We start from the raw sequence: 55,638 nt of genomic DNA, 5'->3' as shown, positions 1-55,638 counted from the left end.
AAACACGTCCGGAAGCAACGCACGCCGCAAGGCCGCCCGTTCCCGACCCGTCGTCACTCGATGGGGGGAACGGGCGGCCTTCGCGCGTTTTCGGCCCCCCGGCTCGCTAACCTGGCGCACGATTTGGCGGCGGAGGCGATGGATTCCGGGGGAAGCGGGGGAGCGGGTGCGAGCCTTGCCGGCGGGTGCGCGGATCTACGTCTCCTGCGCCGTCCTGCTCTCGGGCCTGTGCGTCCTGTCCGGCGCGACCGGCCTGGACCGGGCCCCCTGGGACGCCGTCGCACTGCTGGCCGTCCTGTACACGGTGTGCGAGCTGCTGCCGCGCTGCCCGTTCGTCGGGCACGCCGTCTCCGTCGATCCGGGCGCCTTCTTCCCCGTACCGCTGGCGGCCGTCTTCCTGCTGCCGCCGTCGGCCGCCGCGCTCGCGGTGCTGCCCGGGGGGCTGCTGGGGCGGGTGAAGCGCAGGCCGGGCGGGGTGCGGCGGGTGTGGCGGGCGGCGGAGCTGTCGGTCGCCGTGTGGGCGGCGTCGTCGCTGCGGACCTGGTGGGGCGAGGGCGCGGGGGAGGACTTCCCGGGGGTACTGGCGCCCGCCGGGGTGGCGATCCTCGGGTTCTGCGTCGTCCTGACGGTGCTGGACGGCGGGATCCTGGTCACTGCAGAAAGGATTCCCGTACGGACCGGCTGGCGCGGCCTCTTCCTGCGCTCGCTGGCCCCGCACGGTGTGCACGGGCTGGCCGGGCTGATGATGGCCGTCCTGTGGCGCAGCCCGTACGGGCCGGTCGCCGCCCTCTTCGTCCTGCTGCCGATGTACCTCTCCTGCTGGGTCTTCTCGCAGTACGAGCGCGAACGCGACGCCCACCGCTCGACGATCCGCGCCCTGGTGCAGGCCGTCGACCTCAAGGACCGGTACACGCGCGGCCACGGCGAACGGGTCGGCCGGGCCTCCGCCATGATGGCCGCCGAACTGGGCATGGACGAGGAACGGCGGGAGGTGCTCCGCTTCGCCGGGATCCTGCACGACGTCGGCAAGATCGGCGTGCCGACCCGCATCCTGCGCAAGGACGGCCCGCTGACCCCCGAGGAGCGCCGGGTCATCGAACTCCACCCCGAGTACGGGCACGAAATGGTGCGCGGCATCGGCTTCCTCGGCGAGGCCCGGGCGGCGATCCTGCACCACCACGAACGCATGGACGGCAGCGGCTACCCCTACGGGCTCTCCGGCGAGCGCATCCCGGAGTTCGCCCGGGTGGTCGCGGTGGCCGACGCCTTCGACGCGATGACCTCGACCCGCTCCTACCGGCGGGCCCGGCCGGTCCCGGAGGCGGTGGCGGAGCTGGAGCGGTGCGCGGGCACGCAGTTCGACGCCCGGATGGTGGGCGCCCTGGTCGCCGCGCTGCGGCGGGAGGGCTGGAACCCCGAGGTGACCGCTGACGAGGGCGGCACGGAGGCGGGCCGGGACGGGTCCGGACCGGACAAGGCCACCGGGCTTCCCCGTGAGGCCTCCGGACCGCCCCACCGGACCCTGCCCCTGCCCGCCCCCGCCCGGACGCGCCCCCCTGCCACCGCGCCCCGCGCCGGCGCGGCCCCGGACCCCGCACCCCACTCGCCGGAAGGCCTGGACGTCTCCGGAGGGAAGGGATGAAGCCCCGGTCCGGCACCGTGCAGCCGCCCCGGTTCGTCCCCGCCGCCACGGTCAAGGTGCCCCGGTTCGTCCTCGCCGCCCGCGCCACCGCCCTGCTCTGGGTGCTCGTCGCCCTCGGCCTCCTCGTACCGGACGGCATCGCCGAGCCCGGCACCGCCCTCGCCTTCGGGGTGCTCGTCTGCATCGGTGAGCTCGCCCACCGGGGCGGCGAGGCCGCACCGCTCGGGACCGCCGGGGCCCTCGCGTACGCCCTGCTCGGGCACTGCGGGGGCGTGCCCACCACGCACGGGGTCGCCCAGGTCGTCGTGGTGAGCGCCGGCGGGTCCGCGCTCGGCATGCTGGCGCGCAGAAGCCGCCCGAGCTCCGACCGCTGCGCCCGGCGCGTGCTGACCGTCGGGTTCGCCGCGGTGCTCTTCCAGCCCGCGTACAACTCCGGGGTGGTGGACGACTGGGTCGGGCACGGCGGTCTCTACGCCCTCTTCCTCGCGGTGCTGCTCGCGCTCACCGGGCTCTGCGAGGCCGTGCTCGCCGCCGCACTGCTCGCCGCGCGCACCGGGCACCCGTACGGACCCCTGCTGAGGGAGGAGCTGCGCGGCCTGCGCGGCATCGGGTCGGCGGTGTGCGCGAGCGGGGTCGTGATGGCGCTGGCGGTGGGGGTGGTGGGGCTGTGGGCGCTGCCCGTGTTCTGCGTGCCGCTGCTGCTCACCCAGCTGTCGTTCCGGCGGTACGGGGAGGTCAGGGACACCTACCGGCAGACCATCGCCTCGCTCGCCCGCGCCACCGAGATCGCCGGGTACACCCGCCCCGGGCACGCCCACCGGGTGGCCGCGCTGTCGGCGGCCGTCGGACGCGAGATGGGGCTCTCCGGGGACGAGGTGACCGTGCTGGAGTACGCGGCGCTCATGCACGACATCGGGCAGCTGTCGCTGGTCGACCCGGTGCCCGCCGGGGCCACCGCCTCGCTGCCCGCCGCCGAGCAGCGGCGCATCGCCCTGCTCGGGGGTGCGGTGGTGCGGCAGACCGGGGTGGTGGCGGACGTCGCCGTGGTCGTGGAGCGGCAGGCCGATCCGTACCGTGAGCAGCCCCTCACCGCGAGAATCGTCCGTACCGTCAACGCGTACGACGACCTCTCGGGGGAATGCGGAGGTGGGCTGGGCGGCCCACTGAGCGCTCTGGAGCGCCTGAGACTGGGCACCGGACGCGACTACCAGAGCGAGGTCGTGGAATCCCTGGCCCGCGTCGTCGCGCGCGGAGTCGCCCTGCCCCCGCCTGGGTAACCAGTGGGTAATGAGCGGGCCTCCGACCGGGCATGGTTGGATGCGAAGAGAGCCCCTGGCAGCGGATAAGCGCAGGGGAGAGAGCCAACCGGCAGGCGGGAATCGTGAGGATCTTCGGGAAGGTACGGCATCGGCCCTCCGCCTCGTGGCGGCAGGCCACCGACCGCGCGTTCACGCTGATCGGCGACGGTCGGTACGAGGACGCGGGAGCGCTGCTGACGCGCGCGGCGGATCTCGAACCCTGGCTCTCGGAGTCCTGGTTCAATCTGGCGCTGCTGCACAAGTTCCGGCACGACTGGGACCAGGCGCGGGCCGCGGGCCTGCGCGCCGTCGCCCTGCTCGACCGCGAGGAGGGCGCCCCCGACTGGTGGAACGTCGGGATCGCCGCCACCGCCCTCCAGGACTGGCCGCTCGCGCGCCGGGCCTGGCAGGCGTACGGGCTCAGGGTGCCCGGCGCCCCCACGGAGAGCGGCGAACCGGTCGGCATGGAGCTGGGCAGCGCCGCCGTGCGGCTCTCGCCCGAGGGCGAGGCCGAGGTGGTGTGGGGCCGCAGGCTCGACCCCGCGCGCATCGAGGTGCTGTCCATCCCGCTGCCGTCCTCCGGGCGGCGCTGGGGCGAGGTCGTCCTGCACGACGGCGTGCCGCACGGGGAACGGGTGACGGCCGCCGGGCCCTCCTTCCCCGTCTTCGACGAGATCGAGCTGTGGGCCCCCTCGCCCGTCCCGACCTGGGTGGTCCTCCTGGAGGCCGCCACCGAGGCCGACCGGGACGCCCTGGAGCGGCTCGCGGCCGACGCCGGTTTCGCTGCCGAGGACTGGTCCTCGTCCGTACGACTGCTCTGCCGCTCCTGCTCGGAGTCGCGGATGCCCTCCGACGAGGGCGACGGCGAACAGCACCTGGACCCGCACGACCACAGCGAGCCGGGACATCCGGGCCCGCTCGGTCACCGTACGAACGGCGACCTGTGGGTCCCCGAGCGCGAATGCGGCCTGGCCGCGCCGCCGCAGCTGGTGCGCGGGCTGCTCGACGGCTGGGTCGCGGACAGTCCGGACAGCCGGGAGTGGCGGGACCTCGAAGAAGTCTGCTGAGACCTCGCCCGCCGAGTGGGGCACGTACGCTGTATGGGCAATCGACACGGGTTTTGAGGAAGGCGTACGGCGGACATGGCGCAACAGCAGCAGGTCGACGAGCAGGTCGCATCGGAGTTCGTGGTGGACACGGAGGACTGCGAGGCGCGCGAGCTGGCGTACCGCGAGCGCGGCACCGCCCGGCCCATCACGGTCGTCGGCAACCCGGTGCTGCACCGCGAGTGCAAGAACGTCACCGAGTTCGACGACAAGCTCGCCTCCCTCATCGACGACATGTTCGCCAGCCAGAAGGCCGCCGAGGGCGTGGGCCTGGCCGCCAACCAGATCGGCGTCGACCTCAAGGTCTTCGTGTACGACTGCCCGGACGACGACGGCGTCCGCCACACCGGCGTCGTGATCAACCCGGTCCTGGACGAGCTGCCCGCCGACCGCCGCGTGCTGGACGACTCCAACGAGGGCTGCCTCTCCGTCCCCACCGCCTACGCCGAGCTGGCCCGCCCCGACTACGCGGTCGTGCGCGGCCAGGACGCCGAGGGCAACCCGATCGCGGTGGAGGGCACCGGCTACTTCGCCCGCTGCCTCCAGCACGAGACGGACCACCTCTACGGCCGCCTCTACATCGACCGCCTCTCCAAGCGCGAGCGCAAGGCCGCGCTCCAGCAGATGGAAGAGGGCACCCCGCGCTACGAGACGGTCCCCAACGATTAGTCCCCGCCTGCGTGTTTCCCCTGTGCCCGGCCTCTCGACGAGCGGCCGGGCACAGGTCGTTCGGGCGCCTTCCGGCCGGGGCCGCAGCCCGGTCAGGCGGCCCGGGCCGGGCCCCGGAAGGTCCGGCGGTACGCGTGCGGGGTCGTGCCCAGGGTGCGCAGGAAGTGGTGGCGCAGCCCCGCCGCCGTACCGAACCCGGAACGCCCCGCGACCGCGTCGATCGTCTCGTCCGACGCCTCCAGCAACTGCTGGGCCAGCAGCACCCGTTGGCGCAGCAGCCACCGGTAGGGAGTCGTCCCGGTCTCCTGCTGGAAGCGGCGGGCGAAGGTGCGCGGCGACATGTGGGCGCGGGCCGCCAACTCCTCGACGGTCAGCTCCTGTTCGAGGTTGCGCTCCATCCACACCAGCACCTCGCCGACCGTGTCGCAGCGGGCATGGGTGAGGGGCCGCTCGATGTACTGGGCCTGGCCGCCGTCCCGGTGCGGCGGCACCACCATCCGGCGGGCGATGGCGTTGGCGACCTCGGGCCCGTCCTCCTGGCGCACCAGGTGCAGGCAGGCGTCGATGCCGGCCGCGGTGCCCGCCGACGTGATCACGCTGCCCTCGTCGACGTACAGCACGTCCGGCTCCAGCCGGGCCAGCGGATGGCGCTCGGCCAGCTCGTCCACGTGCCGCCAGTGCGTGGTGCACCGGCGGCCGTCCAGCAGCCCGGCCGCGCCCAGCACGAAGGCCCCCGAGCAGACGCTCAGCACCCGCGCCCCGCGCTCGACGCCCCGGCGCAGGGCGGCCAGCAGCTCTTCCGGATACGTACGCGACTCGCAGTGCTGGTCGGCGGGGACGCAGATCAGGTCCGCCTCCTCCAGCCGGTCCAGACCGTACGGCACGTTGATCGTGAAGGCCCCCGAGCGGGCGGACAGCGGGCCCTTCTCGGCGGCGCAGACCGCGAAGTCGTAGACAGGCAGGCCCTGTTCGCTCCGGTCGATACCGAACACCTCGCACAGCACGCCGAGTTCGAACGGGTTCGCCCCGTCGACCAGCGCCACGGCCACGTTTTTCAGCATGCCGCCAGTATGCATCCGGTGTGGCAGTAATTCGACGTCTCATGACAGTCCTGCCACTCATCAAGACGCCTGCGAAGTAAGAGAGTTGAGGCATGAACACATTCATGGACTACCTGGCCGTAGCGTTCGTTTTCGCCCTTCTCGCCCTTCCTTCGCTCATCGGACACCTCGGGGACCTGCGGATCGACCGTCAGCTCCGGGACGCCGAGCGGGCGGACGCCGAAAGGGCCGGGACCCCCGAAGGAATCCCGGCCCGTCCGAGCAGCAGCTACAGCCGTGCCGCCTAGCAGCTGTCTAGAAGTCGTCGTCGAAGCCGACGGTGCCCTCGACGGCCACCTGGTACGCGGAGACCCGGCGCTCGAAGAAGTTCGTCAGCTCCTGGACGCCCTGGAGCTCCATGAAGGAGAACGGGTTGGAGGACCCGTACACCTTCGGGAAGCCGAGGCGCTCCAGGCGCTGGTCGGCGACGCACTCCAGGTACTCGCGCATGGACTCGGTGTTCATGCCCGGCAGGCCCTCGCCGCACAGGTCGCGGCCGAACTGGAGCTCGGCGGCGACGGCTTCCTTCAGCATGTCGGTGACCTGCTGCTCCAGCTCGTCGTCGAAGAGGTCCGGCTCTTCCTTGCGGACGGTGTCCACGACCTCGAACGCGAAGTTCATGTGCATGGTTTCGTCCCGGAAGACCCAGTTCGTCCCGGTTGCGAGACCGTGCAGCAGACCGCGGCTGCGGAACCAGTAGACGTACGCGAAGGCACCGTAGAAGAACAGGCCCTCGATGCACGCCGCGAAGCAGATCAGGTTGAGCAGGAAGCGGCGGCGGTCGGCCTTCGTCTCCAGGCGGTCGATCTTCTCGACCGAGTCCATCCACTTGAAGCAGAACTGCGCCTTCTCGCGGATGGAGGGGATCTCCTCGACTGCGTCGAAGGCCGCGGCGCGGTCCTCCGGGTCGGGGAGGTAGGTGTCCAGGAGCGTCAAGTAGAACTGGACGTGGACGGCTTCCTCGAAGAGCTGGCGGGAGAGGTAGAGCCGCGCCTCGGGGGAGTTGATGTGCTTGTAGAGCGTCAGCACCAGGTTGTTCGAGACGATCGAGTCGCCGGTCGCGAAGAACGCGACGAGACGGCCGATCATGTGCTGCTCGCCCGGGGTCAGCTTCGCGAGGTCCGCGACGTCCGAGTGGAGGTCGACCTCCTCGACGGTCCAGGTGTTCTTGATCGCGTCCCGGTAGCGCTCGTAGAAGTCCGGGTAGCGCATGGGGCGCAGGGTCAGCTCGAAGCCGGGGTCGAGAAGGTTCTTCTCGGAGTTGGTGGAGCTCATTACTGGCAGGCCTCGCAGGACTCGGGGTTTTCCAGGGAGCAGGCGAGCGCTTCGGCGTCCGTCACCTGCTGTGCGGGGAGGGTGGTCGTGGGGGCCGCGACCTGGGCGGTCTGCGAGCCGGCGGCGCGCGCGATGCGGGTGGCGGGGCGCGAGCGCAGGTAGTACGTCGTCTTCAGGCCCTTCTTCCAGGCGTACGCGTACATCGAGCTGAGCTTGCCGATGGTGGGCGTTTCGAGGAAGAGGTTGAGGGACTGGGACTGGTCGAGGTACGGGGTGCGGGCCGCCGCCATGTCGATCAGGCCGCGCTGCGGGATCTCCCACGCGGTGCGGTACAGGTCGCGGACCTCCTGCGGGATCCAGTTGAAGCCCTGGACCGAGCCGGACGCGTCGCGCAGCGCCTCACGGGTCTGCGCGTCCCAGACGCCGAGCGCCTTCAGGTCGCGGACCAGGTAGGAGTTGACCTGGAGGAACTCGCCGGAGAGGGTCTCGCGCTTGAAGAGGTTGGAGACCTGCGGCTCGATGCACTCGTACACGCCCGCGATGGAGGCGATGGTGGCGGTGGGCGCGATGGCCAGGAGCAGCGAGTTGCGCATGCCGGTCTTGGCGACGCGGGCGCGCAGGGCGTCCCAGCGCTCCGGCCAGGAGACCTCGACACCGTAGTGGTCGGGGTGCAGGACGCCACGGGCGGCGCGGGTCTTCTCCCAGGCGGGGAAGGTGCCGGCGCGCTCGGCGAGGTCGCAGGACGCCTCGTACGCGGCGAGCATGATCCGCTCGGCGATCTTCGTGGAGAGCGCCGCGGCCTCGGGGGAGTCGAACGGCAGCTTCAGCTTGAAGAAGACGTCCTGGAGGCCCATGGCGCCCAGGCCCACCGGACGCCACTTGGAGTTGGAGTTCCCGGCCTGCTCGGTCGGGTAGAAGTTGATGTCCACGACGCGGTCGAGGAAGGTGACGGCCGTGTGGACGGTCTTGTCGAGGCGGTCCCAGTCGATCTCGCCGTCGGCGAGGACGAAGGCGCCCATGTTGACCGAGCCGAGGTTGCAGACGGCCGTCTCGCCGTCGTTGGTGACCTCGAGGATCTCGGTGCACAGGTTGGAGGAGTGGACCGTGTGGCCCGGCTCCGCCGTCTGGTTGGCGGTCCGGTTGGAGGCGTCCTTGAACGTCATCCAGCCGTTGCCGGTCTGCGCGAGGGTGCGCATCATGCGGCCGTACAGGTCGCGGGCCGGGATGGTCTTCTTCGCCAGGCCCGCGGCCTCGGCCTTGCGGTAGGCGGCGTCGAAGTCGTCGCCCCACAGGTCCACCAGCTCGGGGACGTCGGCGGGGGAGAACAGCGACCACGGGCCGTCCTGGTCCACGCGGCGCATGAACTCGTCCGGGATCCAGTGGGCGAGGTTCAGGTTGTGGGTGCGGCGGGCGTCCTCGCCGGTGTTGTCGCGGAGCTCCAGGAACTCCTCGATGTCCGCGTGCCAGGTCTCCAGGTAGACCGCTGCGGCGCCCTTGCGGCGGCCGCCCTGGTTGACGGCGGCGACGGAGGCGTCGAGCGTCTTCAGGAACGGCACGATGCCGTTGGAGTGGCCGTTGGTGCCGCGGATCAGGGAGCCGCGGGCGCGGATGCGCGAGTAGGAGAGGCCGATGCCGCCCGCGTGCTTGGAGAGGCGCGCGACCTGGTGGTAGCGGTCGTAGATCGAGTCCAGCTCGTCCATCGGGGAGTCGAGGAGGTAGCAGGACGACATCTGCGGGTGGCGGGTGCCGGAGTTGAAGAGCGTCGGCGAGGACGGCAGGTAGTCCAGGCGGCTCATCAGGCGGTACAGGGAGGCGACCTCGGGGAGAGCCCGCTCGGCACTCTCTTCAATGGACACAGTGTCATCGGCGAGGCCGGAGGCCACGCGCAGCATGAAGTGCTGCGGGGTCTCGACGACCTGGCGGGTGATCGGGTGGCGCAGCAGGTAGCGGCTGTAGACGGTGCGCAGACCGAAGTACTCGAAGCGGTCGTCGCCGTCGAGGTCGATCAGCTCGTCGAGGGCCGCCGCGTGCTTGGCGACGAAGTCGGCCGTGCGGTCCGCGATGAGCCCTTCGCGGTGACCGACGGCGACGGACTCGGAGAAGCAGCCCACGCCCTGGGTGGCGGCCTCGTCCCGGATCGTACGGGCGAGCAGGCGCGCGGCGAGGCGCGAGTACGCGGGATCCTCGGAGATGAGGCCGGCGGCGGCCTCGGTGGCGAGCTCCCGGAGCTCGGCGGCGTCCGAGCGCGCGTTGCGCCCACGCAGGGCGGCGGCGGCGACCCGGCCGGGGTCGGTGTCGGGCAGGTCGGCGGTCAGGTCCGTCAGGGTGCGCAGCAGCGCGGTCCCGGGGGCGTCCTGGTTGTCCGTACTCTGCTCGGCGACGGCCGGATCGACTGGCGCGATGGTCACGTGGGGGCTCTCCCTCGCTCGGCGCGGGGCCACGGGGCGGAGCGGGGGCGCGCGAGCACACGTCCGCCTCGAAAAGGGCGCACGTCGCCTGGCGTCCACCGGCCCAACCGCGAGGCCCGGACGTATCGGAATCCGGTTCGGTCGAGCCGGATCACGCCGTCGGCAGGTCCTCGGACTTGGCGGTGCGCAAATGCGCACATGACACACCGTTGCGGGACAGTTCCGGATTCTCACCGGATTCCCCTGCGGCGACAGCGAGGACGAGCATACATGTGGTGGGTCCCCGTTGGGGAACCCACCACATGTTGTGTCGCGTGCCGTAACACTTCACAAGAGGAAGCCCTGTTTCGAGGGGGCCTGGGGCCTTTTCCGTACGGGCTAAAGCCCCAATTCGTACGTCAACAGGCCCAGTCCCGGGAGCGGTTCCCAGTCCCTGTCGGGCGTTCGTACGAAGCCGAGGCGCTCGTAGATCCGGTGCGCCCCGAGCATCGTCGGCTGGGTCGACATCACCAGCCGTACGACCCCTTCCTCGGCCCGTGCGCGGGCGATGCAGGCCCGTACGAGAGCCTCGCCCGCCCCGCGGCCCCGTGCCGCGTGCGCGACCGCGAGCATGCGGAACTCGGCCTCGCCGGGTACGGCGATGTCCTGGAGGGGGCTGCCCTGGGGAGCATAGGTGACGGTGCCCAGCAGAGTCCCGTCGGCGTCCACGGCGACCAGCAGCTCGGCCTTCTCGGCGCGGGACGCGGCGTCCCGCAGTACGGGCAGGTAGGTGTCCTGGGCGCCGCCGGACAGGAGTCCGTCGTCCAGGTAGGCGCGGGCGGTGATCTCGCCCACTGCGGTGTGCTCGGCGGGTTCCGCGGTTCGGATACGCATGTCCATGCCCGGCAGTGTGCAACGGCGACGGCCCGGCGCCCCACCCCGTATCGAGGGGCGGAACGCCGGGCCGTACGCACGCGGAGCCGTCGGCCGCGCAGCGGCGGGGCCGTCAGCCGCTCAGCAGCAGCGGAAGCCCTCCCGCGGATCGCCCTCGCGGGCGTCGGTGCGGCTGCGCTCGAAGGCGCGGCGGGACATCACGGGGGCGTCCGGGTCGTGCGACCTGGCGTGGGCGACGTAACGGTCGTACGTCGCCTCGCCGGTCAGCTCGCGCACGAACCACCGCAGCCGGGACAGCCGGTGCCGCAGGGCCCCCGTGCTCACGTGCCGCAGTGTCCCGTGGGTCCCGGTGCTCATACCGTGCTCTCCTCCTTCAGCGGGCGGCCGTCCGGGCCCAGGCCCGCGGCGGCCATCTCGGCCTTCTCCTCCTTGGTGGCGAAGAGCGACGCCGGGGCGACGATCTCCGACTTCACGTACTTCGTCTCGCTGAGGGTGACCGCCGCCGGGTGGCGGATCGCCTTGAGGCAGGCGCGGCAGGCCTCGAAGAGGACGACCACGATCAGTACGGCGAAGAGGATCGAAAGGACGCCGTCCACCGTGGAGTTGGTGACGATGGTCTCCATCTGCTCGCGGTTCTTGGCGAGTCCGACCTTGTCGAGGCCCTTGTCGAGAGCGGTCTGGTAGACGTCGCGCTGGGCGAAGAAGCCGACCTTCGGGTCGTCGGAGAAGATCTTCTGCCAGCTCGCGGTGAGCGTGACCGCCACGTCCCACAGCAGCGGAACGGCCGTCACCCAGGCGTACTTGAGCCGCCCGGACTTGATCAGCAGCGTGGTGCAGACGGCGAGCGCGACGGCTGCCAGGAGCTGGTTGGCGATGCCGAACAGCGGGAAGAGCTGGTTGATGCCGCCCAGCGGGTCGTGCACGCCGACCCACAGGAAGTAGCCCCAGGCCAGGACGACGATGGCGCTGGCGATCCAGACGCCGGGCTTCCAACTGACGTTCTTGAACGGCTTGTAGACGTTGCCGAGCATGTCCTGGAGCATGAACCGGCCGACCCGGGTGCCCGCGTCGAGCGTCGTCAGGATGAACAGCGCCTCGAACATGATGGCGAAGTGGTACCAGAACGCCTTCATCGCTGCCCCGCCGAACGCGGCCGAGAAGATCTCCGACAGGCCGAGCGCGAAGGTCGGCGCGCCACCCGTGCGGTGCAGCAGGCTGGCCTCCTCGACGTCCTTGGCGGCCTGCGCCAACTGGTCGGGGGTGATGGTGAATCCGAGGTTCCCGACCGCCTGCGAGGCGGCCTGCACGGTGTCGCCGACCACGCCCGCGGGCGCGTTGACGGCGAAGTACAGGCCCGGGTCGATGATGCAGGCGGCGATCAGCGCCATGATCGCGACGAACGACTCGACCAGCATGGAGCCGTAGCCGATCGTCCGGATCTGCGTCTCCTTCTGGATCATCTTCGGCGTCGTACCGGAAGAGATCAGCGAGTGGAAGCCGGAGAGCGCACCGCACGCGATGGTGATGAACACGAACGGGAACAGCGAACCGGCGAAGACCGGCCCGGTGCCACTCGTCGCGAACTTCGTGATGCCGTCCATCTTCAGCGTCGGCAGCGCGATCAGCACGCCCACCGCGAGCAGCCCGATCGTGCCGACCTTCATGAACGTCGAGAGGTAGTCGCGCGGCGCGAGCAGCAGCCACACCGGCAGCACCGACGCGAGGAAGCCGTAGATCACCATCCAGATGACCAGCGTGCCCGGCTCCAGGGTGAAGGTCTCCGCCCAGGACGACTCCGCGACCCAGCCGCCCGCGACGATCGCGAGCAGCAGCAGGGCGACGCCGATGAGCGACACCTCGGTCACCCGCCCCGGCCGCAGGATGCGCAGGTAGATGCCCATGAACAGCGCGATCGGAATCGTCATCCCGATCGAGAAGACGCCCCAGGGGGACTCGGCCAGCGCGTTCACGATGATCAGGGCGAGCACCGCGAGCAGGATGATCATGATGGCGAACACGGCGATGAGCGCCGCCGCGCCGCCGACCACGCCGATCTCGTCCCGGGCGATCTGGCCCAGCGAACGGCCGTTGCGGCGCGTGGAGAAGAACAGCGTGACCATGTCCTGGACCGCGCCCGCGAAGATCACGCCCGCGACGATCCAGATGGTGCCCGGCAGGTACCCCATCTGGGCCGCCAGCACGGGCCCGACCAGCGGACCCGCGCCCGCGATGGCCGCGAAGTGGTGCCCGAAGAGCACGCGCCGGTCGGTGGGGTGGAAGTCCACGCCGTCGTTGTGGAGTTCGGCCGGGGTCGCCCGGGTCTTGTCGACCTTGAGCACCCGGTTCGCGATGAACTTCGAGTAGAAGCGGTACGCGATGGCGTACGAGCCCAGCGCCGCCGCCAGCATCCACGCGGCCGAGACGTCCTCGCCCCGGGACAGCGCGAGCACCGCCCAGCCGGCCGCGCCGACGATCGCCACCAGGGTCCAGATCACCACGGACTTGGGCGACAGCCTGCGGCGGGCGGGCTCCGGGGCGGCCCCGGCCTGCTCGGTCTCCGCTGTCGGTCTCGGCTCTGCCATGGCGATCCGTCCCCTCGCGCGATCTTCTCTGTCGTAACGTGCGCGAAATCTAGGGGCTGCGACCGCGCTGCGTAACCCCCTGTCCGCATATCGGTACGGACACGGGGCGACCATCGCAGGTCAGCGGGGGTACCAGCGTCAACTTGCCGGAGGGCGTGCCGGGTTGTGGAACGGGGCCGTCGACGTGGTCGACGGCCCCGGGGCGGGACTACCAGCAGGCGTACTCGCGGTTGGGCTGGCTGACCGGCTCCTGCGTGTTCGGCTTGAGGTAGACGACCTTGTAGAGGCCGTACCAGCGCTGGGTCGAGGACTGCGTCTTGCTCTTCAGCGTCTGGATCCAGCGGACGCCGCCGGAGTTGTTGTCGTACGAGGACGGGCAGCCCTTCCCCGTCAGGTTGGTGGGACCGCCGGCCGCCTGCGCCGAGGTGGACATGGTGAGGGCGAGCATGCCGCCCGCCAGGGTCACTGCCGCCAGCTGTGCCTTTTTCCTCATGGGGTGACGCGCCTTTCGGTGGATCCGAGTGGGTGCGGAACGGGTCGAGCGCGGTGCCTGCCGGTGGCCACCTGGCGTTCCCGATCCTTCTCGACGACCGAGAGCGGGTCAATGGACTAGACCAAGTGGCTGGCCGGAAAAGGCTGTACCGCGACGGGGCGCGAGCGCCGCGCCCACCGTGTGCACCTGCGTGGATGTCCGGGCGGTCGGGGGGACCGGCCGCGCCCGAGGCCGTGGATCAAGCCTCAAACGCGCCGTCCCGGCGGTCAGTCCTGGGGGCGCTGGAGGCGGGCCACGAACTTGTAGCGGTCGCCCCGGTAGACCGAGCGGACCCACTCCACCGGCTCCCCGTTCTTGTCCAGGGAGTGGCGGGAAAGCATCAGCATCGGCAGGCCGACGTCGGTGCCCAGCAGCCCCGCCTCGCGCGGCGTGGCGAGGGAGGTCTCGATGGTCTCCTCGGCCTCGGAGAGGCGTACGTCGTACACCTCGGCGAGCGCGGTGTAGAGCGAGGTGTACTTGACGAGGGAGCGCCGCAGCGCCGGAAATCGCTTGGCGGACAGGTGAGTTGTCTCGATCGCCATCGGCTCGCCGCTCGCCAGGCGCAGGCGTTCGATGCGCAGGACGCGCCCGCCCGCGGTGATGTCCAGGAGCCCGGCGAGGGTGTCGTCGGCGGTGACGTACCCGATGTCCAGGAGCTGCGAGGTGGGTTCGAGGCCCTGGGCCCTCATGTCCTCGGTGTACGAGGTGAGTTGGAGGGACTGCGAGACCTTCGGCTTGGCGACGAAGGTGCCCTTGCCCTGGATGCGTTCCAGCCGCCCCTCGACGACCAGTTCCTGGAGGGCCTGGCGGACGGTGGTGCGGGAGGTGTCGAACTCGGCGGCGAGGGTGCGCTCCGGGGGCACCGGGGTGCCCGGGGGGAGGGTTTCGGTCATGTCGAGCAGGTGCCGCTTGAGGCGGTAGTACTTCGGGACGCGGGCGGTGCGCGTGGGCGCGGCCGCCTCCGAGGCCGTACCGCTCGTGGCGGCCCCCGTGCTGGTCTCCGTGCGTCCCCCGTCGGTGATCATGGTCCGCCCTTCCGGCTCCTGCGCTGCTGCCGTCACCGGCTCCTCCGTCTGTCGCGGCTCACATGGATGGTGGCACGGTCCGCCGCGCGGGGCTCGGGCTCCGCGCGATTCCCTCTTATACACCGCAACGCCCGTGAACACGGTGGCCGAAGGGCCTGTTGTGCGCTCGCGTGCGGGCCCAGGTGTCGGTCCGATAACGGACGCAACGAGTGGTCTTACACACCCTTGACACCCCAAAAGGTCTAGGCCAAGCTCCAGCTACTGGTCTAAACCATTAAAGACCAGGTCCCAGTCCCACAGGCCGTACTTCGTGCGTTGTCCTCGCGGTGGGCAGGGGGTTGCAGGCATCCCTGAGCAGGAGAGTGGCGTAATGAAGCGCAAGCTCATCGCGGCGATTGGCGTCGCCGGCATGTTGGTCGGCGTGGCGGCGTGCGGTTCGGACACCAAGTCCGGCGGCGGCGAAAAGGCGGCCGACACCAAGGAACTGACCGTCTGGCTCACTGTCGACGCACAGAAGAACTGGCCCGAGCTGGTGAAGTCCGCGGACGACGCGGTCACCAAGAAGTACCCGGGCATGAAGATCAAGCACGAGTACTACGGCTGGCCGGACAAGAACGCGAAGCTGGACGCCGTCCTCGCCACGGAGAACGCCCCCGACGTGGTCGAGATGGGCAACACCGAGATGCTCAGCTACATCGCGACCGGTGCCTTCGCCGAGGTCGACCCGAAGAAGTTCGACCAGTCCGACGCCTGGCTGGACGGCCTGAAGGCCTCCGTCACGTACGAGGGCAAGACCTACGGCGTCCCCTACTACGCGGGCGGCCGTGTCGGCACCTGGCGCAAGGACATCGCCGAGGAGGCCGGTGTCAAGGCCGCTCCGAAGACGTACAAGGAGCTCACCGACTCCCTGGACAAGATCCAGAAGAAGAAGGGCGACAAGTTCAGCGCCTGGTACCAGCCCTCGCCGGACTGGTACGCCGCGATGTCCTTCGTGTACGAGGCCGGCGGCTCCATCGCGAAGGAGGAGGGCGGCAAGTTCAAGGCCAACCTCTCCTCGCCGGAGTCCCAGAAGGGTCTCACCGAGTACAAGAAGGTGCTCGACACCTACATGCACGCCGACAAGACCAAGGACGAGTCCGACCGTCCGGTCGTCTTCGGCCAGGGCAACTCGGGCATGATCTTCGGCGCCGGCTGGGAGGGTGCGACGGCCGCCACGAAGGAGAACGACAAGGTCGGCAAGCTCGACACCAAGCTCGAGAACTTCGTGATGCCCGGCCCGTCCGGCAAGGCCATGCCGGTCTTCCTCGGTGGCTCGGACCTGGCGGTGCCCGCCAAGTCCAAGTCGCAGGAGGCCGCCGCCGAGTGGATCAACGCCTTCACCGGCAAGGACGGCCAGAAGGTCCTCACCGCCAAGGGCAACCTGCCGAACAACAAGACGGACCTGGCGCCGCTGAAGAACGACCCGAAGACGGCCGTTCCCGCCACCGCCGCCGAGTCCAGCTGGTTCGTGCCGATGGCACCGGGCTGGGGCCAGATCGAGAAGGCGCAGGTCCTCAAGACCATGCTCCAGGAGATCGGCACCGGCAAGAAGTCCGTCGCCGACGCGGCCAAGGTCGCCGACGCCGCGATCGACAAGGTCATCAACACCAAGTGACCCGCAGGCAGGGCCCCGCCGCTCGGCGGGGCCCTGCTGCCTGCCCGTGCCGGACCCACCCGGCGCGCTGCTCCCGGGGGACGGGGCGGCACGGTGCGAATGCAGTTGTACGAGAGGGATCGCTGAGGAGCGCGCGATGAGTGCCGCAGAGACAACCACCGCCAAGGTGCCGCCCACGCGGCAGGCACCGTCGCCGGGCAGCACCGGCACCCCCGGGAAGAAGACCGGCCGCACATCGAGAAACGGCACAGCCGCGGCGCCCTGGGCACTGCTCGCGCCCTGCCTCCTCGTGCTCGTCCTGGTCCTCGGCTACCCCCTGGTCCGCCTGGTCACCCTCTCCTTCCAGGACTTCGGCAAGTCCCAGCTCTGGGGCTTCAAGGAGACGACCACGGTCGGCCTCGCCAACTTCACCAAGCTCTTCTCCGACGGCGAGTTCTGGGCCGTCGTGGTGCGCACGATCCTGTTCGCGGCCGGCGCGGTCATCTTCACGATGGTCATCGGCATGATGATCGCCCTCCTGCTCCAGAAGGTCGCGGGCTGGGTCAAGATCCTCATCAACGTGGCCCTGATCGCCAGCTGGGGCATGCCGATCGTCGTCTCCACCACCGTCTTCAAGTGGATGTTCGACACCGACTACGGCGTCCTGAACTACCTCCTCGACAAGCTCCCCGGCGTCGACATGAACGGCCACAACTGGTTCGCCAGCGGCCCGCAGGGCCTCGCCGTCATCATGCTGCTGGTCGTCTGGGGCGCGGTGCCGTTCGTCGTCATCACCCTCAGCGCCGGACTCACTCAGGTCCCCAAGGAGCTGGAGGAGGCCGCCCGCCTCGACGGCGCGGGCGCCATCAAGGTCTTCCGCTACGTCACCCTCCCGATCCTCAAGCCGATCATCGTGATGCTCACGACGCTCTCGCTGATCTGGGACATGGGTGTCTTCCCGCAGGTCTTCGTGATGCGCAACGGCCACCCCGAGGCCGAGTTCCAGCTGCTCACCACCTACTCGTACGACAAGGCCTTCGTCGTCAACGACTACTCCGGCGGCTCGGCGATCGCCCTGGTGACCGTCCTGCTCCTGCTCGGTGTCGTCGCCGTCTACATGCGCCAGATGCTCAAGATCGGAGAGGTGGAGTGACCACGACCGCAGCGGCTCCCGCCGTCACCACCGCCACGTCCACCGCCTCCGGCAAGGCTGCCAAGCCCCGCCGCAAGAAGACCAAGCTGGGCTGGAACCTGATCGGCCTGCTGGTCTTCGTGACCGCCGGCTTCCCCGTCTACTGGATGCTGAACACCGCGTTCAAGCCCGCCAAGGACGCGATCGACCCCAACCCGCACTTCTTCCCGACCGAGTTCACCCTGGACAACTTCACCCGGGCGTTCCAGGTCTCCGACTTCTGGGGTCCGGTCGGGCGCAGTCTGATCGTCTCGCTGGTCGTCGTGGTCATCGGCATGATCGTCGGCCTGCTGGCCGCGCTCGCCATCTCGCGGTTCGCCTTCCGCGGCCGCAAGGTCGTCATCGTCGGCATCCTCGCGGTCCAGATGGTCCCGCTGGTCGCCATGATCATCCCGGTCTTCCTGCTGCTCAACGACCTCGGGCAGTACGACAAGCTCTCCGGCCTGATCATCACGTACCTGACCTTCATCCTCCCCTTCACGGTGTGGACGCTGCGCGGTTTCATCGTCAACATCCCCAAGGAGCTGGAGGAGGCGGCCATGGTCGACGGCTGCACCCGCACCTCCGCCTTCATGCGGGTCGTCTTCCCGCTGCTGGCCCCGGGCATCGTCGCAACGTCCGTCTACGGCTTCATCCAGGCGTGGAACGAGTACCTGTACGCCCTCATGCTGATGAGCCAGCAGAACCAGACCGCCACCGTCTGGCTCGGCAACTTCACCACCAAGCAGGGCACCGAGTACGCGCCGATGATGGCCGGCTCGACCATGATGGCCGTGCCCATCGTGATCCTCTTCCTCATCGTCCAGCGCAAGATGGCCGCAGGTCTGACGGCCGGCGCAGTGAAGGGATGACTCACCCATGACGACGCTGATCACCCGCTCGGACACCCTCACCCGGGACGCCCTCGCCGTCCTCCAGCCCGGCTTCACCGGCACCGCCGCCCCCGACTGGCTGCTGCGCAGCGTGGGGGAGGGGCTGTCCTCCGTCGGCCTGTTCGGCCGGAACATCGCCTCGCCGGAGCAGCTCGCGGCCCTCACCGCCCAGCTGCGTGCCGAGCGCGCGGACGTCCTGGTCGCCATCGACGAGGAGGGCGGCGACGTCACCCGCCTCGAAGTGCGCGGCGGCTCCTCCTTCCCCGGCAACCTGGCCCTCGGCGCGGTCGACGACGTGGACCTGACACGTGACGTCGCCCGCGAGCTGGGCCGGCGCCTCGCCGAGTGCGGCGTCAACCTCAACTGGGCCCCGTCGGCGGACGTGAACTCCGACCCGGGCAACCCGGTCATCGGCGTACGGTCCTTCGGCGCCGACCCCGCGCTCGTCGCCCGGCACACCGCCGCGTACATCGAGGGCCTCCAGGCCTCCGGCGTCGCCGCCTGCACCAAGCACTTCCCGGGCCACGGCGACACCAATGTCGACTCGCACCACGACATGCCCCGTATCGATGTGGACCTCGCCACACTGCACGCCCGTGAGCTGGTTCCTTTCCGGGCGGCGATCGCAGCCGGTTCCAAATCGGTCATGAGTGCGCATATTCTTCTCCCTGCGCTCGACCCCACCCGTCCCGCGACTCTCAGCCCGCAGATCCTCACCGGTCTGCTGCGCGAGGAGCTGGGCTACCAGGGGCTGATCATCACGGACGGCATGGAGATGCAGGCCATCTCCGCGACGTACGGAATCGAGCGCGGCTCCGTCCTGGCGATCGCCGCGGGCGCCGACGCGATCTGCGTCGGCGGCGGCCTCGCCGACGAGGAGACCGTCCTGCGCCTGCGCGACGCGCTGGTGTCGGCGGTCCGCTCCGGCGAACTGCCGGAGGAGCGGCTGGCCGACGCGGCCGCGAGGGTTCGCTCCCTCGCGACGTGGACGCAGCAGGCCCGTGAGGCTTCGGGGCCGGGCGCGGAAGTGCAGGAGGGGACCGCGCCCGGCAACGAGAACCACACGACTGTCGGCCTGGTCGCCGCCCGCCGAGCCGTCACCGTCACCCGCGCCCCGGGCGCCACTCCCGTCACCTCGGCTCCGTACGTCGCCGCCCTGACCCCGGTCGCGAACATCGCGGTGGGCGACGAGACCCCGTGGGGCGTCGCCGCCGACCTGGCGCGGCTGCTCCCGGGCACCGAGACGGGCACCTTCAACGCCGAGACCGGCACGGCCGAAGCGATCCTGGCCGCCGCCGGGGACCGCCGGATCGTCGCCGTCGTACGCGACGAACACCGTCACCCGTGGATGGCCGCGGCCCTGGACGCGCTCCTGGCGGCCCGTCCGGACACGGTCGTGGTCGAGATGGGCGTGCCCCAGTCGGCCCCGCGCGGCGCGCTGCACGTGGCGACGCACGGTGCGGCGAGGGTGTGCGGCGAGGCGGCTGCGGAGGCCATCACCGGCCGCTAGCCACCCGAGTACCCGAAAGGCCGGGCCCCCACTGCGGGGGTGCCCGGCCTTTCGTACGTCCGTGGAGCTTTCGGGAGCTTAAAGTCCCTGCCACACCGGCTTGTTGGCGTAGGTGTGACGGAAGTAGTCCGCCAGCTTCAGCTTGGACGCGGCGGCCTCGTCGACGACGACGGTCGCGTGCGGGTGCAGCTGGAGCGCGGAGGCCGGCACGAGCGCCGAGAGCGGGCCCTCGACGGTCTGCGCGACGGCCTCGGCCTTGCCCTCGCCGGTGGCCAGCAGGACCAGGTGACGGGCGTCCAGGATGGTGCCGATGCCCTGGGTGATGACGTGGCGCGGGACCTGGGCGGTGTCGCCGTCGAAGAAGCGCGCGTTGTCGTCGATGGTCTGCTGGGTCAGCGTCTTGATGCGGGTGCGCGAAGCCAGCGAGGAGCAGGGCTCGTTGAAGCCGATGTGCCCGTCGGTGCCGATGCCCAGGATCTGGAGGTCGACGCCGCCGGCCTCGGCGAGCGCCTTGTCGTACGCCTCGCACGCGGCCTGCACGTCCTCGGCGGAGCCGTCCGGGCCGAAGAAGGACGCCTCGGTCAGCCCCAGCGGCTCCACGACCTCGCGCAGGACGGTCGCGCGGTACGACTCGGGGTGCCCGGCCGGCAGGCCCACGTACTCGTCCAGCTGGCAGATGCGGGCCCTGGACGCGTCCACCTCACCGGCGGCGACCTTGGCGGTCAGGGCCGTGTAGATGGGCAGCGGGGACGAACCGGTGGCGACACCGAGCAGGGCGTCGGGCTTGCTGCCCAGCAGGTTCGCGATGCTCTGCGCGATGAGCTCGCCGCCTGCCTTGGCGTCCGGAACGATGACAACTTCCACGCTGATGCCTGCCTGTCTGTGTGGGAGTGGAGAGACCGTGAGCCGAGGTGTCTCAAGTGGGGGGCCAAACGATCTGTGGTATAGACCAATCTAACAGAGGGGAGGGCCTCCCACCTGTCCTTCCTGCACATCCACGGACGCCGGGCCGTCCTTCCACTGGCGGCCCCGTGAACTCCCATGGTCGACTGGCCCCGAGCATTCGTCACCTCGAGCAGCCTTCGTACGAGGCAGGTCCGGGAGGTCCGCCATGTCCCCCGTAGAACGCCCGGCGCAGGGGATGTCGGCCCCCGCCCCGCTCGACGGGCCGCCCTCCTCGGAGCGCCCCGGCCGCCTGATGTCCGCCGAAATGGCGGAACAGCCCCAGGTCCTGCGGCGGATCCTGGCCGACGCCGCCCCGCGCATCTTCGAGACCGCACAGGCGATCGCCGCGAAGAGCCCCCGCTTCGTGCTCCTCACGGCGCGCGGCACCTCCGACAACGCCGCCCTGTACGCCAAGTACCTCCTGGAAATCCAGCTGGGCCTGCCCTGCGGCCTGACCTCCATGTCGACCACGACCGCCTACGGGGCCCGCCCCTACCTCCGCGACGTCCTGGTCGTCACGGTCAGCCAGTCCGGCGGCTCCCCGGACCTGGTGGCCTCCACCCGTGCCGCCCGCGAGGCCGGTGCGCTCACCCTCGCGGTCACCAACAACCCCGACTCGCCCCTCGCGGCGGTCTCCGAACACCACATCGACATCCTGGCCGGCCCCGAGAAGGCCCTCCCCGCCACCAAGACCTACACGGCCTCCCTCCTCGCCCTCCACCTCCTCGTCCAGGGCCTCCAGTCGCGGGACGGCACGGCGGCCGCCGCCGTCCTCCCCGACCTGGCGGCGGGCATCCTGGCCCGCCAGGACGAGATCCGCTCGCTGGCCGCCCGCTACCGCTTCGCCGAACGCATGGTCATCACCTCACGCGGCTACGGCTACCCCACGGCCAAGGAGGCCGCCCTCAAGCTCATGGAGACGAGCTACATCCCCGCCCTCTCCTACTCCGGCGCTGACCTCCTCCACGGCCCCCTCGCCATGGTCGACAACATCTCCCCGGTGATCGCGGTCGTCACCTCCGGCCGCGGCGGCGAGGCCCTCCAGCCCGTCCTGGACCGCCTCCGCGGCCGCGGCGCCGACCTCTTCGTCGTCGGCCCGGCCGCCCAGGTCGCCCGCGCCTCCTCGGGCTTCCCCGTCCCCACGGAGTCCGTCCCCGAGGAACTCCAGCCGATCCTCGACATCCTTCCGCTCCAGCTCCTGGCGTACGAGATCACTCTCGCCCGGGGGCAGGACCCGGACGCCCCCAGGGCTCTCGCCAAGGTCACGGAGACCCGCTGAGGACCAGAAATACGTAACGGGCGCTATACAATCCCCGCATGGCGACCAAGCAGCGCGGCAGGCCCCGCTCCTTCGACCGGGAGGCGGCCCTGGAGAAGGCCATGACGGCCTTCTGGGAACACGGCTACGAGACGACCTCGGTCGCCGACCTCACCCGCGTGATGGGCATCGCCGCCCCGAGCCTGTACGCCGCGTTCGGCGACAAGAAGGCGCTCTTCGCGGAGGTGGTGGGCGCGTACGCACAAACCCACGGCGCCTTCGGTGCCCGCGCCCTGGCGGAGGAGCCCACCGCCCGCGCCGGCATCGCCCGCCTGCTCCGCGAGGCGGCGACCGAGTACACCGACCCCGCCCACCCGCGCGGCTGCCTGGTGATCTCCGCCGCCGCCAACTGCTCGACCCCCGAGGTCGAGCAGTCCCTCCGTGCGCGCCGCGAGGCCAACATCGCCGCCTTCGCCTCCCGCGTCCGCGCCGACATGGCGACCGGAACCCTCCCGCCCACCACCGACCCCGAAGCCCTCGCCCGCTTCTCCGGAGCCGTCCTCCAGGGCATGTCGCAGCAGGCCCGCGACGGGGCGGGCAAGGAGGAACTGGAGGCGGTGGCGGCCCTGGCGATGGTGGCCTGGCCGGGGGCAGAGGCCTAGGAACACCCGCGGGCCACGGCGCCCGGCGGGACCCTCAGCCCACCCGGCACCGCAGCCCGGAGTTGCATCGGCCGGCGGTGTGCGGTGCCTCCGGCCGTGAGGAGGGGCGGGCGCAGTCAGGGCAGAGAGCGCCAGTCCCTCGATTTCACCCTCCTGTGCGGGGAGGATGAAGCTTTGCCCGGCCATTGTGGACTAGACCACTAAGCCCTGTCTACGCCTGTGCACGGCCGGTTGTCGCACAGGTTACGGGTATGTTCGACCCCGTGCCCTCCATGAACGATCTCGTACGCCAGCACACCGCCCTCAGCGAGTCCGACCTCGAGTGGCTCCACCTGCTGGTCTCGGAGTGGCAGCTGCTCTCCGACCTGTCCTTCGCCGACCTCGTGCTGTGGGTTCCCACCCTCGACGGCACCCGTTATGTCTCCGTGGCGCAGATGCGGCCGAACACCGGCCCCACGTCGTACCACGACGACATGGTCGGCCACCTGGTCCCGCGCGGCCGCCGCCCGCTGCTCGACGCCGCCCTCGACGAGGGCCGCATCGTGCGCGAGGGCGACCCGGAGTGGCGCGAGGAGGTGCCGGTGCGGGTGGAGTCGATTCCCGTGCGGCGGGAGGGGCGGGTGCTCGGTGTCATCGGGCGGAACACGAACCTGCTCACGGTCCGCACGCCCAGCCGGCTGGAGCTGACGTACCTCCAGAGTGCGTCCGACCTGGCGCAGATGATCGCTGCCGGATCGTTTCCCTTCCCCGGGCAGCAGGTCGACATGGACGCCTCCCCGCGCGTCGGGGACGGGCTGATCCGCCTCGACGCGGACGGGATCGTCCAGTACGCCAGCCCCAACGCCCTGTCCGCCTACCACCGCCTCGGCCTCGCCTCCGACCTGGTGGGGCATCACCTCGGGCAGGCCACCGCCGAACTCGCCCCCTCCCGCGGCCCCGTCGACGAGGCCCTGGTCAAGCTGGCCAGCGGGTACGCGCCCCGGGAGACCGAGGTCGAGGGCAGCGGGGGAGTGATCCAGCTCCGGGCGATTCCGCTCAAGCCCAAGGGCACCCGGATCGGGTCCCTGGTGCTCTGCCGGGACGTCACCGAACTGCGCCGCCGCGAGCGGGAGTTGATCACCAAGGACGCCACCATCCGGGAGATCCACCACCGGGTGAAGAACAACCTCCAGACGGTTGCCGCTCTGTTGAGACTCCAGTCTCGGAGGATGGACTCCGACCAGGGGCGCGAGGCCCTCAACGAGGCGGTGCGGCGCGTCGGTTCGATCGCGATCGTCCACGAGACGCTGTCCCAGAACCTGGACGAGCGCGTCGAGTTCGACGAGATCGCCGACCGGGTGCTCGCGATGGTCGCGGAGATTTCGCCCGGAAAGGTGACCTGCCGCCGGACCGGTCGGTTCGGGATCCTCGATGCCGAGGTCGCCACCCCGCTGTCCATGGTCCTGACAGAGATTCTGCAGAACGCCCTGGAGCACGCCTTCGCCCCCGGCGACGAGGGCACGGTGGAGGTCTCCGCCGTGCGCGGCGGGACGTCGGCCGAGGCGCGGCTGCTGCTCACCGTGCTGGACGACGGGCGCGGCCTGCCCGAGGGCTTCGACCCGAAGAAGGCCGGCAACCTGGGGCTCCAGATCGTACGGACGCTGGTCGAGGGCGAATTGGGCGGGACCTTCGACATGGTCCGAGGCCCCGAGCGCGGGACGCGCGTGGTGCTGGACATCCCGGTGCGGCCGCAGAAGTAGTCCCCGTACACGCCCCAAAAGCACAGCGAAGAGCCCCGGACCGAGGTGACGGTCCGGGGCTCAACTGCTCACGCTTTACTGCGCATTGGGGGGTACTGCGCGCTGCGATTCGGGGGCGGTGACTGCATACGCGCTGTATGCGCCGCCGAGCTCAGGCTCGAAGCAGGGTGGGTCAGGCGGTCGCGTTGCGCGCCCGGTTGCGAGCGGCGCGGCGCTTCATCGCGCGGCGCTCGTCCTCGCTGAGGCCACCCCAGACACCCGAGTCCTGGCCGGACTCGAGCGCCCACTGCAGGCACTGCTCCATGACGGGGCAGCGGCGGCAGACGGCCTTGGCTTCCTCGATCTGCAGCAGCGCAGGACCGGTGTTGCCGATGGGGAAGAACAGCTCCGGGTCTTCCTCACGACAAACGGCGTTGTGACGCCAGTCCATGGCTGCTACCTCTCCTTGTGACATGCACGTTGCTTGTGAATGTGAACGCTTTCACGAATCCCCTCACAGGGGAAGGGCCGACTTCCAGCGAACACTGGTTGTGGTCCTGAGTGTGAGGAGGGATTCTGGTTCTCAGGGAGGCCGGTGTTGCGGGCCGTCCCGATCGCCATGAAGAGACTCGCAAACCTCGTCGGCGGATACAACCCCTTCCGAGAAGTTTTTTTTGATTCCTCGGTGTCGGCTAGGTCACAGCCGTACTTCCATGGGGTGGATGGCAGTCCGTACGTTCGAGATAAAGGACTTTAGGCCCTTCCACTCACACAATCACACGCAGTGCACGGCGAACGCCTGTGAACGCGACGCTCGTACGCAATCCCAGGTGGTCACCGTCCATTTGAAGCGGCAGTGGCACCTTCGAATGCAAGGTGAAGTCCGTCAGGTCGTGGAGTGTGACGGCGTGCTTGCCGTGCGGGCCGCGCTCCGGTGTGGAAGTGAGGAGCTGCGTCGCGTAACGGGTGACCGCAGGGGTGGAGAGACGGCTGAGGCCCAGCACGTCGAGAGCGGTCTCGAAGGACGCCTCCGGGGAGGCGTACAGCGGACGATTCCCCAGGTAGGTCCAGGGGGAGGTGTTGCAGACTATCGCCAGAACGAGGTCGGTCACCGGGTCCTCACCGGGCCTCTCCAGGGAAATCACACCGTGCCTGCGGTGCGGTTCCTCGAGGAATTGCCGGACCACCTGACGCAGATAGAGCGCGTGCGTCGACCGCTTTCCGCGTTCCCGCTGCTGTTCGACCCGGCCGATGACGCCGGCGTCGAATCCGAGTCCGGCACAGAAGGTGAACCAGCGTTCCGGAACGGCTTCGTCCTCCGTTCCCGGTACGCCCTTTGTGAGCCCGAGGCTCACTGTGCGTTCGCTTCCGGTACGCAGTGCGTCCAAAAGGGCGCCCGTCGCCTCTACGGCGTCATTGGGAAGACCGAGTGCGCGGGCGAAGACATTCGTGGAACCGCCGGGGACGACCGCGAATCCGGGCAGCCGCTCGGGGTCGGGACCCTCGTGCAGCAGTCCGTTGACGACCTCGTTGACGGTGCCGTCGCCACCGAGCGCGACCACCAGATCGATGGTGTCGGCGTTGTCGGCGGCCCGGCGGCCCAGGTCGCGGGCGTGGCCGCGGTACTCGGTGGTGACCGTCTCCAGCTTCATCTCGCTGGCCAGGGCGTGGATCAGGACGTCCCGGGTGCGGGCACTGGTGGTGGTTGCTGCCGGATTGACCACGAGAAGTGCGCGCATGCGGTGCAGGTTACCGGGGTGGGGATGTGAAGGTCGGAGCGAGGGGTTCGAGTGCTGGGTCACGTGGGCTCTCGTTACCCTGCAAGAGTGAGTAAAAAGTCCGTACGGAAGTCCGCCGCCAAGCCCGCGGCCAAGTCCGGGGTCCCGGACGAGCAGCCGCTGCCCGAGTCGCCGGTCGTGCCGCATCCGCGGGAGGCTCGTCCCGCCCGGCTGGGCGCCGCCGCCGTGCTGGTGGCGGTGGAGGGCTTCGCGCTGGTCGCCGTCGGCCTCTACATGCTGGTGATGGGGCTCTTCGGCAGCCCGGACCGGCCCGAGCAGGCCGAGATGGGCGGGCTCACCCTCGTCGCGCTCGCCGTGCTGCCGCTGCTCGCGGCGAACGGGCTGCGGATGCGCAGGAGCTGGAGCCGCGGCCCCGCCGTGATCACCCAGCTGATGGCGCTGCCCGTCGCGTACACCCTGATGACCACCGACGCCGCCTTCTCCATCCCGGCCGGCATCGCCCTCGGGGCGATCGCCGTGGTCTCGCTGGCGCTGCTGCTGAACCCGGCCGTCGTGGACGCCCTGGGCATCAAGAGGGGCCCGCGCGGCGCCTGAGCGCCGGACGGGCCCCGTCCCGTACAGCCGGACTACTCCTCGACGAGGAGCTTCTCGCGGAGCTGGGCCAGGGTGCGGGCCAGCAGCCGGGAGACGTGCATCTGCGAGATGCCGACCTCCTGGGCGATCTGCGACTGGGTCATGTTGCCGAAGAAGCGCAGCAGCAGGATCTTCTTCTCGCGCGGCGGCAGATCTTCGAGCAGCGGCTTGAGGGACTCGCGGTACTCCACGCCCTCCAGCGCCACGTCCTCCGCGCCCAGGGTGTCGGCGACCGCCGGGGACTCGTCGTCCGTGTCGGGGACGTCCAGGGACAGCGTGGAGTACGCGTTGGCGGACTCCAGGCCCTCCAGGACCTCCTCCTCGGAGATCGCCAGGCGCTCCGCCAGCTCGTGCACGGTCGGCGAGCGGCCGTGCTGCTGGGACAGCTCCGCCGTCGCCGAGGTCAGCGAGAGCCGCAGCTCCTGGAGGCGGCGCGGCACCCGTACCGCCCAGCCCTTGTCGCGGAAGTGCCGCTTGATCTCACCGACGACGGTCGGGGTCGCGTACGTCGAGAACTCGACGCCCCGCTCCGGGTCGAACCGGTCCACCGACTTGATCAGCCCGATCGTGGCGACCTGGGTCAGGTCGTCCAGCGGCTCCCCCCGGTTGCGGAAGCGCCGCGCCAGGTGCTCGACCAGCGGCAGGTGCATCCGTACCAGACGGTTGCGCAGCTCGGCCTTCTCCGGGGAGCCGTCGGGCAGCCCGCGCAGCTCGACGAAGAGCAGCCTGGCCCCCGAGCGGTCCCGGGGATTGGGCACCTCGGCGTCGGCACGCTCCCGGTGGGGCTCGGGCACGTCCAAGGCGCTGTCGTGCGTCTCGGCCGCGATCTCGCCGGTGCCGGGGTGGACCTCCGGAGAGGTCTTCTCGTCGACGTGCTTCTCGTCGCGCTTCTCGTCGCTCATCTGGTCCGCCGCCCGCTCTGCCGCCTGAGCCTCTTCCGCCGGGTGCGGGCGGGCCTGCTGCTCAGGAATCCCGTTCAGCGCCCGCCTGCTGCGCTCCTCGTCCCGCACCGGCCCGTCCCCGCTCATACCGGACCGGGACCCGCGCCGCGCTGTTTGTACAGGCTGATGCTGACCGTCTTGTCCTCGGCGACGGTCGCGTCGACCTTGCCGGCGAGGGCGGACAGCACCGTCCACGCGAACGTGTCGCGTTCGGGTGCGCGGCCGTCGGTGGTGGGCGCCGAGACCGTCACTTCCAGTGAGTCGTCCACCAGCCGGAACACACAGCTGAGGACGGAGCCGGGCACGGCCTGCTGGAGCAGGATCGCGCACGCCTCGTCGACCGCGATGCGCAAGTCCTCGATCTCGTCGAGGGTGAAGTCCAAACGCGCTGCGAGGCCGGCCGTGGCCGTACGCAGCACCGACAGGTAGGCACCCGCAGCGGGCAGCCGGACCTCCACGAAGTCCTGGTTCCCGGGCTCGCCTGCGATAGGGGACACCCTCACCTCCAAGGTGGCACAAGCGGTACGTCTGTTACGTCTATCGCCGGTGACGCTATCGCGATCCGCCGCCCCGTGTCGCCGGGCCCCCTGCCCGGCGAGATGTCACACATGGTAAGCCCATGCGTACGGACAGTGGCTAGGGGTGTGCGGGGCTCAATTGGACGGCACCGATGAGGGGTTGACGTACCCAGGCCCCGGACGGTCGAACCGGTCCGGCAGGGCACGAACCGGTCTCAGACGATCGAACCGTCGACGAAGCACCAGCGCCAGCTCTCGCCCGGCTCGAAGCTGCGCATCACCGGATGGCCGGTGTCGGTGAAGTGCGCGGTGCCGTGCCGGCCGGGCGAGGAGTCGCAGCAGCCGACGTGCCCGCAGACCAGGCAGATGCGCAGCTGCACGGGGTGGGTGCCGGCGGCCAGGCACTCCGGGCAGGTGTCGCTCAGCGGCTCCGGGGCCGGCTGCGGCAGCTCTTCGACATGCGGACAGTCGTTCATGGGAGCCATTGTTCATGACGTAATGGGTGTTCGACGTGCTGTACGACGTGCTGCCGACCAGGGACGGGCCGAATCCGATGGACGCAACGTGGCTGTTGGCGCTGATCGCGGTGAGCGCGGCGGTGGCCGGGCTGGCCCGACGCACCCCGATCCCGGCGCCGCTGCTGCTGGTCGCGGTGGGGATCGGGGCGGCGTACGTGCCCGGCGTGCCGGAGTACACGCTCGACCCGCACATCGTGCTGCCGCTGCTGCTGCCGCCGTTGCTGCACACCGCCGCGCTGGAGAGCTCGTACCTGGACCTGCGGGCGAATCTGCGGCCGGTGGCGTTCCTGTCGGTGGGGTACGTGCTCTTCGCGACCGTGCTGGTGGGGTGGCTGGTCCATCTGGTGGTCCCGGGGCTGCCGCTCACCTCGGCGCTGGTGCTGGGGGCGGTGATCGCGCCGCCGGACGCGGTGGCGGCCACCGCCATCGCCCGCAGGCTGGGGCTGCCGCCCAGGATCACGGCGATCCTCCAGGGGGAGTCGCTGGTCAACGACGCCACCGCCATCACCGCGTACAAGGTCGCCCTCGCGGCGGCGGTCGGTGAGGGCGCGAGCTGGAGCGCCGGGGTGCAGGAGTTCCTGGTGGCGGCGGTGGGCGGCATCGGGGTGGGGCTGCTGCTGATGGTGCCACTGCACTGGCTGCGGACCCATCTGAAGGAGGCGATCCTCCAGAACACGCTGTCGCTGCTGATTCCCTTCGTCGCGTATGCGACGGCCGAGTACGTGCACGCGTCCGGGGTGCTGGCGGTCGTGGTCGTCGCCCTCTTCCTCGGGCACCGGTCCTGGAAGGTCGACTTCGCGACCCGGCTCCAGGAGGCGGCGGTCTGGAAGATGGTGTCGTTCGTCCTGGAGTCGACGGTCTTCGCGCTGATCGGCTTGCAGTTGCCGGTGGTGCTGGCGGGGCTCGGACCGTACGAGGGCTGGGCGGCCGTCGGGTACGCGGCGGTGGTGTTCCTGCTGGTGGTGGGGGTGCGGTTCCTGTGGGTCTTCCCCGCGACGTATCTGCCGAGGCTGCTGTCGGAGCGGATCAGGACGCGCGAGCCGGACACGACGGTGGCCGCGCCGATCATCGTGGGGTGGGCGGGGATGCGGGGCGTGGTCTCGCTCGCCATCGCCTTCTCGATCCCGATGACGGCGCAGGGCGAGCCGTTCCCGGGACGCAACCTGATCCTCTTCCTGACGTTCACGACTGTGATCGGCACGCTCGGGGTGCAGGGGCTGACGCTGGCGCCGCTGATCCGGGCGCTGAAGGTGCCGGGCCGGGACGCGTACGCGGAGACCCTGGCGGAGGCGCAGGCGCAGAGCGAGGCGTCGACGGCGGCCGAGGCGCGGCTGGACGAACTGCTCGCCGACCCCGTCAACAGATTGCCGGGACCGCTGGAGGACCGGCTGCGCACGGTGCTGGAACGGCGGCGCAACGCGGTCTGGGAGCGGCTCGGGGCGGTCAACGAGGAGACCGGCGAGTCGGCGGACGAGACGTACCGGCGGGTGGCCCGGGAGGTCATCGACGCGGAACGGGCGGTCTTCGTGGAGCTGCGGGACGCGCGGCGGATCGACGACGAGATGCTGCGGACGCTGCTGCGGAGGCTGGACCTGGAGGAGGCGGCGGGGTGGCGGGAGGAGTAGGGCCCCTTACGGGCGGCCGGTGACGACCGCCGTCAGCCGGGTTCCCGGCGGGAAGGCTCCCCTGGCCGTCAGCTCGACCAGGGCGTGCAGCAGCTTGGCCACGTAGATCCGCTCGACCGGCACCCCGTGGCGGGTCTCGAAGTCCTCCGCGAAGGCGAGCAGCTCGGGAGGCGTACGGGCGTAACCGCCCCAGTGGAAGTCCTCGGCGAGCGACCACTCGCCCCGGCGCCCCCCGAAGGCTTCGGACTGGAGCCGTACGACCTCCTCCTCCAGGAAACCGCCCTTCAGCACGGGCACGCCGAGCGCCCGCTGCCCCGGGGCGAGCCCTGCGGCCAGCCCCGCCAGGGTGCCGCCCGTGCCGCAGGCGACGGCCGCCACGTCCGTCCCGCCGTGCAGCTCCCGGCCCAGCTCGGTGCACCCCTGCGCGGCGAGGGCGTTGCTGCCGCCCTCGGGGATGACGTACGCCTCGGGGAAGGGGGTGAGGAGCTCGGAGAGGTACGCCGGGTCCGCACGGCGCCGGTAGTCCGCACGCGAGACGAAGCGCAGCCGCATGCCGTCGGCGGCGCACTGGGCGAGGGACGGGTTGAGGGGCTTCCCGGCGAGCTCGTCGCCCCGGACGACGCCGACGGTCGGGACGCCCAGCAGGCGGCCTGCGGCGGCGGTGGCGCGCAGGTGGTTGGAGTAGGCACCGCCGAAGGTGAGAAGGGGCCGGCCCTCGGCGGCGCGGAGGTTGAGGGAGAGCTTGCGCCACTTGTTGCCCGGGAGGTCCGGGTGAATCAGGTCGTCCCGCTTGAGGAGGAGCTGTACGCCGTGGTCGTCGAAGCGGGGGTCGGGGAGGGGGGTGAGGGGGGAGGGGAGGCTGGGGCGCAGGTCGGGGGGCACGGGGCCATTGTCCTGCGCGACGGCTGCCCGGAGCGCATGCCATCAGGGGCGCGAGGAACTGCGCGACCAGCCACGACGCACCCGCACGGAACGGGGCCCCGCCCCCTACTTCAGCCGGTCCCGGACCCGTTCCCGCATCGCGTCCATCGTGAAGCCCCTCGGGTCGACCTTGCCCGGTTGCCATTCCAGGTGGCCCAGGACCGAGCCGGAGCTCCAGCCGTGGGCGCGGCAGATCGCTGCCGAGACGCGTTCGACGGCCTCCAGCTGGGCGGCAGGCCAGGGGTCCTCGCCGTCGCCGAGGTTCTCGCACTCGAAGCCGTAGAAGTGGCGGTTGCCGTCCGTGTTGGCCTCGTTGTCCGGCGGGAGGCGCTTCTCGGCGATCACGGCGCGCAGCACGTCGTCGTCGCCGAGGCCCGCGTGGTTGGCCCGGCCGTAGCCGACCAGGTGGACCGTGCCGTCCTTGGCGATGACGCCGTGGCACAGCGGACCCGGCAGGGCCGCGTGGCCGTCGCGGCACAGGGCGACCGTCGAGGCCGTGCCCTTGGTGACGGTGTGGTGGATCATCACGCCGTGGACCGGGCCCCACGGGCCGTGACCGTGCCGGTTGTGGGTGCGCCAGTTGCCGACTTCCACCACGGTCACCCCCTCGGCGCGCAGTGCGGACAGGAAGGCGTCGGCGGAGAGGGGGTTGGCCATGGGGGCCTCCGTGGGGGAGAGGGGGAGCTCAAAGAGCGGAATCGCTGCTACCGCTTGTACCGGAAGATGACCCTCCGTAACAGCCCGTTCGTACGGCGTGCGAGCCGATCCGGCCAACCCGGGAGCCTCCAGGGGTCAACCCGACGCGCGGGATTCCCTCTTCTCCGGTGATCTAGTCACACTCTTTTGTGTAATGGCGCTGGCACTCCCCGCGCTGAAAGGCTTCTGCCGCAGGTCAGCACATAAGCCGTGAGAGGGAGTCAGATGTCGGTCGAGGCAGGTTCCGAGATCCGCGAACAGCAGGCGCCGCCGCAGCAGAGTCTCGGTACGGCCGCCGCGCGGAACTTGGCGACCACCACCAAGTCCGCCCCGCAGATGCAGGAGATCACCTCCCGCTGGCTGCTGCGGATGCTCCCCTGGGTGCAGGTCCAGGGCGGCGCGTACCGGGTCAACCGCAGGCTGAGCTACTCGGTCGGGGACGGCCGGGTGGAGTTCGTGCAGACCGGCAGCCAAGTGGCCGTCATCCCGGGCGAGCTGGGAGAGCTTCCCGCCCTGCGGACGTACGGTGACCAGGACGTGCTCCGGGAGCTGGCGCAGCGCTGCGAGCAGCGCGAGTTCGCCGCCGGGGACGTCATCGCGAACGAGGGCGACGGCGCGGACACCGTCTACCTGCTGGCGCACGGCCGGGTCGAGAAGATCGGGTCGGGTCCGTACGGGGAGGAGCAGGTGCTCGGCGTCCTCGCGGACGGCTCGTACTTCGGCGACCAGGCCCTCGTCGAGGAGGACGCCTCCTGGGGGTACACCGCGAAGGCCGCCACCGCGTGCACGGTCCTCGCCCTGACCCGGACCCACGTCCTCACCCTCGCCGACCGGGTCGAGTCCCTGCGCGACCACCTCGCAGGGGTGCGCGACCTCCCGCGCCAGCGCACCAACAAGTTCGGCGAGGCCCCCATCGACCTGTCCGCCGGACATGTCGGCGAGGCCCTGGTCCCGCACACCTTCGTGGACTACGACGCGGCGCCGCGCGAGTACGAACTCTCCGTCGCGCAGACCGTGCTGAAGGTGCACACGCGCGTCGCGGACCTCTACAACACGCCGATGAACCAGACCGAGCAGCAGTTGCGGCTCACCGTCGAGGCGCTCCGCGAGCGCCAGGAGGACGAGCTGGTCAACAACAAGGACTTCGGCCTCCTGGCCAACTGCGACTACGGGCAGCGCCTCCAGCCGCACGACGGCGTGCCCAGCCCCGACGACCTGGACGAGCTGCTGTCGCGGCGGCGCGGCAACAAGTTCTTCCTGGCCCACCCGCGCGCCATCGCCGCGATCGGCCGCGAGTTCAACAAGCGCGGCCTGGTGCCGGACAGCGTCGACGTCGGCGGCAACCAGATCCCGGCCTGGCGCGGCGTCCCGATCTTCCCGTGCAACAAGATCCCGATCAGCGACGCCCGGACGACCTCGATCATCTGCATGCGTACGGGACTTGAGGAGCAGGGCGTCATCGGCCTGCACCAGACCGGACTGCCGGACGAGATCGAGCCGAGCCTCTCGGTGCGCTTCATGGGCATCGACGAGCAGGCCCTCATCTCGTACCTGGTGACCGCCTACTACTCGGCCGCCGTCCTGGTGCCGGACGCGCTGGGCGTGCTGGAGAACGTGGAGATCGGCCGCTGGAGGTAGCGGGGGGGTGCGGGGAGGGGACGGCCCGAGGGGGTAAGGGGTGAGTGGGGGCGTCGGTGCTGGGGCATCGGCACCCCCCGGTACGGAGGGAGTTGGCATTGACGATGACCACGACCCGGGCAGCAGGCAGCGCGGGCGGCCCGGAGGGCGCCGCCGAACTCCTCGCCCGTACCAGGACCGCCGTCGATCCCCGGCTGCGGGAGACGGTCGACTCGCTGCCGGGGCAGATCCGCCGGATCGCCCGGTACCACTTCGGCTGGGAGCGGGCCGACGGCACCGCGGCCTCGGCGCACGCGGGCAAGGCGATCCGGCCCGCCCTCGTCCTGGCCGCCGTGCACGCGCTCGGCGGGGACACCCGACAGGCCGAACACGCGGCGGCAGCGGTCGAGTTGGCGCACAACTTCACCCTGCTGCACGACGACGTGATCGACGAGGACCCGACCCGCCGGAACCGGCCCACGGCCTGGACGGTGTTCGGCATCCCCGACGCGATCATCGCGGGCGACGCCCTGTGCGCGCTCGCCCTGCGGGTGCTGGCCGAGGACCCGCACCCGGCCGCCCAGCAGGCCTCCGCCCGGCTCTCGGCCTGCGTCATCGAGCTCTGCGCGGGCCAGCAGGCGGACTGCGCGTTCGAGAACCGGGCGCCGCAGGACGTCACCATCGCCGAGTGCCTCACCATGGCCGAGGCCAAGACCGGGGCCCTGCTCGGCTGCGCCTGCGCGATCGGCGCGCTGTACGCGGGGGCCGCGCCCGACGAGGTCGAGGCGATGGACTCCTTCGGCCGCGAGGCCGGGCTCGCCTTCCAGCTCATCGACGACCTGATCGGCATCTGGGGCGACCCCGCCCACACCGGCAAGCCCGCCGGCGCCGATCTGGCCGCGCACAAGAAGTCGCTGCCCGTCGTGGCGGCGATGGCCTCCGGCTCCCCGGCCGCCGCCGAACTGGCGGAGCTCTACCGGGGTCCCGCCATGGACACCGCCACGGTACGTCGAGCCGCCGACGCCGTGGAACGGGCCGGGGGCCGCGACTGGGCGCAGAGCCAGGCCGCCGACCGCATGGCCAGGGCCGTGCACCACCTCTCCAGGGCGGTGCCGGACCTGACCGCGGCCGACGACCTGCTCGCGCTCGCCGAGTTCGTGACCCGCAGGACGCGCTGAGCGCGGGGGCGCGGGGCACAGGGGGGCGTGGGGCACGGGGGGAGCGGGGCCCACGGGGTGCGGGGCCCGCCGGGGAATTCCGGCGGGCCCGTCCCCGTATCCCCAACTCTGCGATCATGGGCGTTCGTTGAGCACGGACGTCCGTCGCAGTGGAGCGGGCGGGGATACGGAGACGAGCATGGGCGTACGGATACGGCAGGCGACCGCGGCGGACCGGGAGGCGGTGCTGCCGCTGGTGGACGCGGCGTTCCGCCACGACCCGGTGAGCCAGTGGATATTCCCCGAGGCCGCGCACTACGAGCGGGTGCACGGGCAGATGATGGGGGCCTTCTTCGACCTGGTCCTCAAGCACGGCTGGGTGGACGTGACGGAGGACCTGTCGGCGGTCGCGATGTGGCTGCCCACCCCGGCGGGCGAGCCGGAGCCGGACGACGGGCCGGCCCAGTTGCGTGCCGCCGTCGACCCCGACAACGTACGCATCGAACTGGTCGGGACCTTCACGGCCGCCCACCACCCGCACCACCGCGAGCACGCCTACCTGTGGATCATCGCCGTGGACCCGGAGCGGCAGGGCGAGGGCCTCGGCACCGCGCTGATGCAGCCCGTGCTGGAGCAGTGCGACCGGGAGGGCACGGCCGCCTACCTGGAGGCGAGCAGCGGGCGCAGCCGGGAGCTGTACCGGCGCAGGGGCTTCGCCGACCTGGGGGAGCCGCTGCGGCTGCCGGACGGGGGGCCGCTGATGTACCCGATGTGGCGCGAGCCGCAGACGTATCCGCAGAAGTAGGGCCATGCGTAAGGGATTTCATGCTGCCGGGAAGATGCGCTCCACCGTGACCGCCACCAGCTCGTCCAGGGCCTCGGGCGTGTCCGAGAGCATCTCCGGCAGGGTGAAGTGCTCCACCAGCAGGCCGGTCATGGCGAGGTAGAGGACGCGCATGGCGTCGGCGTCGCCCGGCAGGCCCGACGCCAGGTGGAACTGGAGGTTGCCGTCGTACTGCTCCCGGACGGTCCGGTTCAGCTCCTCGCGGAGCGCGGGCCGCCGGGTGGCCTCCAGGCGCAGTTCCAGCATGGCGAGGTAGCCGGAACGCTCGGCGGTCATCCGGCGTACGAGGTCCCGCATGAGGTGCACGATCAGCTCCCGGGACGGCTCGGCGGCCATCAGGGACGCCACGTGCTCCGGATCCGGGACCATCCGCTCGTTGACCCGTGTCGCGGTCTGCGCGAGGAGGGCGTCGCGGTCGGCGAAGTAGTTGGAGGCGGTGCCGGTGGGGGTGCCGGCCCGGGCGTCGACCGCGCGGAAGGTGAGGCCGCGGGCCCCCTCGTCGGTGAGGACCTCGATGGCGGCGTCGAGCAGGGCGTTGCGGCGCTCGGGATTCCGGGCCATGAACTTCCTTCTTTCTGGCGGGACTTCGCGCTCGGGGCGGGCGCGAAAGATCTTTCGGGAGGGGCTTGCGCAACCACTACACCTGAAGCACTATAGCTGTCGTGGTTCCGGCGACGGGTCGGAACCACGGGCCGGAAAGCCGGAACCACAGGCCGGAAAGGCCGCACTCGACCCGAAAAGGACCCAGCTTGCGAAAGCTCACGTACTACGTCGGAATGTCCCTCGACGGCTTCATCGCCGCCCCGGACCTCTCCATCGACGCCTACCCGATCAGCGAGGAGTTCCTGAAGGACTTCCTGGTCGGCGAGTACCCGGAGTGCCTGCCCACCCACGTCCGCACCGCCCTCGGTGCCGACGAGGCACCCAACACCCACTTCGACACGATGATCCAGGGCCGCACCACCTACCAGGCCGCCCTCGACATCGGCATCACCAGCCCGTACGCGCACCTGCGCCAGTACGTCGTCTCCCGCAGCCTCACCGAGTCCCCCGACCCGGCGGTCGAGCTGATCTCCGGCGATCTGGCCGCGAAGGTGCGGGAGTTGAAGGCCGAGGAGGGTGGACTCGGCATCTACCTCGGCGGCGGCGGCGAGGTCGCCGGCCAGCTCGTGGACGAGATCGACGAACTGGTCGTCAAGCTCTACCCGGTCGTCCTCGGCGACGGCGTCCGCGTCCTGACCGCGGAGTTCGGTGTGCACCACTTCGCGCTGGACTCCACCCGCACGTTCGACAACGGCACCGCCGTACTCACCTACTCCCGGCTGAAGGGCTGACCCGCTTGCGCAAGCTGATCTACTACATCGCCACGTCCATCGACGGCTTCATCGGCGACCCGGACACCGGGGACGGCGCGTTCTTCGTGCCGCTGTCGCTCGGGGACTTCCAGGAGTTCATGTTCCGCGAGTTCCCCGACACCCTGCCCACCGCCGCCCGCGAGGCCGTCGGGCTGGCGGACGCACCGCTGACCCGCTTCGACACCGTCGTCCAGGGCCGCCGGAGCAACCAGGTCGCGTACGACATGGGCATCCCCAGCCCGTACGCCCACCTGCGTCAGTACGTCGCCTCGCGCACCCTCACCGAGTACCCCGACCCCTCGGTCGAGCTGATCGGGAACGATCTGGTGGAAAAGGTGCGGGAGTTGAAGGCGGAGGACAGCAAGCTCGACATCTACCTCTGCGGCGGCGCGGACATCGCCGGACAGCTCGTCGAGGAGATCGACGAACTGATCGTCAAGACCTACCCGGTCCTCGTCGGCTCCGGGATCCCGATGGCCTCCGCCGGATTCGCCCTGCGCCACTACGAGTTGACCTCGTGCCGCAGTTTCGGGAACGGCGTGATCCTCTCGACGTACCGCAAGGTCCGGTGACCGCGCCCCGGGCGGCCGCCGCGCACCCGCGGCGGCCGTTCCCGCTCGATGATCGACGGGTGCCCCGGACGCACTAAAGTCCCGCCCATGACAGGAGAGTCATGGGTCGGCTGGTACCGCGATCGCGCCGGTACGGAAGCCCTCACCCTCAGCACCGACGGGCGGCGCCTGCACGTCCGCATCCGGGGACACGAGCTCACCGGCGAGACCTTCACCGGCCTCTTCCCCGACCCCGAAGTCCCCCCGGACGACGGCACCTTCACCCTCACCCCCGCCGGAGCCCTGTGCGGCTGCGTCCTGGAGTGGGACATACCGATGCCGGTGTACGACGACGGCACGGTGCACCGCGCCGCCCTGCGCTGCCTGCTCTCGCTCGGCCGGCCCGCCCCGGGCGCGCCCGACGGGGACCCGGAGCGCCTGCACCTCGGGCTCGCCCTGCACTTCGACGGAGCGCTCTTCACCTCCGGGCACGCCGAGAACGACTTCGCGGGCGCGCTCGCCGAGATCCAGCGGCAACTGCCCGAGGGCTCCTACCTGAAGTCCTGCCTCTCCTGCGCCTTCTCCGACTACTACCCGGCGGGCTCCGGCGCCCTGTTCGGCGGCCTCGCCTGCTTCCGGGACGCCAAGGACGCCTACCGGGAGGCCGGTGACACGGACGCCGTCCTCGCCGTCTGGGACCGCAACTCCGGCTCCGTGCAGGAGACCCACCGCTGCCCCGACTTCGAACGCAGGCCCGCCGAGGGCCCCGGCACCGGCCATCGCGGGCCCTTCCCTCCGCCACGGGTCGAACTGCTCCCCGTACAGGGCGATTTCAAGCCTCCGCAGGCTTCGACGGCCTGAGAGCGCATGCGGGTGTGCCCGTACGGTCCGGACCGTACGGGCACACACGTTCCGCAGAGGCGGGGCTAGCCGGCGAGGCCGTTCGCCCACAGCTGGTTCACCCGGGCGCGCTCCTGGGCGTTCGGGTTGGCGTTCTGGCAGGAGGTGCCGGGGCCGCCGCCCGACATCAGCTCGCTGCACGGGCCCGAGTAGTGGTCCGGGAGGCCGAGGACGTGACCGGTCTCGTGGGCGGTCACACGGGTGGAGTTGTACTGCTGGTTCTGCCGGTAGTCCAGGAAGATGTAGCCGCGGCCGTGGCCGTCGGTGCTGGCGTAGGAGCCGCGCGAGTCATTGCCCTCGCGGTAGGTGAAGTTGGCGCCGGAGGTGACCTCCTGGAGCTTCACGTTGCTCACCGAGCTGTTCCAGATCTGGGTGGAACGGGCTATCTGGGTGCGGAAGCTGGGCGCGCTCGTCGTGCTGTAGCGGACGGTGACGACCTTGATGCCGGGGTTGGCGGCGCGCTGCTCGCGCACCGACTTCATGACCGCCGCCTGGAAGGCCTTGGTGGCGGCGGCGTTCTCCTTGGACTGCTCGTACGCCGCGTAGCTGGAGGTCTGCGCGGCGGGTGCGGGCGCGACGGCGTTCGCGGCGGGGGCTGCGCCGACGGCGGCGAGGCCGAGACCGAGGGCGGCGGCGAAGAAGGCGCGGGGGTGTCTCATGGTGGGGGGTCTCCCTGCTGTCCGGTGGCCCGGCGGGTCCGGGCGCTCGGTGGGACTGGGGAGAGTGTGGGGGAGCGGGGGCGGGCCGCACATGATGTCAACCGTTGATAACGCCATGACATCCCCCCTGTGGCGGCTCGCTCAACTCCTGCCGAAAACAAGCCAGTTGTACGGTGAAGCGGAAGCGGGGCCTCTGGTGTCCATGGGGGCGCAGCCCTACCCTCGCCCCCATGGAGCTCGAAGTCCGCCACCTTCGTGCACTCGTCGCGATCGCCGACGCGGGCAGCCTGCACAAGGCCGCCCGCACCCTGGGCATGAGCCAGCCCTCCCTCACCACCCAGCTCCGCCGGATCGAGAACTCGGTCGGCGCCGAGCTCTTCTCCCGCCGTCGCACCGGCTGCCGCCCCACCCCGCTCGGCCAGTCCCTGCTGGCCAGGGCCCGCCCGCTGGTCGACGGCATGAGCGAGCTCATCACCGAGACCCGCGCCGAGGCCGCCCGCACGCACGGGCTTCGGCCCGGCGGGGGCCCCGCCCTGCGCATCGGCTCCACCGCGAGCCGGGTCGTCGCGGGCTGGCTGCGAAGACTCAGACTCCGGCTCCCGGACGCCGACACCACCCTCCACGTCGACGTCTCCGCCAGCGCGCTGCTCGCGATGGTCGCCTCGGGCGCCCTGGACGTCGCCTTCGTCCACGAGGTCGAGGGCTGCCCGCTGCGGCTGCCGCCCGAGCTGGAATTCCGCGTACTCCTCGACCGTGAACCGCAGTTCGTGTCCCTGGCCCTCGACCATCCCGCCGCAGCTTCCCCGGTCGTGGACCTCGCCGACCTCGCGGGCGACCGGTGGATGGTCGACCCGAGCGTCGACGGCGAACGCGACGGACTGCGCCGGGTCCTCAACCGGGCGGGCATCGACCCGACCCTCCTGCACGGCGACTACCTCACCGCCTCCTCCCTCATCGTCATCGGCGAGGCCGTCGCCCCCTGCCAGCCCACCTCGGGCCCCCGCGACGACATGGCCATCCGCCCGCTGCGGGGCGACCCCCTGGGCGTACGCCTGCTGCTGGCGGCCCGCCCCGGACTGCCCGAACTGCCCCTGTTGTACGCCGACTTGGAGGCCGCCTACCGGGATGCGGCACTGCGGGCGCAGGGGTACCGGGAGTGGCTGGAGCGGGCGGGGAGTCCGCTGGTGGGGGCGTCGAGGTAGGGCTGGCGGGGGCGTCGACGCAGGACCGGTGGGGCATCGGCGCAGGACCGTCGGGCGCGTCAACGCGAAAGGGGCCCCGCCACGACGGGGGAACGTGGCGGGACCCTCACCAGGGCACGTGCCCGGGGGCGGGAGAGTCATGCGGGGCGGAAGCAGAAATTCTGGCGGACTTTCCGGCCGGACCGCCAGGCCCTCCCCGCGGCCCCGGACCGCCCGGCCCTTCCCGCGCCCCCGGGCCGGGCCCCCGCTCAGCTCTCGTCCTCGCCCTCCCGGGTCGGGCCCCCGTTCGGGTAGAGCTCCTCGAAGTCGGCGATCTCCTTCTTGGTGTCCGCGACGATCTGGCCGTACACCGCAAGCGACAGCCCGTCGCAGGTTGCCGGCCCGGCGAGCCCGAACAGCCGACGGCGAAGACGCCGGTGAGCAGGGGCAGCAGGAGGGCCGCGGCGGAGACACGTGGAGTGCGCATGTTCCTGCTCCTCTCCGGGGGCGGGCGGGCGTACTCCGGGTGGCCCGTTCCGGGTTGATCGCGAGTTCGTCCCGGGAGGGTCACGGACGCGTCCGTTACGCTCGCGGTGTGAGGGCCACAGAGCAGAAGCCAGACCGGACGGCAGCGGCGCGGGAACGGTACGACGTCCTCGCGACCGCCTCCTCCGCAGGCGGCATCCACGGGCTCACCGTGCTGCTCGCGGGCCTCGGCGCCGACTTCCCGGTGCCTGTCGTCGTCGTACAGCACCTCACCCGCACGCACCGCACCTTCATCGCCGAGGTCCTCTCCCGGCGCTCCGCCCTGCCCGTGAAACTGGCCGAGGCGGGGGAGCGGATCACGGCGGGGCAGGTGTACGTGGCACCGCCGGACCGGCATCTGCTGCTCCGCGCCCACGGCGTGCTGGAGCTGTCCACCGCCGACCTCGTGCATTTCGTACGGCCCTCCGCCGACCTCCTCTTCATCTCCGCCGCCGACGTCTACGGGCCGCGCGCGCTGGCCTGCGTCCTCACCGGTACGGGAGTGGACGGTGCGACGGGAGTGGCCAGGGTCAAGGAGGCGCAGGGCACCGTCCTGGCCGAGGATCCCGCCAGTGCCGAGTTCGACGGGATGCCGTCCGCAGCGGTCGCCACCGGGGCCGTCGACCGTGTGCTACCTCTTGAGGACCTCGCCGCGGAGCTGCGCGCTCTCGTGGGTGCGGCGGAGGGCACCCAGCGATCGGTCGCACCGGTCGACGACCCCTGAACAGAGGCAGTGAGCAGTGATGAGAGAGCCGGCTGCGGGCCCGGAGGCCGACCAGGGGCTGGAGGAACTGCTGCACTTCCTCCGCGACTCCCGCGGATTCGACTTCACCGGCTACAAGCGCTCCACCCTGGGCCGCCGCATCCGCAAGCGGATGGTGGACGCCGGGATACAGGACTACGCGGACTACCGGGACCTGCTGGAGACCGACACCGACGAGTTCCGGACGCTGTTCAACACCATCCTGATCAACGTCACCTCCGTCTTCCGCGACCCGGACGCCTGGGACCTGCTCCAGCGCGAGGTCGTGCCGCAGATCGTCCAGGAGGCCGGGGACGAGGCCGAGATCCGGGTGTGGAGCGCGGGCTGCTCCAGCGGCGAGGAGGCGTTCTCGCTGGCCATCATGTTCGCCGAGGCGCTCGGCGTCGAGGAGGCCCTGAACCGGGTCAAGATCTACGCCACCGACGTCGACGAGGAGGCGCTGCGCGAGGCCCGCTCCGGGCTGTACACCGCGAAGGCCCTGGAGCCGCTCACCCCGGAACTGCGCGAGCGCTACTTCGAGCAGAGCGGCGCCAGGTTCGTCTTCCGCCCCGACCTGCGCCGCCGGGTCATCTTCGGGCGGCACGACATCACCCGGGACGCCCCGATCTCCCGGCTCGACCTGCTGGTCTGCCGCAACACCCTGATGTACTTCAACGTCGAGGCCCAGTCCCAGATCGTCGACCGCTTCCACTTCGCACTGCGCGAGGGCGGCCATCTCTTCCTCGGCAAGGCCGAGATGCTGCTCAACGACGCGGACCGGTTCGAGGCGGTCAGCATCCGCCAGCGGATCTTCCGCCGCAGACCCGGTGCCGACGGCCTGCCGTACGCGCCCAGCACCCACAAGGTCAGGACGGGCCACGGCTCCGGGCCCGAGATGCGCGAGGCCACCCGCACCCGCCAGCTCCGCGACCTGATCCTGGACGCGGCTCCCAGCGCCGGGGTCGCCCTGGACGCCGAGGGCACCGTCGTCATGATCAACAGCCAGGCGCGGTCCCGCTTCGGGCTCACCGCGGGCGACATGGGCCGCCCCTTCCAGGACCTGGAACTCTCCTACCGGCCCATCGAGCTGCGCTCCCTCATCGACCAGGCCACCCACGAGCGGCGCACCCTGCGCGTCAACGGCGCCGAGCGCCACCTCGGCGACTCGGTCCAGTACTTCGACATCCTCATCCAGCCGATCTCGGCCGGTCCCGGCCTTCCCGTCGCCACCAACATCACCTTCACCGACGTCACCCTGGCCACCCAGCTCAAGGCCGAGGTCAAGCGCGTACGGGAGGACCTGGAGACCGCGTATGAGGAACTCCAGTCGACCAACGAGGAGTTGGAGACGACAAACGAGGAACTCCAGTCCTCCATCGAGGAGCTGGAGACCACGAACGAGGAACTCCAGTCCACCAACGAGGAGTTGGAGACCACCAACGAGGAACTCCAGTCCGGGCACGAGGAACTGGAGACCATGAACGACGAGATGCGGCTGCGCACCGCCGATCTCGACGAGGCCCGCGCCTTCCTGGAGGGCGTCGTCAGCTCCATCGCCGCCGGAGTGGTCGTCCTGGCCGCCACCATGCGGGTGAAGAGCTGGAACCGGGGCGCCATCGAGCTCTGGGGCCTGCGCGCCGACGAGGTCGTCGACGAGAACTTCTTCGCCCTGGACTTCGGGCTGCCCACCGGCGGGCTCCGCGAGGTCATCCAGGAGTGCATCGCCTCAGGGAAGCGCTCCAGGCCCGTCAACATCGCCGCCGTCAACCGCATCGGACGCAGTATCAACTGCGCGGTCACCTGCTCCCCGTTCGACGGTCACAACGGGGGAGTGGTCCTGCTGATGGAAGATGTGCCTTCAGACGACACGGACTGAACCCCCGGACGTACGCTGGTCGCATGACGGCACAGGGAGCGGCCCGCGAACCGGCAGGTAACCAGGCGGCGGAAGCCCTTCGCCGCGCCGTTCTGGCGGCCGCGCGCGAAGCCCGGCAGAATCGTCTCGCCGAGCGGCACGAACGCCTCGCCGCGGAGACCGGGCTCCCGATCCACCGGGCGATGGCCGAGACGCACCGCAAGGTCGCCGCGCGACACCGGGCCGCCGCCGGGCTCCAGGAGTCCTTCGCCCGGCGCGCGATCCAGTGGTCCGCAGGGCGGGGCGCCCGTCCGCTGTTCATGACGGAGGTCGCGAACGCCTGCGGGACCCGCAGCGCCGCCCTCACCCTCGTCGGCGTCGACCACGGCCAGCTGGCCGTCGCCGCGTCCGACCGGCTGGCCCGCCAGGCCCAGGACCTGGAGTTCGTACTGGGTACGGGACCGGCCCGCGAGGCGGCGAGCGCAGGCCTGCCGGTGGTCGCCCACGGGGCGGACATCGACCTGCGCTGGCCGGGATACGGCGTGGGACTGACCGGACTCGGGCTGTCCGCCGTCGCCTCCGTGCCGCTGTCCGTGCCCTCGGGCTGCATCGGCGCGCTCACCGTCTTCGACCCCCGGCCGGGTCTCACCGAGGAGGGCACCCTGGACGAGGTGGCGGCGGCGCTGGCCGACGGGGTGCTCCTCGGCGCCGAGGGGGAACCCGACCTGTACGGCGGTGCGGATCTGCGGGCCGTCGTCCACCAGGCGGCCGGAGTGCTCTCCGAGCAGGCGCGCTGCTCCGTCGCCGACGCCCTGGAGCTGATCAAGGCGCGGGCCTTCACCGGTGGTGAATCGGCCGAATCGGTCGCGGAGCGGATCGTTTCCGGTGAATTGCGGCTGCAGGCAGGGCCGTTCGGGGGTGACTGATCCTTAGGGGCCGACTGGCCGACTGGCCGACTGGCCGACTGGCCGACTGGCCGACGGGTCCGGGGACATGCGTGCAGCCGCAGTGGCGAAGCCTTCGACACCGTGCTCGGCGGGCATCCGCGTGACCGCTACGGCCTGCGCAGCAGCACGACCCCGTCCTCCTCGACGACCTGCACATAGCCGTGCTCCCGGTACAGCTTGAGCATGTGCTGCGAGCGCTCGACCGGACACGGCACCTTGACCGTCGGGTCGGTGCGGTCGAAGACCACCCAGCGCGGCGGGTGCGCCGGAAGACCGGTCGGCAGGGCCTTCGGGTCGGGCCCGGTCCCGTAACAGACCAGACTCACGGTGGTCCGCGAAGTGAGGAACGGGGCGAGCCGGTTGGAGGAGGCGACGGTGTCGCCGTCGGGGATGCGGTCGAGGACCTGCCGGGCGACGGCGACATGCGCGGGGGTGCGCCAGGCGGACGGCAGCACGAGATCATGCAGCGGATACACGGCAGCGGACACCACCGCGAAGGCGGCCGCGAACCCGAGCGCCCGCCGCCGCCACACCCCCGGCACCAGGTCCTTCCGCCTCGCCAGCACGTCCACGAACCCCGCGAAGAGCACCGGCATCAGGATCGCGCTGTAGTGGAACCCCGGCGTCCAGTAGTGCTCGTTCCCCGCGACGAACCGCCACCCCAGCGTCGGCACGCACAGCAGCAGCAACGGCGACCGCACCCCGACGAAGGCGACCGGCGCCGCCAGCATGAACACCAGCAACCACTTCATCGGCGGCCACACGAGCCCCAGCGCGAGCGAGAGGATCCCGCCCCCGGAGCCCTCCTCACCGGGCATCTGGGCCCAGTACGCGAACGCACCACTGGGATTCATCGCCGGCAGCAGCACGAGGATCTCCACCGCACTGCCCACCACCCCGAGCACCACCACCGCGATGCCGAGCCCGAGCGGCGCCCCGCTCGCCTTGTTCCGTACGGCCTGCCAGACGATGTACGCCCCCACAGCGGCCAGCGTGAGCCCCAGATCCTCCTTGACCAGCAGCAACGGCGCCGTCCACAACACGGCCGCCCACCACCGCCGCTGCCCCAGCGCCACCGCGCCGAACGCCAGCATCGGCACCGCGAACGCGATCTCGTGGAAGTCCTTGGCAGCCGCCGACACGATCCCCCAGGACGCCCCGACCCCGCACCCGACCACGAGCGCTGCCACGGGTCCGACGGCCCGGTGCGCCCACCGCGTCAACGGGAAGCAGGCAAGCGCCAGCAGCCCCGCCTGGGCGACCAGAAGCGTGTACGGACTGGGAAAGACCCGGTAGAACGGCGCCAGCAGCACCAGAATCGGATGGAAGTGGTCCCCGAGCAGATTGAACCCGGGCCCCTTCAGCTCGACGACCGGCGCCCGCCCGTGCGCGTACGCCTGCACGGCCTGCTCGAATATCCCGATGTCGAAGCCGCCGTTGAGCCCCTGCCGGTGACGCAGGACGGCGACCGTCGCGTACAGCACGAAGAAGATCCCGCTCAACGACCAGGCGAGGACCCGCGGTCCCGGCAGGCGCTCCCGCAGGACGGTGAGCAGCCGTGCACCGCGGCCGCTTCCGCCGCCCCCGTCCGGCACGGCCCAACCCGGGGATATTCGCCCGGCGCGGGGCTCCGCGCTCCCCACCACTGACTCCACCACGGCCTCCACCTGCATCCACTCGCTTCCGGCCACCGCCGGGTGGCAAACCTACGGCGAGCCGCGGAACGAGTCCAAGTCCCGCCTCCGGGCCCGGGGCTCCTGCCCGGCGGTGACGTGGGACAGACCGAGGTGCCGGACCAGTCCGTGCCGGAGGGGCAGGCCTTCTTCGCCCTCGTAGCCTCATGCGCTGCCGGGGTCGGCTGGGCGGCCGAACTCGGCCTCCAGGAGGTCGGTGAAGAGACCGGTGGGGTCCTCCCAACACCCCTCCACCCAGTCGGAGTTGATGTTCGCCGCCAGCAGGTGTGCGCCGTCGGGCGTGCCGTAGACGTACGACCAGGAACCGAAGATCGCGCCGTCCATGCCCCAGACCTGCACCCCGGAGGGCAGGGTCAGGCGGGAGATTCCGAGACCGTACGCGGAAGCGGGCAGCCAGTTCTCCGTCGGGACCGCGGCGAGCAACTCGCGCTGCTGCTCCGGGCGCAGGAGCTGCCCTCCGAGCAGGGCGGCGAAGAACCGGGTGACACGAGTCGGTTGGCCTTCCGGCCGAGTTCCGGATCCGCGGCCACTCTGGCGGGCACCTCGTATCCGACCGACCGGTTGCAGACTTCGCCGCGACGGGCGACCCGCACGGCGAGGATGTTGATCAGGGCTGCGGCCGCGAAGCCGGTGGCGTGAAGGCCAAGAGGCCGATTCACCCATGACGGTCCCCGCAGGTCCACCCCACCGAAAAGACCGCACCCGGTCCGCCATGAACGCCCCGAAGGGCGGACTGCGGACCGGGTGCGGTCAGAGGGGGACGGGGAAGGCGTCAGGCCTTCTTGGTCTCCCAGAAGATGCGGTCGATCTCGGCGATCAGCTCGAGGGCCTTCTCGCCGGTCTTCGGGTCCGTGGAGGCCTTGGCCGCCGAGAGGGCCTTCAGGGTGTCGTTGACCAGCTGGTGCAGCTGCGGGTACTTCTCGAAGTGCGGGGGCTTGAAGTAGTCGCTCCACAGCACCGAGACGTGGTGCTTGGCGAGCTCCGCGCGCTGCTCCTTGATGACGACGGCACGCGCCTGGAAGTGCGCGTCGTCGTTGGCGGCCATCTTCTCCTGGACGGCCTTGACCGACTCGGCCTCGATACGGGCCTGGGCGGGGTCGTACACGCCGCAGGGGAGGTCGCAGTGGGCGCTGACCTTGACCTTGGGGGCGAACAGGCGGGAGAGCATGTAAATCGCATCCTTCCTCGTGATCGTCTTCTCAAGGGTGGAGATTACTCCGTGCAAGGAGGGTTTTCGCGAGTGCCCCCATGGGCTTACGTCAAAAGTCCGGGGTGAGTATGGGACCGGGGGCGGTGAAGGATCGGGACGAGGAGGTGCCGCAGATGGCGGAGTACGGGCAGGGGCAGCCGCGGGAGCAGGGGCTGCCGGTGGGCTTGTTGCCGTTCGGGATCGCGGAGGTCACCGGGCTGTCGATGGTGCCCACGTTGCGGCACAGGGACCAGGTGCTGGTGCATTGGGGTGCTGTGGTGCGGGTGGGTGACGTGGTGGTGCTGAGGCATCCGTTGCGGCAGGACCTGCTGGTGGTGAAGAGGGTTGTGGAGAGGCGCGAGGGGGGGTGGTGGGTGCTGGGGGACAACCAGGACGAGGAGGTCTCGGACAGCAGGGCCTTCGGGGTCGTGCCGCCCGCCCTCGTGCTCGGGCGGGTGCGGGCGCGGTACCGGCCCGTGCGGGCCGGGCGTCAGCGGTCGGTCGGGGTGCTCGCTTCGTGGCTGGTGTCGGCGGTCAGGCCGGTGTGGGCGGACCGGTCGCTCTCCAGGCGTTTGCGGGCGCGGTAGGCGGCCACGTTCGCCCGGGTCGCGCAGCGGTCGGAGCAGTAGCGGCGGGAGCGGTTGGTGGAGGTGTCCAGGTAGGCGTTGCGGCAGGGGGCTGCCTGGCACAGGCCGAGGCGGCCCGGGCCGTACTCCGTGACGTGGAAGGCCAGGCCCATCGAGGCGGTGGCGGCGAAGCCCGCGGTCGCGTTCGAGGGGTGGTCGGCGAGGTGCATGTGCCAGTCGGGGCGGCCGTCGGACGTGCGGGTCTCGTGGCCGGAGATCTGCGGGCTCACCGGGAATTCCAGGAGGAGGGAGTTGAGGAGGTCGACGGCCAGGGTCTCGTCGCCCTCGTCGGCCGCCTCGAAGATCGCGCGCAGGCGGGTGCGTACGGAGCGGAAGCGGGTGACGTCGGCGTCGGTGGCCCGGCGGGCGGCCTGTTGGCTGGGGCCGAAGAGCTCGCGGACCGCCTCGACGGAGGTGAGCGTGTCCTTGTTGCGGGCGGGTTCCTCCGTGTTCACCAGGCGCACGGCGTAGTCCGCGTAATAGGCCAGTTCCACTTGTAGTCCTTACCGGGGCGGTTTAGTCTCGGTGCGAGTGCTCGAAGTAATGGGCGATCGTCTGACTAGGGTATTACGGAGTGGGTGGTTTTCGTGGTGTCGGTGGACGGGTCGGAGTCGGGGCACATCCCGCAGGGCTGGGGCGAGTGGCAGGAGAGCTGGGACCGGCAGCAGGAGTGGTACATGCCGGACCGCGAGGCGCGCTTCGCCGTCATGCTCGACATGGTGGAGGCCTTCGTCGGGCGCGAGGCCCGGGTGCTCGACCTCGCGTGCGGTACGGGAAGTATCACGGGCAGGCTGCTGCGGCGGTTCCCGGACGCGACGAGTACGGGGGTCGACCTCGACCCGGCGCTGCTCGCCATCGCGCGGGGCACCTTCGAGGGGGACGGGCGGGTCGAGTTCGTGAGCGCGGACCTCGCGGACCCCGCGTGGCGGGACAAGCTGCCGTACGCGGCCTATGACGCGGTGCTGACGGCGACCGCCCTGCACTGGCTGCGGCTCGGGCCGCTCGGCACCTTGTACGGGCAGGTCGCCGAACTCGTGCGCGAGGGCGGGGTGTTCATGAACGCCGACCGGATGAAGGACCTCACCACCCCGCGCATCAACGCCGCCGAGCGGGCGCAGCGGCACGCGCTCATGGAGCGCACGAAGGGGGAGGCGGGCGTGACCGACTGGGCGGGATGGTGGCAACTGGCCGCCGCCGACCCGCAGTTGGCGGCGCCGACCGCCGATCGGTTCGCGATCTTCGGGGAGCACGCGGACGGGGAGACCCCCTCGGTGGAGTGGCACGCCTCGACCCTGCGGGCGGCCGGCTTCGGCGAGGCGCGTGCGGTGTGGGCGTCGCCGTCGGACGCGCTGGTGCTGGCGGTCAAGTAGCCGGTCAAGTAGGCGGTCAAGCAGGCGGGAAGACGGGAGGGGCGGTACGGGATCAGTCCCGTACCGCCCCTGCTCGTACAACCGGTTACAGCACCTTCGACAGGAACGACTTCGTCCGGTCGTGCTGCGGGTTCGTCAGGACGTCGCGCGGGTGGCCGGACTCGACGACCACGCCCTCGTCCATGAAGACCAGCGAGTCGCCGACCTCCCGGGCGAAGCCCATCTCGTGGGTGACGACGATCATCGTCATGCCGTCCTCGGCGAGGCCCCGCATGACGTCCAGGACGTCGCCCACCAGCTCCGGGTCGAGCGCGGAGGTCGGCTCGTCGAAGAGCATCAGCTTCGGCTCCATGGCGAGGGCGCGGGCGATCGCCACACGCTGCTGCTGGCCGCCGGAGAGCTGCGAGGGGTAGTTCTTCGCCTTGTCGGAGAGGCCGACGCGGTCCAGGAGGCGTTCCGCGCGGGCCCGGGCGACGGCCTTGCTCTCGCCCTTGACCTGGATCGGCGCCTCCATGACGTTCTCGATCGCCGTCATGTGCGGGAACAGGTTGAAGCGCTGGAAGACCATGCCGATGTCGCGCCGCTTGAGGGCGACCTCGCTGTCCTTCAGCTCGTACAGCTTGTCGCCCTTCTGGCGGTAGCCGACCAGCTCGCCGTCGACCGACAGACGGCCCGCGTTGACCTTCTCCAGGTGGTTGATGCAGCGCAGGAAGGTCGACTTGCCGGAGCCGGAGGGGCCGATCAGGCAGAACACCTCGCGCGGGGCCACCTCCAGGTCGATGCCCTTGAGGATGTGCGCGGCGCCGAAGGACTTGTGGACGCCCTCGGCCTTGACCATCGGGGTGCCGGAAGTGGTGGTCGTCATCGCGTCGCTCCCGTGCGGTTGCCCAGCGAGGCCAGGTTCGCCTTGACCTTCTGGAACGGGGTGAGCGGCAGCGCACGGCTGGAACCGCGCCCGTAGTACCGCTCCAGGTAGAACTGGCCGATCGAGAACAGCGTGGTCAGGATCAGGTACCAGGTCGCCGCGAGGAAGAGCATCTCCACCGCCGCGCCCGAGGTCTGCCCGATGTCCTGCGCCTGGCGCAGCAGTTCGGCGAACTGGACCGCCGAGACGAGCGAGGTCGTCTTCAGCATGTTGATGACCTCGTTGCCGGTCGGCGGCACGATCACCCGCATCGCCTGCGGGATGACCACCCGGCGCAGCGTCTTCGCGTGGGTCATGCCCAGCGCGTGCGACGCCTCCGTCTGGCCCTCGTCGACCGCGAGGAGACCGGCCCGGCAGATCTCCGCCATGTACGCCGCCTCGTTCAGGCCGAGGCCCAGGAGCGCGGTGAGCAGCGGGGTCATGAAGACCGACCAGTAGTCCTTGTAGATCGGACCCAGGTTGATGTACTCGAAGACCAGGCCCAGGTTGAACCAGACCATCAGCTGTACGAGGACGGGCGTGCCGCGGAAGAACCAGATGTAGAACCACGCGATGGAGGAGGTCACCGGGTTCTTCGACAGGCGCATCACGGCGAGCAGGATGCCGCCGACGATGCCGATCGCCATCGACAGGAAGGTCAGCAGCAGGGTCTGGCCCATGCCGCTGAGGATCCGGTCGTCGAAGAAGTAGTCCGGGATCGCACCCCAGTTGATCTTTCCGCCGGCGAAGGCGGAGATGATCGCCGCCAGCAGGCCGAGCGCGACGACCGCGGAGACGTACCGCCCGTAGTGCCGGACCGGGATCGCCTTCAGCGGCACGGGGGCGGTGGCCGGGCCGGGGGAGGACGGTATGGAGTCCTCGGGGCCCTTCTTGTTCATGTCAGCTGTCACAGGTTGTGCCTCTCAGCGCCGAACGGGACGTTCAACGGGTGGTGCGGGGGCGGGCGGCCCGGGGAGCGGGGTCCGGGGTGCCGGGACCGGGGCCGCGGACCCCGGAACCAGGGAACGGACCGCCCGCCGAACGTGAACGATCAGGAGCCGCCGTTGATCTTGACGTCGGTGACCGCGCCGGCCTCGCCGCCCCAGTTCGCGAGCGCCTTCTTGTAGTCGCCGTTGGCGATGATCGCCTTCAGGGCCGCCTCGATGGCCTTCGTGAGGTCCTTGTTCTGCTTGGAGATCGCGATGCCGTACGGAGCCGCGTCGACGTCCTCGCCGACCTTCTCGAAGTCGTTGCCGCCGCCCGAGGTCTTCACCGCGTACGCCGTGACCGGGGAGTCCGAGGAACCGGCGTCCGCGCCGCCCGAGCGCAGGCGGGTCTGGGCCTGCTGGTCGGTGGTGAAGGCCTCGACCGTGATCTTGCCCTTGCCCGCCTTTTCGCACTTCTCGGACTGGGCCTTGGCCAGGTCGGCCGAGACGGTGCCGCGCTGCACGACGATCTTCTTGCCGCACAGGTCGTCCCAGGACTTGATGTTCTGGGTCTTGCCCTTGGGCGTGTACAGGGAGACACCGGCCGTGTAGTAGTCCACGAAGTCGACGCCCTCGCCGACCTTCTTGCCGTCCTCCGTGCCCTCCTGGCGGTCCTTGGTGTCGGTCATCGCCGACATCAGCAGGTCGTAGCGCTTGGCGCGCAGACCCGTCACCAGGGCGTCGAAGTCACCGTTCTCGAACTCGAACTTCACGCCGAGCTGCTTGCCCAGGGCGGCGGCGATGTCGGGGTCGATGCCGACGACCTTGCCGTCCTTGTCCTTGAACTCCACGGGCGCGTACGAAATGTCGGAACCGACCTTGATGACGCCCTTGGCGGCGATCTCCTTGGGCACCAGGTTCGCCAGCGGCGCCCCGGCGGCGCTCTTGCCGTCGCTGCCGGCCGGGGCCGGGTCCTTGGCCTTGGTCTGGTCGCCGCAGCCGGTCAGAACCAGGGCTCCGGCGACCGCCAGGGCGCCGACCGCGGCTATGCGGGATCGGGCGGCCGAGCGGCGGGGGGTGCGAGCGGTCATGAGGGTCCTCCGGCAGATGAGGGTCAGCGTGCGGGCGCCCGGATCTTTCTCGGGCGCCTGGTGCCCGGACGATTCGGGCAGGCGGCGGCGGTCGAGCACGCGGCTCTGAGTGGCACGACCGGACGCGACCAGGTGTGATGTCGGCATCTTGCCATTCGGACCCCGTCATGAAGGGGGCCGGTCATGTCAAAATCAGATAACGGGTGATCCCCGAACCCCAACAGGCCGGTACCTCAAGGCCGGACCTTCTGCGGAGCATCGGTCGCACGGCCGGAGAAACTGCGGCAAGTCTCGCGATGCGGACACAAAAGAAGACGCGAGACCGCGACAGAACACGACATGTCCTGGACTTCCTCGGAACTTGTCCGACATGGCCGTACGAGTCCTCCCAGATCTCCTCGCGTCCCGCTCGCAATCCGCCACAGCGGGACCTCCGACCCGGAATCGGACTCGTCGCGGATGCGTTCGGTCCGGTAAGAAGGACGTTTACACCCCTCATCCGGGGCCCAGGGCGCGTGTGCGGCGCGCCCGCGCGTTCGCACCTCCCCCTGGCCGGGGCGGGGCCGACCGCTCTCGACGGAGCGGACCGACCCCCCTTGACAGGGCGCGAACGCGGACCCGCCCACCCCTCCTCAACCAGGAGTGGCCACCCTCAACTGATGAAGACTTAAGGGGTCAAAAGACAATGGCAGCGGAGATCGTCAATCCCGAGACCGGCACGGGCGCAGGGCTGGATGAGCCCTTCGACCCGGCCTTCGCGCTCCACCGGGGCGGAAAGATGGCCGTGCAGGCCACCGTCCCCGTGCGCGACAAGGACGACCTGTCCCTCGCTTACACGCCCGGTGTCGCCAAGGTGTGCACCGCCATCGCCGAGCAGCCGGACCTGGTCAACGACTACACCTGGAAGTCGAACGTCGTCGCCGTCGTCACCGACGGCACGGCGGTCCTCGGACTCGGCGACATCGGCCCGGAGGCCTCCCTCCCGGTCATGGAGGGGAAGGCCATCCTCTTCAAGCAGTTCGGCGGCGTCGACGCCGTCCCGATCGCGCTCGCGACCAAGAGCGTCGACGAGATCGTGGACACCGTCATCCGCCTCGCGCCGTCCTTCGGCGGCGTCAACCTCGAAGACATCTCAGCCCCGCGCTGCTTCGAGATCGAGGCCCGGCTCAAGGAAGCCCTCGACATCCCGGTCTTCCACGACGACCAGCACGGCACGGCCATCGTGACGCTGGCCGCCCTGCGCAACGCCGCCCGCCTCACGGGCCGCTCGCTGGGCGACCTGCGCGCGGTCATCTCCGGCGCGGGCGCGGCCGGTGTGGCCATCGCGAAGTTCCTCCTCGAAGCGGGCCTCGGCGACGTCGCGGTCGCCGACCGCAAGGGCATCGTGAGCCGCGACCGGGACGACCTCACCCCGGTCAAGCGCGAGCTGGCCGAGCTCACCAACAAGGCGAACCTCTCCGGCTCCCTGGAGTCCGCCCTCGCGGGCGCGGACGTCTTCATCGGCGTCTCCGGCGGTACGGTCCCGGAGCCCGCGGTCGCCTCCATGGCGCCCGGCGCGTGCGTGTTCGCCATGGCCAACCCGAACCCCGAGGTCCACCCCGACATCGCGCACAAGTACGCGGCGGTCGTGGCCACGGGCCGCTCGGACTACCCGAACCAGATCAACAACGTCCTCGCCTTCCCGGGCATCTTCGCGGGCGCCCTCCAGGTGCGCGCGACGACCATCACCGAGGGCATGAAGATCGCCGCCGCGAACGCGCTGGCCGACGTCGTGGGCGACAAGCTCGCCGCCGACTACGTCATCCCCTCCCCGTTCGACGAGCGCGTCGCCCCGGCGGTCACGGCCGCCGTCGCCGCCGCCGCCCGCGCGGAGGGCGTGGCACGCCGCTAGCCGCTCGCCTCGTCTGCTGTACGTGTACGGGCCGCGCCCGTGTCCCCAGTGCGGGGGGCACGGGCGCGGCCCGTATTCGCTTGCGGGGCAAGGGACTTGGGTCCCCCGGGCGAGGTGGGGCCGCACCTATACTCCGTGTCTGCCCGGCCGACGGGCGCTCGCACGAGACACGGGGGAAGCATGGCGGAGTCGTTCGACGCGGCCGGAGTGTCGCTGGCCTGGGGGCTCGCCGGGGTGGCGATACCCGCACTGGCGGTACGGCTGGCCTCCCTGAAGCTGCTGATCCGGCTCCAGCGCGAGGTGCGGGCGCAGGAGCCGGAGATCCGGGCGGGCCGGGCGAAGCTCTGGGCGCCGCCGGTGTACGTGGGAGCGGACCTGCTGCTGGGCCTCCTCTGCGCGGTCGCCCTGACGGTGTGGCTGGGCACGCGGAGCGTGCCGGGCTTCGAGGTGCTGGTGAGCGCGATCGAGATGCCGGACGTCGACGAACTCCAGAGGGCTTACCGCCTGGCGGTCGTACCCGCGCGCATCGCGTTCTTCAGCGTCGCCGGACCGGTGCTGCTGCTCTGGCTGCTGCTGTGGTTCCTGACCCAGCGCAACCTGCGGATGGTCGGGGTACCGGCCCCGGACGGGCAGGTGCGGGGCTTGCGCGCGGTCGGTCCGCGCTTGGCGCTGTCCCTGCTGCTGCGCCTGCTGATCGGGCTGTTCGCGCCGTTCGGGTTGGTGGTGGCGGCGCTGGTGTGCCAGATCGTGGCGGCGCTGGTCAGCAGGCGGGCGCTGAGGGCGCCGGCCGCTGGTGTGAGCCCCGTGGGCCCCGGTGCGCCGGGAGGGCAGGGAGCGCCCGGAGGGCTGGGAGGGCCGGGAGCGCCTTCCCCGTACGCGCCGACCGCTTCTGCGTACGCGCCGACCGCTGCCGCGTACGGTCCGACGCCGCCCGTGCCCGGCCACGTACCGGCACAGACCCCGCCCGCGCCCGTACCGGCACAGACCCCGCCCGCGCCCGTACCGGCACAGACCCCGCCCGCGCCCGTACCGGCACAGACCCCGCCCGCGCCCGTACCGGCGCAGGCTCCGTCCGCGCCCGTACCGGCGCAGGCCTCCCCGTACGCGGCGCCGGTGCAGTCGTCCGTCTCGTACCAGGAACTCCACCCCAACGAACCCCGCACGATCGCCGGTTACCACCTGCTGGGCCGGATCGGTTCCGGCGGCATGGGTACGGTCTACCTCGCCCGGCGCGAGGGCTCCGCGACGCAGGTCGCGCTCAAGACGATCCACCCCGAACTCCTGGACCACCCCGAGCTGTTGAAGCGGTTCGAGCGGGAGTCGGAGGTGCTGGCGATGGTGCCGGGTGCGTACACGGCTCGCGTCCTGGACGCGGGAGTGGATTCCGGACGCCCGTACCTGGCCATGGAGTTGCTCGACGGCCGCCCCCTCGACACCCACCTCCGCGACCAGGGCCCGATCCGCACCCCCGAAGCCCTGCGCGCACTGGCCCTCGCCCTGGCGGCGGCCCTCTCGGGCGTGCACAAGCTCGGCCTGGTCCACCGCGACCTGAAACCCGCCAACATCATGCTGACCACCGCAGGCCCCCGCCTCCTCGACTTCGGCATCGCAGCCCTCGTCGACGGCACCCGCCTGACCCGCACGGGCGGAGGCCCGGGAACCCTGACCTACATGGCCCCGGAACAATTCAGCGACGAACCGGTCGGCACGGCGGCCGACATCT

The 55,638-nt window shown here is 70.8% G+C and carries 53 protein-coding genes and 1 riboswitch (1 of these 54 running past the window's edge); of the genes, 28 read left to right on the top strand and 25 right to left on the bottom strand.

The features are described 5' to 3' along the window. Positions 1 to 166 precede the first annotated feature (166 nt). From IE269_RS00535 to def, 4 genes are all read left to right on the top strand, one after another. Positions 167 to 1,642, top strand: coding sequence for an HD-GYP domain-containing protein (locus tag IE269_RS00535; protein ID WP_189820656.1), 1,476 nt, complete (start codon positions 167 to 169; stop codon positions 1,640 to 1,642). Beyond that, positions 1,639 to 2,919 (top strand): HD-GYP domain-containing protein, encoded by a 1,281-nt coding sequence (locus IE269_RS00530; RefSeq protein WP_229897375.1) that lies wholly within the window; start codon positions 1,639 to 1,641, stop codon positions 2,917 to 2,919. Before IE269_RS00535 ends, IE269_RS00530 begins: the two co-directional genes overlap by 4 nt. A 104-nt stretch (positions 2,920 to 3,023) precedes the next feature. After that, entirely contained in the window at positions 3,024 to 4,007 is a 984-nt protein-coding gene (locus IE269_RS00525) for a tetratricopeptide repeat protein (protein ID WP_189820655.1), read from the top strand. A 75-nt stretch (positions 4,008 to 4,082) separates the two neighbouring features. After that, positions 4,083 to 4,715 carry a peptide deformylase gene (gene def / locus IE269_RS00520; RefSeq protein WP_189820654.1) on the top strand — a complete coding sequence of 211 codons (633 nt, stop codon included), beginning with the start codon at positions 4,083 to 4,085 and terminating at the stop codon, positions 4,713 to 4,715. A gap of 92 nt (positions 4,716 to 4,807) precedes the next feature. Here the strand turns inward: def and IE269_RS00515 are convergent, their stop codons facing one another. Continuing rightward, complete coding sequence (locus IE269_RS00515) at positions 4,808 to 5,776, bottom strand: helix-turn-helix domain-containing protein (RefSeq protein ID WP_189820653.1); 969 nt, start codon at positions 5,774 to 5,776, stop codon at positions 4,808 to 4,810. Positions 5,777 to 5,868: 92 nt separating this feature from the next. Here IE269_RS00515 and IE269_RS00510 point away from each other — a divergent pair, with 92 nt between their 5' ends. Next, complete coding sequence (locus IE269_RS00510) at positions 5,869 to 6,063, top strand: hypothetical protein (protein WP_189820652.1); 195 nt, start codon at positions 5,869 to 5,871, stop codon at positions 6,061 to 6,063. 7 nt (positions 6,064 to 6,070) lie between these two features. On the opposite strand, the gene IE269_RS00505 is transcribed toward IE269_RS00510, so the two are convergent. From IE269_RS00505 to IE269_RS00475, 7 genes are all read right to left on the bottom strand, one after another. After that, positions 6,071 to 7,090: a ribonucleotide-diphosphate reductase subunit beta gene (locus tag IE269_RS00505; protein ID WP_189820651.1), complete on the bottom strand. Its 1,020-nt coding sequence runs from the start codon at positions 7,088 to 7,090 to the stop codon at positions 6,071 to 6,073. After that, a complete protein-coding gene (locus IE269_RS00500; protein WP_189820650.1) occupies positions 7,090 to 9,498 on the bottom strand; it encodes a ribonucleoside-diphosphate reductase subunit alpha in 2,409 nt (802 codons plus the stop codon). The genes IE269_RS00505 and IE269_RS00500 overlap by 1 nt, the downstream gene beginning before the upstream one ends. 144 nt (positions 9,499 to 9,642) lie before the next feature. Continuing rightward, a riboswitch (cobalamin riboswitch) is annotated at positions 9,643 to 9,766 on the bottom strand. A 110-nt stretch (positions 9,767 to 9,876) separates the two neighbouring features. Then, entirely contained in the window at positions 9,877 to 10,377 is a 501-nt protein-coding gene (locus IE269_RS00495) for a GNAT family N-acetyltransferase (RefSeq protein ID WP_189820649.1), read from the bottom strand. 114 nt (positions 10,378 to 10,491) lie between these two features. After that, the gene (locus tag IE269_RS00490; RefSeq protein WP_189820648.1) at positions 10,492 to 10,728 is read right to left on the bottom strand and encodes a YbdD/YjiX family protein; all 237 of its coding nucleotides are present in this window, start codon (positions 10,726 to 10,728) and stop codon (positions 10,492 to 10,494) included. Then, complete coding sequence (locus IE269_RS00485) at positions 10,725 to 12,953, bottom strand: carbon starvation CstA family protein (protein ID WP_189820647.1); 2,229 nt, start codon at positions 12,951 to 12,953, stop codon at positions 10,725 to 10,727. The genes IE269_RS00490 and IE269_RS00485 overlap by 4 nt, the downstream gene beginning before the upstream one ends. A 208-nt stretch (positions 12,954 to 13,161) precedes the next feature. Continuing rightward, the gene (locus IE269_RS00480) at positions 13,162 to 13,446 is read right to left on the bottom strand and encodes a hypothetical protein (RefSeq protein ID WP_189820646.1); all 285 of its coding nucleotides are present in this window, start codon (positions 13,444 to 13,446) and stop codon (positions 13,162 to 13,164) included. Between the two features lie 266 nt (positions 13,447 to 13,712). Beyond that, entirely contained in the window at positions 13,713 to 14,510 is a 798-nt protein-coding gene (locus tag IE269_RS00475) for a GntR family transcriptional regulator (RefSeq protein WP_189821315.1), read from the bottom strand. A gap of 370 nt (positions 14,511 to 14,880) precedes the next feature. On the opposite strand from IE269_RS00475, the gene IE269_RS00470 reads away from it, so the two are divergent. The 4 genes from IE269_RS00470 to IE269_RS00455 all read left to right on the top strand — a co-directional run bounded on the left by IE269_RS00470 (position 14,881) and on the right by IE269_RS00455 (position 19,717). Continuing rightward, positions 14,881 to 16,164: an extracellular solute-binding protein gene (locus IE269_RS00470; RefSeq protein ID WP_189820645.1), complete on the top strand. Its 1,284-nt coding sequence runs from the start codon at positions 14,881 to 14,883 to the stop codon at positions 16,162 to 16,164. A 136-nt stretch (positions 16,165 to 16,300) separates the two neighbouring features. Next, a complete protein-coding gene (locus IE269_RS00465) occupies positions 16,301 to 17,296 on the top strand; it encodes a carbohydrate ABC transporter permease (RefSeq protein WP_189820644.1) in 996 nt (331 codons plus the stop codon). An 86-nt stretch (positions 17,297 to 17,382) separates the two neighbouring features. Beyond that, entirely contained in the window at positions 17,383 to 18,186 is an 804-nt protein-coding gene (locus IE269_RS00460; RefSeq protein ID WP_189821314.1) for a carbohydrate ABC transporter permease, read from the top strand. 7 nt (positions 18,187 to 18,193) lie between these two features. Continuing rightward, positions 18,194 to 19,717 carry a glycoside hydrolase family 3 protein gene (locus IE269_RS00455; protein ID WP_189820643.1) on the top strand — a complete coding sequence of 508 codons (1,524 nt, stop codon included), beginning with the start codon at positions 18,194 to 18,196 and terminating at the stop codon, positions 19,715 to 19,717. Positions 19,718 to 19,795: 78 nt separating this feature from the next. Here IE269_RS00455 and nagB read toward each other — a convergent pair whose 3' ends face one another. Beyond that, entirely contained in the window at positions 19,796 to 20,581 is a 786-nt protein-coding gene (nagB, locus tag IE269_RS00450; protein WP_189820642.1) for a glucosamine-6-phosphate deaminase, read from the bottom strand. A gap of 277 nt (positions 20,582 to 20,858) precedes the next feature. Here nagB and IE269_RS00445 point away from each other — a divergent pair, with 277 nt between their 5' ends. The 3 genes from IE269_RS00445 (at position 20,859) to IE269_RS00435 (ending at position 24,321) form a co-directional block, all read left to right on the top strand. Continuing rightward, positions 20,859 to 21,941, top strand: coding sequence for an SIS domain-containing protein (locus IE269_RS00445; protein WP_189821313.1), 1,083 nt, complete (start codon positions 20,859 to 20,861; stop codon positions 21,939 to 21,941). A 38-nt stretch (positions 21,942 to 21,979) separates the two neighbouring features. Next, on the top strand, positions 21,980 to 22,582 hold the full coding sequence (locus IE269_RS00440) for a TetR/AcrR family transcriptional regulator (RefSeq protein WP_189820641.1): 603 nt from the start codon (positions 21,980 to 21,982) through the stop codon (positions 22,580 to 22,582). Positions 22,583 to 22,854: 272 nt separating this feature from the next. Beyond that, a complete protein-coding gene (locus IE269_RS00435) occupies positions 22,855 to 24,321 on the top strand; it encodes a sensor histidine kinase (protein ID WP_189821312.1) in 1,467 nt (488 codons plus the stop codon). Positions 24,322 to 24,493: 172 nt separating this feature from the next. Here the strand turns inward: IE269_RS00435 and IE269_RS00430 are convergent, their stop codons facing one another. Continuing rightward, on the bottom strand, positions 24,494 to 24,751 hold the full coding sequence (locus IE269_RS00430; RefSeq protein WP_004937597.1) for a WhiB family transcriptional regulator: 258 nt from the start codon (positions 24,749 to 24,751) through the stop codon (positions 24,494 to 24,496). 316 nt (positions 24,752 to 25,067) lie between these two features. Continuing rightward, a complete protein-coding gene (locus IE269_RS00425) occupies positions 25,068 to 26,039 on the bottom strand; it encodes a diacylglycerol/lipid kinase family protein (protein WP_189820640.1) in 972 nt (323 codons plus the stop codon). Between the two features lie 87 nt (positions 26,040 to 26,126). Between IE269_RS00425 and IE269_RS00420 the strand changes: the two genes are divergently transcribed. Continuing rightward, positions 26,127 to 26,633: a hypothetical protein gene (locus IE269_RS00420; RefSeq protein WP_438817512.1), complete on the top strand. Its 507-nt coding sequence runs from the start codon at positions 26,127 to 26,129 to the stop codon at positions 26,631 to 26,633. Positions 26,634 to 26,665: 32 nt separating this feature from the next. Here the strand turns inward: IE269_RS00420 and IE269_RS00415 are convergent, their stop codons facing one another. The 3 genes from IE269_RS00415 to IE269_RS00405 all read right to left on the bottom strand — a co-directional run bounded on the left by IE269_RS00415 (position 26,666) and on the right by IE269_RS00405 (position 28,607). Next, positions 26,666 to 27,700: an RNA polymerase sigma factor SigF gene (locus IE269_RS00415; RefSeq protein WP_189820639.1), complete on the bottom strand. Its 1,035-nt coding sequence runs from the start codon at positions 27,698 to 27,700 to the stop codon at positions 26,666 to 26,668. Beyond that, positions 27,697 to 28,110 (bottom strand): ATP-binding protein, encoded by a 414-nt coding sequence (locus IE269_RS00410; RefSeq protein WP_189820638.1) that lies wholly within the window; start codon positions 28,108 to 28,110, stop codon positions 27,697 to 27,699. Before IE269_RS00410 ends, IE269_RS00415 begins: the two co-directional genes overlap by 4 nt. A 236-nt stretch (positions 28,111 to 28,346) precedes the next feature. After that, positions 28,347 to 28,607: a UBP-type zinc finger domain-containing protein gene (locus IE269_RS00405; protein WP_189820637.1), complete on the bottom strand. Its 261-nt coding sequence runs from the start codon at positions 28,605 to 28,607 to the stop codon at positions 28,347 to 28,349. A 77-nt stretch (positions 28,608 to 28,684) separates the two neighbouring features. Between IE269_RS00405 and IE269_RS00400 the strand changes: the two genes are divergently transcribed. Beyond that, positions 28,685 to 30,274 (top strand): Na+/H+ antiporter, encoded by a 1,590-nt coding sequence (locus IE269_RS00400; RefSeq protein WP_189821310.1) that lies wholly within the window; start codon positions 28,685 to 28,687, stop codon positions 30,272 to 30,274. A gap of 6 nt (positions 30,275 to 30,280) precedes the next feature. Here IE269_RS00400 and IE269_RS00395 read toward each other — a convergent pair whose 3' ends face one another. Beyond that, positions 30,281 to 31,156, bottom strand: coding sequence for a 1-aminocyclopropane-1-carboxylate deaminase/D-cysteine desulfhydrase (locus IE269_RS00395; protein WP_189820636.1), 876 nt, complete (start codon positions 31,154 to 31,156; stop codon positions 30,281 to 30,283). 105 nt (positions 31,157 to 31,261) lie between these two features. Next, on the bottom strand, positions 31,262 to 31,852 hold the full coding sequence (locus IE269_RS00390; protein ID WP_189820635.1) for an N-acetylmuramoyl-L-alanine amidase: 591 nt from the start codon (positions 31,850 to 31,852) through the stop codon (positions 31,262 to 31,264). Positions 31,853 to 32,116: 264 nt separating this feature from the next. Here IE269_RS00390 and IE269_RS00385 point away from each other — a divergent pair, with 264 nt between their 5' ends. From IE269_RS00385 to IE269_RS00375, 3 genes are all read left to right on the top strand, one after another. Beyond that, a complete protein-coding gene (locus IE269_RS00385) occupies positions 32,117 to 33,529 on the top strand; it encodes a family 2B encapsulin nanocompartment shell protein (RefSeq protein WP_189820634.1) in 1,413 nt (470 codons plus the stop codon). A gap of 104 nt (positions 33,530 to 33,633) precedes the next feature. Beyond that, a complete protein-coding gene (locus tag IE269_RS00380) occupies positions 33,634 to 34,686 on the top strand; it encodes a family 2 encapsulin nanocompartment cargo protein polyprenyl transferase (protein ID WP_189820633.1) in 1,053 nt (350 codons plus the stop codon). Positions 34,687 to 34,864: 178 nt separating this feature from the next. Continuing rightward, positions 34,865 to 35,470, top strand: coding sequence for a GNAT family N-acetyltransferase (locus IE269_RS00375; RefSeq protein ID WP_189820632.1), 606 nt, complete (start codon positions 34,865 to 34,867; stop codon positions 35,468 to 35,470). A gap of 18 nt (positions 35,471 to 35,488) precedes the next feature. On the opposite strand, the gene IE269_RS00370 is transcribed toward IE269_RS00375, so the two are convergent. After that, positions 35,489 to 36,070: a TetR/AcrR family transcriptional regulator gene (locus tag IE269_RS00370; RefSeq protein WP_189820631.1), complete on the bottom strand. Its 582-nt coding sequence runs from the start codon at positions 36,068 to 36,070 to the stop codon at positions 35,489 to 35,491. Positions 36,071 to 36,258: 188 nt separating this feature from the next. On the opposite strand from IE269_RS00370, the gene IE269_RS00365 reads away from it, so the two are divergent. The 3 genes from IE269_RS00365 to IE269_RS00355 all read left to right on the top strand — a co-directional run bounded on the left by IE269_RS00365 (position 36,259) and on the right by IE269_RS00355 (position 38,276). After that, positions 36,259 to 36,843, top strand: coding sequence for a dihydrofolate reductase family protein (locus IE269_RS00365; protein ID WP_189820630.1), 585 nt, complete (start codon positions 36,259 to 36,261; stop codon positions 36,841 to 36,843). Positions 36,844 to 36,848: 5 nt separating this feature from the next. Then, entirely contained in the window at positions 36,849 to 37,436 is a 588-nt protein-coding gene (locus IE269_RS00360) for a dihydrofolate reductase family protein (protein ID WP_189820629.1), read from the top strand. Between the two features lie 87 nt (positions 37,437 to 37,523). Beyond that, complete coding sequence (locus tag IE269_RS00355) at positions 37,524 to 38,276, top strand: DUF6304 family protein (RefSeq protein WP_229897374.1); 753 nt, start codon at positions 37,524 to 37,526, stop codon at positions 38,274 to 38,276. Between the two features lie 65 nt (positions 38,277 to 38,341). On the opposite strand, the gene snpA is transcribed toward IE269_RS00355, so the two are convergent. After that, positions 38,342 to 38,974, bottom strand: coding sequence for a snapalysin (snpA, locus tag IE269_RS00350; protein ID WP_189820628.1), 633 nt, complete (start codon positions 38,972 to 38,974; stop codon positions 38,342 to 38,344). Between the two features lie 230 nt (positions 38,975 to 39,204). On the opposite strand from snpA, the gene IE269_RS00345 reads away from it, so the two are divergent. The 4 genes from IE269_RS00345 to IE269_RS00330 all read left to right on the top strand — a co-directional run bounded on the left by IE269_RS00345 (position 39,205) and on the right by IE269_RS00330 (position 44,203). Next, the gene (locus tag IE269_RS00345; RefSeq protein WP_189820627.1) at positions 39,205 to 40,176 is read left to right on the top strand and encodes a LysR family transcriptional regulator; all 972 of its coding nucleotides are present in this window, start codon (positions 39,205 to 39,207) and stop codon (positions 40,174 to 40,176) included. Between the two features lie 574 nt (positions 40,177 to 40,750). Continuing rightward, complete coding sequence (locus tag IE269_RS42895; protein WP_229897373.1) at positions 40,751 to 41,404, top strand: chemotaxis protein CheB; 654 nt, start codon at positions 40,751 to 40,753, stop codon at positions 41,402 to 41,404. Positions 41,405 to 41,423: 19 nt separating this feature from the next. Beyond that, positions 41,424 to 43,298, top strand: a complete 1,875-nt coding sequence (locus tag IE269_RS00335) for a CheR family methyltransferase (RefSeq protein WP_189820625.1) — start codon at positions 41,424 to 41,426, stop codon at positions 43,296 to 43,298. A gap of 23 nt (positions 43,299 to 43,321) precedes the next feature. Beyond that, positions 43,322 to 44,203 (top strand): GAF and ANTAR domain-containing protein, encoded by an 882-nt coding sequence (locus IE269_RS00330; protein ID WP_189820624.1) that lies wholly within the window; start codon positions 43,322 to 43,324, stop codon positions 44,201 to 44,203. 128 nt (positions 44,204 to 44,331) lie between these two features. Here IE269_RS00330 and IE269_RS00325 read toward each other — a convergent pair whose 3' ends face one another. The 3 genes from IE269_RS00325 to sodN all read right to left on the bottom strand — a co-directional run bounded on the left by IE269_RS00325 (position 44,332) and on the right by sodN (position 47,086). Next, positions 44,332 to 45,915, bottom strand: coding sequence for a DUF2079 domain-containing protein (locus tag IE269_RS00325; protein WP_229897372.1), 1,584 nt, complete (start codon positions 45,913 to 45,915; stop codon positions 44,332 to 44,334). Between the two features lie 147 nt (positions 45,916 to 46,062). Next, positions 46,063 to 46,341 carry a hypothetical protein gene (locus tag IE269_RS00320; protein WP_189820623.1) on the bottom strand — a complete coding sequence of 93 codons (279 nt, stop codon included), beginning with the start codon at positions 46,339 to 46,341 and terminating at the stop codon, positions 46,063 to 46,065. Between the two features lie 349 nt (positions 46,342 to 46,690). Next, on the bottom strand, positions 46,691 to 47,086 hold the full coding sequence (gene sodN, locus IE269_RS00315) for a superoxide dismutase, Ni (RefSeq protein ID WP_189820622.1): 396 nt from the start codon (positions 47,084 to 47,086) through the stop codon (positions 46,691 to 46,693). A gap of 155 nt (positions 47,087 to 47,241) precedes the next feature. Here sodN and sodX point away from each other — a divergent pair, with 155 nt between their 5' ends. Beyond that, positions 47,242 to 47,694 carry a nickel-type superoxide dismutase maturation protease gene (gene sodX / locus IE269_RS00310; protein ID WP_189821308.1) on the top strand — a complete coding sequence of 151 codons (453 nt, stop codon included), beginning with the start codon at positions 47,242 to 47,244 and terminating at the stop codon, positions 47,692 to 47,694. On the opposite strand, the gene IE269_RS00305 is transcribed toward sodX, so the two are convergent. Continuing rightward, complete coding sequence (locus tag IE269_RS00305; protein WP_189820621.1) at positions 47,598 to 48,227, bottom strand: CGNR zinc finger domain-containing protein; 630 nt, start codon at positions 48,225 to 48,227, stop codon at positions 47,598 to 47,600. The genes sodX and IE269_RS00305 overlap by 97 nt on opposite strands. Before the next feature lie 84 nt (positions 48,228 to 48,311). Between IE269_RS00305 and IE269_RS00300 the strand changes: the two genes are divergently transcribed. Next, positions 48,312 to 49,103, top strand: coding sequence for a class I SAM-dependent methyltransferase (locus IE269_RS00300; protein WP_438817511.1), 792 nt, complete (start codon positions 48,312 to 48,314; stop codon positions 49,101 to 49,103). An 85-nt stretch (positions 49,104 to 49,188) separates the two neighbouring features. Here the strand turns inward: IE269_RS00300 and IE269_RS00295 are convergent, their stop codons facing one another. The 3 genes from IE269_RS00295 to IE269_RS00285 form a co-directional block, all read right to left on the bottom strand. Further along, a complete protein-coding gene (locus IE269_RS00295; RefSeq protein ID WP_308436925.1) occupies positions 49,189 to 49,968 on the bottom strand; it encodes an amino acid ABC transporter ATP-binding protein in 780 nt (259 codons plus the stop codon). Further along, the gene (locus IE269_RS00290; RefSeq protein ID WP_189821305.1) at positions 49,965 to 50,906 is read right to left on the bottom strand and encodes an amino acid ABC transporter permease; all 942 of its coding nucleotides are present in this window, start codon (positions 50,904 to 50,906) and stop codon (positions 49,965 to 49,967) included. The genes IE269_RS00295 and IE269_RS00290 overlap by 4 nt, the downstream gene beginning before the upstream one ends. Before the next feature lie 152 nt (positions 50,907 to 51,058). Next, complete coding sequence (locus IE269_RS00285; RefSeq protein WP_189820620.1) at positions 51,059 to 52,024, bottom strand: ABC transporter substrate-binding protein; 966 nt, start codon at positions 52,022 to 52,024, stop codon at positions 51,059 to 51,061. A 685-nt stretch (positions 52,025 to 52,709) separates the two neighbouring features. Between IE269_RS00285 and IE269_RS00280 the strand changes: the two genes are divergently transcribed. Both IE269_RS00280 and IE269_RS00275 read left to right on the top strand, forming a co-directional pair. Continuing rightward, a complete protein-coding gene (locus tag IE269_RS00280) occupies positions 52,710 to 53,915 on the top strand; it encodes an NAD(P)-dependent malic enzyme (protein WP_189820619.1) in 1,206 nt (401 codons plus the stop codon). A gap of 180 nt (positions 53,916 to 54,095) precedes the next feature. Then, positions 54,096 to 55,638: the 5' portion of a serine/threonine-protein kinase gene (locus tag IE269_RS00275; RefSeq protein ID WP_189820618.1), read on the top strand. The gene runs 293 nt beyond the window's last position; the window shows 1,543 of its 1,836 coding nt (coding positions 1-1,543); the start codon lies at positions 54,096 to 54,098; its stop codon lies beyond the right edge, outside the window.

The sequence above is a fragment of the Streptomyces spiroverticillatus genome (assembly GCA_014650415.1).
GTDB lineage: Bacteria > Actinomycetota > Actinomycetes > Streptomycetales > Streptomycetaceae > Streptomyces > Streptomyces spiroverticillatus.
This window is presented reverse-complemented; position numbering and strand designations above follow the sequence as displayed.

Bases quoted from the DNA above. Each gene is read 5' to 3' on its own strand.
- IE269_RS00425 (WP_189820640.1), bottom strand. From the start codon at position 26,039: ATGCGCGCACTTCTCGTGGTCAATCCGGCAGCAACCACCACCAGTGCC.
- snpA (WP_189820628.1), bottom strand. From the start codon at position 38,974: ATGAGACACCCCCGCGCCTTCTTCGCCGCCGCCCTCGGTCTCGGCCTC.
- IE269_RS00510 (WP_189820652.1), top strand. From the start codon at position 5,869: ATGAACACATTCATGGACTACCTGGCCGTAGCGTTCGTTTTCGCCCTT.
- IE269_RS00345 (WP_189820627.1), top strand. From the start codon at position 39,205: ATGGAGCTCGAAGTCCGCCACCTTCGTGCACTCGTCGCGATCGCCGAC.
- IE269_RS00355 (WP_229897374.1), top strand. From the start codon at position 37,524: ATGACAGGAGAGTCATGGGTCGGCTGGTACCGCGATCGCGCCGGTACG.
- IE269_RS00285 (WP_189820620.1), bottom strand. From the start codon at position 52,024: ATGACCGCTCGCACCCCCCGCCGCTCGGCCGCCCGATCCCGCATAGCC.
- IE269_RS00415 (WP_189820639.1), bottom strand. From the start codon at position 27,700: ATGAGCGGGGACGGGCCGGTGCGGGACGAGGAGCGCAGCAGGCGGGCG.
- IE269_RS00505 (WP_189820651.1), bottom strand. From the start codon at position 7,090: ATGAGCTCCACCAACTCCGAGAAGAACCTTCTCGACCCCGGCTTCGAG.
- IE269_RS00515 (WP_189820653.1), bottom strand. From the start codon at position 5,776: ATGCTGAAAAACGTGGCCGTGGCGCTGGTCGACGGGGCGAACCCGTTC.
- IE269_RS00435 (WP_189821312.1), top strand. From the start codon at position 22,855: ATGAACGATCTCGTACGCCAGCACACCGCCCTCAGCGAGTCCGACCTC.
- IE269_RS00400 (WP_189821310.1), top strand. From the start codon at position 28,685: ATGGACGCAACGTGGCTGTTGGCGCTGATCGCGGTGAGCGCGGCGGTG.
- IE269_RS00330 (WP_189820624.1), top strand. From the start codon at position 43,322: ATGACGGCACAGGGAGCGGCCCGCGAACCGGCAGGTAACCAGGCGGCG.
- IE269_RS00465 (WP_189820644.1), top strand. From the start codon at position 16,301: ATGAGTGCCGCAGAGACAACCACCGCCAAGGTGCCGCCCACGCGGCAG.
- IE269_RS00280 (WP_189820619.1), top strand. From the start codon at position 52,710: ATGGCAGCGGAGATCGTCAATCCCGAGACCGGCACGGGCGCAGGGCTG.
- IE269_RS00390 (WP_189820635.1), bottom strand. From the start codon at position 31,852: ATGGCCAACCCCCTCTCCGCCGACGCCTTCCTGTCCGCACTGCGCGCC.
- sodN (WP_189820622.1), bottom strand. From the start codon at position 47,086: ATGCTCTCCCGCCTGTTCGCCCCCAAGGTCAAGGTCAGCGCCCACTGC.
- IE269_RS00335 (WP_189820625.1), top strand. From the start codon at position 41,424: ATGAGAGAGCCGGCTGCGGGCCCGGAGGCCGACCAGGGGCTGGAGGAA.
- IE269_RS00455 (WP_189820643.1), top strand. From the start codon at position 18,194: ATGACGACGCTGATCACCCGCTCGGACACCCTCACCCGGGACGCCCTC.
- sodX (WP_189821308.1), top strand. From the start codon at position 47,242: ATGGCGGAGTACGGGCAGGGGCAGCCGCGGGAGCAGGGGCTGCCGGTG.
- IE269_RS00530 (WP_229897375.1), top strand. From the start codon at position 1,639: ATGAAGCCCCGGTCCGGCACCGTGCAGCCGCCCCGGTTCGTCCCCGCC.
- IE269_RS00375 (WP_189820632.1), top strand. From the start codon at position 34,865: ATGGGCGTACGGATACGGCAGGCGACCGCGGCGGACCGGGAGGCGGTG.
- IE269_RS00495 (WP_189820649.1), bottom strand. From the start codon at position 10,377: ATGGACATGCGTATCCGAACCGCGGAACCCGCCGAGCACACCGCAGTG.
- IE269_RS00445 (WP_189821313.1), top strand. From the start codon at position 20,859: ATGTCGGCCCCCGCCCCGCTCGACGGGCCGCCCTCCTCGGAGCGCCCC.
- IE269_RS00295 (WP_308436925.1), bottom strand. From the start codon at position 49,968: ATGACGACCACCACTTCCGGCACCCCGATGGTCAAGGCCGAGGGCGTC.
- IE269_RS00485 (WP_189820647.1), bottom strand. From the start codon at position 12,953: ATGGCAGAGCCGAGACCGACAGCGGAGACCGAGCAGGCCGGGGCCGCC.
- IE269_RS00440 (WP_189820641.1), top strand. From the start codon at position 21,980: ATGGCGACCAAGCAGCGCGGCAGGCCCCGCTCCTTCGACCGGGAGGCG.
- IE269_RS00405 (WP_189820637.1), bottom strand. From the start codon at position 28,607: ATGAACGACTGTCCGCATGTCGAAGAGCTGCCGCAGCCGGCCCCGGAG.
- IE269_RS00490 (WP_189820648.1), bottom strand. From the start codon at position 10,728: ATGAGCACCGGGACCCACGGGACACTGCGGCACGTGAGCACGGGGGCC.
- IE269_RS00370 (WP_189820631.1), bottom strand. From the start codon at position 36,070: ATGGCCCGGAATCCCGAGCGCCGCAACGCCCTGCTCGACGCCGCCATC.
- IE269_RS00470 (WP_189820645.1), top strand. From the start codon at position 14,881: ATGAAGCGCAAGCTCATCGCGGCGATTGGCGTCGCCGGCATGTTGGTC.
- IE269_RS00430 (WP_004937597.1), bottom strand. From the start codon at position 24,751: ATGGACTGGCGTCACAACGCCGTTTGTCGTGAGGAAGACCCGGAGCTG.
- IE269_RS00290 (WP_189821305.1), bottom strand. From the start codon at position 50,906: ATGAACAAGAAGGGCCCCGAGGACTCCATACCGTCCTCCCCCGGCCCG.
- IE269_RS00380 (WP_189820633.1), top strand. From the start codon at position 33,634: ATGACCACGACCCGGGCAGCAGGCAGCGCGGGCGGCCCGGAGGGCGCC.
- IE269_RS00385 (WP_189820634.1), top strand. From the start codon at position 32,117: ATGTCGGTCGAGGCAGGTTCCGAGATCCGCGAACAGCAGGCGCCGCCG.
- IE269_RS00475 (WP_189821315.1), bottom strand. From the start codon at position 14,510: ATGATCACCGACGGGGGACGCACGGAGACCAGCACGGGGGCCGCCACG.
- IE269_RS00480 (WP_189820646.1), bottom strand. From the start codon at position 13,446: ATGAGGAAAAAGGCACAGCTGGCGGCAGTGACCCTGGCGGGCGGCATG.
- def (WP_189820654.1), top strand. From the start codon at position 4,083: ATGGCGCAACAGCAGCAGGTCGACGAGCAGGTCGCATCGGAGTTCGTG.